Source organism: Hymenobacter qilianensis (assembly GCF_014489555.1).
GTDB classification, from domain to species: domain Bacteria; phylum Bacteroidota; class Bacteroidia; order Cytophagales; family Hymenobacteraceae; genus Hymenobacter; species Hymenobacter qilianensis.
Map to the genome: position 1 here is coordinate 2,123,178 of NZ_CP060784.1, position 57,671 is coordinate 2,180,848.

The 57,671-nt window shown below is 53.9% G+C and carries 53 protein-coding genes, 1 tRNA gene and 2 pseudogenes (2 of these 56 cut by a window edge); 38 read left to right on the top strand and 18 right to left on the bottom strand.

Annotated elements, in window-relative coordinates; genetic code table 11:
* The 3 genes from H9L05_RS09835 to H9L05_RS09840 form a co-directional block, all read right to left on the bottom strand.
* Positions 1-1,100: the 5' portion of a TonB-dependent receptor plug domain-containing protein gene (locus H9L05_RS09835; protein WP_191334712.1), read on the bottom strand. It extends 493 nt beyond the left edge of the window; 1,100 of the gene's 1,593 nt are visible here — the first part of the coding sequence; its start codon is at positions 1,098-1,100; its stop codon lies off the left edge, out of view.
* On the bottom strand, positions 1,043-1,813 hold the full coding sequence (locus tag H9L05_RS26065) for a TonB-dependent receptor (RefSeq protein WP_191334713.1): 771 nt from the start codon (positions 1,811-1,813) through the stop codon (positions 1,043-1,045). The genes H9L05_RS09835 and H9L05_RS26065 overlap by 58 nt, the downstream gene beginning before the upstream one ends.
* A gap of 110 nt (positions 1,814-1,923) precedes the next feature.
* Positions 1,924-3,276, bottom strand: a complete 1,353-nt coding sequence (locus H9L05_RS09840; RefSeq protein WP_187734235.1) for an Nramp family divalent metal transporter — start codon at positions 3,274-3,276, stop codon at positions 1,924-1,926.
* 186 nt (positions 3,277-3,462) lie between these two features.
* Between H9L05_RS09840 and H9L05_RS09845 the strand changes: the two genes are divergently transcribed.
* Positions 3,463-4,464: a cation diffusion facilitator family transporter gene (locus tag H9L05_RS09845; protein WP_187734007.1), complete on the top strand. Its 1,002-nt coding sequence runs from the start codon at positions 3,463-3,465 to the stop codon at positions 4,462-4,464.
* 2 nt (positions 4,465-4,466) lie between these two features.
* On the opposite strand, the gene H9L05_RS09850 is transcribed toward H9L05_RS09845, so the two are convergent.
* A complete protein-coding gene (locus H9L05_RS09850; protein WP_187734008.1) occupies positions 4,467-5,849 on the bottom strand; it encodes a PQQ-dependent sugar dehydrogenase in 1,383 nt (460 codons plus the stop codon).
* A gap of 149 nt (positions 5,850-5,998) precedes the next feature.
* Here H9L05_RS09850 and H9L05_RS09855 point away from each other — a divergent pair, with 149 nt between their 5' ends.
* The 5 genes from H9L05_RS09855 (at position 5,999) to H9L05_RS23495 (ending at position 10,821) form a co-directional block, all read left to right on the top strand.
* Complete coding sequence (locus H9L05_RS09855) at positions 5,999-7,684, top strand: amidase (protein WP_308421979.1); 1,686 nt, start codon at positions 5,999-6,001, stop codon at positions 7,682-7,684.
* A gap of 56 nt (positions 7,685-7,740) precedes the next feature.
* Positions 7,741-8,205: a GNAT family N-acetyltransferase gene (locus tag H9L05_RS09860; RefSeq protein ID WP_187734009.1), complete on the top strand. Its 465-nt coding sequence runs from the start codon at positions 7,741-7,743 to the stop codon at positions 8,203-8,205.
* A gap of 128 nt (positions 8,206-8,333) precedes the next feature.
* The gene (locus H9L05_RS23485) at positions 8,334-8,921 is read left to right on the top strand and encodes a hypothetical protein (protein ID WP_223284852.1); all 588 of its coding nucleotides are present in this window, start codon (positions 8,334-8,336) and stop codon (positions 8,919-8,921) included.
* The gene (locus tag H9L05_RS23490; protein WP_223284853.1) at positions 8,846-9,409 is read left to right on the top strand and encodes a hypothetical protein; all 564 of its coding nucleotides are present in this window, start codon (positions 8,846-8,848) and stop codon (positions 9,407-9,409) included. Before H9L05_RS23485 ends, H9L05_RS23490 begins: the two co-directional genes overlap by 76 nt.
* Positions 9,410-9,459: 50 nt before the next feature.
* Positions 9,460-10,821, top strand: coding sequence for a S9 family peptidase (locus H9L05_RS23495; RefSeq protein WP_262892660.1), 1,362 nt, complete (start codon positions 9,460-9,462; stop codon positions 10,819-10,821).
* A 52-nt stretch (positions 10,822-10,873) separates the two neighbouring features.
* Here H9L05_RS23495 and H9L05_RS09870 read toward each other — a convergent pair whose 3' ends face one another.
* From H9L05_RS09870 to H9L05_RS09880, 3 genes are all read right to left on the bottom strand, one after another.
* Positions 10,874-11,413 (bottom strand): hypothetical protein, encoded by a 540-nt coding sequence (locus H9L05_RS09870; RefSeq protein ID WP_187734010.1) that lies wholly within the window; start codon positions 11,411-11,413, stop codon positions 10,874-10,876.
* The gene (locus H9L05_RS09875; RefSeq protein ID WP_187734011.1) at positions 11,407-12,237 is read right to left on the bottom strand and encodes a hypothetical protein; all 831 of its coding nucleotides are present in this window, start codon (positions 12,235-12,237) and stop codon (positions 11,407-11,409) included. Before H9L05_RS09875 ends, H9L05_RS09870 begins: the two co-directional genes overlap by 7 nt.
* Positions 12,238-12,428: 191 nt before the next feature.
* Entirely contained in the window at positions 12,429-13,259 is an 831-nt protein-coding gene (locus H9L05_RS09880) for a phosphatase PAP2 family protein (protein WP_187734012.1), read from the bottom strand.
* 202 nt (positions 13,260-13,461) lie between these two features.
* On the opposite strand from H9L05_RS09880, the pseudogene metK reads away from it, so the two are divergent.
* Positions 13,462-14,720, top strand: a pseudogene (metK, locus tag H9L05_RS09885) (methionine adenosyltransferase).
* A gap of 80 nt (positions 14,721-14,800) precedes the next feature.
* Here metK and hpf read toward each other — a convergent pair.
* The 5 genes from hpf to H9L05_RS09905 form a co-directional block, all read right to left on the bottom strand.
* A complete protein-coding gene (gene hpf, locus H9L05_RS09890) occupies positions 14,801-15,100 on the bottom strand; it encodes a ribosome hibernation-promoting factor, HPF/YfiA family (RefSeq protein WP_187309808.1) in 300 nt (99 codons plus the stop codon).
* 48 nt (positions 15,101-15,148) lie between these two features.
* Positions 15,149-15,379, bottom strand: a complete 231-nt coding sequence (locus H9L05_RS26070; RefSeq protein ID WP_317175166.1) for a tyrosine-type recombinase/integrase — start codon at positions 15,377-15,379, stop codon at positions 15,149-15,151.
* A 20-nt stretch (positions 15,380-15,399) separates the two neighbouring features.
* Positions 15,400-16,053, bottom strand: coding sequence for a site-specific integrase (locus H9L05_RS09895; RefSeq protein ID WP_317175167.1), 654 nt, complete (start codon positions 16,051-16,053; stop codon positions 15,400-15,402).
* Between the two features lie 119 nt (positions 16,054-16,172).
* Positions 16,173-16,367, bottom strand: a complete 195-nt coding sequence (gene rpsU / locus H9L05_RS09900) for a 30S ribosomal protein S21 (protein WP_084445790.1) — start codon at positions 16,365-16,367, stop codon at positions 16,173-16,175.
* Between the two features lie 133 nt (positions 16,368-16,500).
* Complete coding sequence (locus H9L05_RS09905; protein ID WP_187734013.1) at positions 16,501-17,640, bottom strand: acyl-CoA dehydrogenase; 1,140 nt, start codon at positions 17,638-17,640, stop codon at positions 16,501-16,503.
* A 183-nt stretch (positions 17,641-17,823) separates the two neighbouring features.
* Here H9L05_RS09905 and H9L05_RS09910 point away from each other — a divergent pair, with 183 nt between their 5' ends.
* The 12 genes and pseudogenes from H9L05_RS09910 (at position 17,824) to H9L05_RS09965 (ending at position 29,963) form a co-directional block, all read left to right on the top strand.
* Positions 17,824-18,795: a polysaccharide biosynthesis/export family protein gene (locus tag H9L05_RS09910; RefSeq protein WP_223284854.1), complete on the top strand. Its 972-nt coding sequence runs from the start codon at positions 17,824-17,826 to the stop codon at positions 18,793-18,795.
* 55 nt (positions 18,796-18,850) lie between these two features.
* Positions 18,851-19,339, top strand: coding sequence for a hypothetical protein (locus tag H9L05_RS09915; protein ID WP_187734014.1), 489 nt, complete (start codon positions 18,851-18,853; stop codon positions 19,337-19,339).
* A gap of 41 nt (positions 19,340-19,380) precedes the next feature.
* On the top strand, positions 19,381-20,742 hold the full coding sequence (locus tag H9L05_RS09920) for a GumC family protein (RefSeq protein WP_187734015.1): 1,362 nt from the start codon (positions 19,381-19,383) through the stop codon (positions 20,740-20,742).
* A gap of 5 nt (positions 20,743-20,747) precedes the next feature.
* Positions 20,748-21,305, top strand: a complete 558-nt coding sequence (locus H9L05_RS09925) for a tyrosine-protein kinase family protein (RefSeq protein ID WP_223284855.1) — start codon at positions 20,748-20,750, stop codon at positions 21,303-21,305.
* Positions 21,306-21,418: 113 nt separating this feature from the next.
* On the top strand, positions 21,419-22,111 hold the full coding sequence (locus H9L05_RS09930; RefSeq protein WP_223284933.1) for a tyrosine-protein phosphatase: 693 nt from the start codon (positions 21,419-21,421) through the stop codon (positions 22,109-22,111).
* A 67-nt stretch (positions 22,112-22,178) separates the two neighbouring features.
* Positions 22,179-23,204 (top strand): NAD-dependent epimerase/dehydratase family protein, encoded by a 1,026-nt coding sequence (locus tag H9L05_RS09935; protein WP_187734018.1) that lies wholly within the window; start codon positions 22,179-22,181, stop codon positions 23,202-23,204.
* Positions 23,205-23,293: 89 nt separating this feature from the next.
* Entirely contained in the window at positions 23,294-24,691 is a 1,398-nt protein-coding gene (locus H9L05_RS09940; RefSeq protein WP_187734019.1) for a tetratricopeptide repeat protein, read from the top strand.
* 103 nt (positions 24,692-24,794) lie between these two features.
* Positions 24,795-25,625, top strand: coding sequence for a phosphosulfolactate synthase (locus tag H9L05_RS09945; RefSeq protein ID WP_133274587.1), 831 nt, complete (start codon positions 24,795-24,797; stop codon positions 25,623-25,625).
* Between the two features lie 181 nt (positions 25,626-25,806).
* Positions 25,807-27,141, top strand: a complete 1,335-nt coding sequence (locus tag H9L05_RS09950; protein WP_187734020.1) for a PQQ-dependent sugar dehydrogenase — start codon at positions 25,807-25,809, stop codon at positions 27,139-27,141.
* Positions 27,142-27,349: 208 nt separating this feature from the next.
* Positions 27,350-28,365: pseudogene (locus H9L05_RS09955) on the top strand (bile acid:sodium symporter family protein).
* 88 nt (positions 28,366-28,453) lie between these two features.
* Positions 28,454-29,110, top strand: a complete 657-nt coding sequence (locus H9L05_RS09960; protein WP_187734021.1) for a DedA family protein — start codon at positions 28,454-28,456, stop codon at positions 29,108-29,110.
* A gap of 112 nt (positions 29,111-29,222) precedes the next feature.
* Entirely contained in the window at positions 29,223-29,963 is a 741-nt protein-coding gene (locus H9L05_RS09965; RefSeq protein WP_187734022.1) for a shikimate dehydrogenase family protein, read from the top strand.
* A gap of 106 nt (positions 29,964-30,069) precedes the next feature.
* Here H9L05_RS09965 and wrbA read toward each other — a convergent pair whose 3' ends face one another.
* On the bottom strand, positions 30,070-30,684 hold the full coding sequence (wrbA, locus tag H9L05_RS09970) for an NAD(P)H:quinone oxidoreductase (RefSeq protein WP_187734023.1): 615 nt from the start codon (positions 30,682-30,684) through the stop codon (positions 30,070-30,072).
* Between the two features lie 454 nt (positions 30,685-31,138).
* On the opposite strand from wrbA, the gene H9L05_RS23500 reads away from it, so the two are divergent.
* From H9L05_RS23500 to H9L05_RS10030, 15 genes are all read left to right on the top strand, one after another.
* A complete protein-coding gene (locus tag H9L05_RS23500) occupies positions 31,139-31,543 on the top strand; it encodes an RNA polymerase sigma factor (protein WP_223284856.1) in 405 nt (134 codons plus the stop codon).
* Positions 31,544-31,548: 5 nt separating this feature from the next.
* Positions 31,549-31,746, top strand: coding sequence for an RNA polymerase sigma factor (locus H9L05_RS23505; protein WP_262892697.1), 198 nt, complete (start codon positions 31,549-31,551; stop codon positions 31,744-31,746).
* On the top strand, positions 31,727-32,437 hold the full coding sequence (locus H9L05_RS09980; protein WP_187734024.1) for a hypothetical protein: 711 nt from the start codon (positions 31,727-31,729) through the stop codon (positions 32,435-32,437). The genes H9L05_RS23505 and H9L05_RS09980 overlap by 20 nt, the downstream gene beginning before the upstream one ends.
* A gap of 11 nt (positions 32,438-32,448) precedes the next feature.
* Entirely contained in the window at positions 32,449-33,399 is a 951-nt protein-coding gene (locus H9L05_RS09985) for a hypothetical protein (protein ID WP_187734025.1), read from the top strand.
* Between the two features lie 25 nt (positions 33,400-33,424).
* On the top strand, positions 33,425-34,096 hold the full coding sequence (locus H9L05_RS09990) for a hypothetical protein (RefSeq protein ID WP_187734026.1): 672 nt from the start codon (positions 33,425-33,427) through the stop codon (positions 34,094-34,096).
* A gap of 57 nt (positions 34,097-34,153) precedes the next feature.
* Positions 34,154-34,498 carry a DUF6970 domain-containing protein gene (locus H9L05_RS09995; RefSeq protein WP_187734027.1) on the top strand — a complete coding sequence of 115 codons (345 nt, stop codon included), beginning with the start codon at positions 34,154-34,156 and terminating at the stop codon, positions 34,496-34,498.
* Between the two features lie 166 nt (positions 34,499-34,664).
* Positions 34,665-36,698, top strand: a complete 2,034-nt coding sequence (gene uvrB, locus H9L05_RS10000) for an excinuclease ABC subunit UvrB (protein WP_187734028.1) — start codon at positions 34,665-34,667, stop codon at positions 36,696-36,698.
* Between the two features lie 184 nt (positions 36,699-36,882).
* Positions 36,883-37,314 carry a hypothetical protein gene (locus H9L05_RS10005; protein WP_187734029.1) on the top strand — a complete coding sequence of 144 codons (432 nt, stop codon included), beginning with the start codon at positions 36,883-36,885 and terminating at the stop codon, positions 37,312-37,314.
* Between the two features lie 346 nt (positions 37,315-37,660).
* Positions 37,661-38,224: a hypothetical protein gene (locus H9L05_RS23510; RefSeq protein ID WP_223284858.1), complete on the top strand. Its 564-nt coding sequence runs from the start codon at positions 37,661-37,663 to the stop codon at positions 38,222-38,224.
* Positions 38,200-40,848: a T9SS-dependent M36 family metallopeptidase gene (locus tag H9L05_RS10010; protein ID WP_262892661.1), complete on the top strand. Its 2,649-nt coding sequence runs from the start codon at positions 38,200-38,202 to the stop codon at positions 40,846-40,848. The genes H9L05_RS23510 and H9L05_RS10010 overlap by 25 nt, the downstream gene beginning before the upstream one ends.
* 355 nt (positions 40,849-41,203) lie before the next feature.
* The gene (locus tag H9L05_RS23515) at positions 41,204-41,824 is read left to right on the top strand and encodes a hypothetical protein (RefSeq protein WP_223284859.1); all 621 of its coding nucleotides are present in this window, start codon (positions 41,204-41,206) and stop codon (positions 41,822-41,824) included.
* Positions 41,743-44,358: a T9SS-dependent M36 family metallopeptidase gene (locus H9L05_RS10015; protein WP_262892662.1), complete on the top strand. Its 2,616-nt coding sequence runs from the start codon at positions 41,743-41,745 to the stop codon at positions 44,356-44,358. The genes H9L05_RS23515 and H9L05_RS10015 overlap by 82 nt, the downstream gene beginning before the upstream one ends.
* Before the next feature lie 338 nt (positions 44,359-44,696).
* On the top strand, positions 44,697-44,942 hold the full coding sequence (locus H9L05_RS10020) for a hypothetical protein (protein ID WP_187734030.1): 246 nt from the start codon (positions 44,697-44,699) through the stop codon (positions 44,940-44,942).
* Entirely contained in the window at positions 44,935-45,213 is a 279-nt protein-coding gene (locus H9L05_RS10025; protein ID WP_187734031.1) for a hypothetical protein, read from the top strand. The genes H9L05_RS10020 and H9L05_RS10025 overlap by 8 nt, the downstream gene beginning before the upstream one ends.
* Before the next feature lie 402 nt (positions 45,214-45,615).
* Positions 45,616-47,040 (top strand): L,D-transpeptidase scaffold domain-containing protein, encoded by a 1,425-nt coding sequence (locus tag H9L05_RS10030; protein ID WP_187734032.1) that lies wholly within the window; start codon positions 45,616-45,618, stop codon positions 47,038-47,040.
* A gap of 136 nt (positions 47,041-47,176) precedes the next feature.
* Here H9L05_RS10030 and H9L05_RS10035 read toward each other — a convergent pair whose 3' ends face one another.
* A complete protein-coding gene (locus tag H9L05_RS10035) occupies positions 47,177-47,911 on the bottom strand; it encodes a GAF domain-containing protein (RefSeq protein WP_187734033.1) in 735 nt (244 codons plus the stop codon).
* 632 nt (positions 47,912-48,543) lie between these two features.
* Between H9L05_RS10035 and H9L05_RS10040 the strand changes: the two genes are divergently transcribed.
* Positions 48,544-51,336, top strand: coding sequence for a PAS domain-containing sensor histidine kinase (locus tag H9L05_RS10040; protein WP_187734034.1), 2,793 nt, complete (start codon positions 48,544-48,546; stop codon positions 51,334-51,336).
* A gap of 153 nt (positions 51,337-51,489) precedes the next feature.
* Here H9L05_RS10040 and H9L05_RS10045 read toward each other — a convergent pair.
* Positions 51,490-51,562 (bottom strand) — tRNA-Gly (locus H9L05_RS10045).
* A 152-nt stretch (positions 51,563-51,714) separates the two neighbouring features.
* On the opposite strand from H9L05_RS10045, the gene H9L05_RS10050 reads away from it, so the two are divergent.
* The 3 genes from H9L05_RS10050 (at position 51,715) to H9L05_RS10060 (ending at position 54,103) form a co-directional block, all read left to right on the top strand.
* The gene (locus H9L05_RS10050; protein ID WP_187309837.1) at positions 51,715-51,963 is read left to right on the top strand and encodes a hypothetical protein; all 249 of its coding nucleotides are present in this window, start codon (positions 51,715-51,717) and stop codon (positions 51,961-51,963) included.
* Positions 51,964-52,022: 59 nt separating this feature from the next.
* Positions 52,023-52,559, top strand: coding sequence for a GNAT family N-acetyltransferase (locus H9L05_RS10055; RefSeq protein WP_187734035.1), 537 nt, complete (start codon positions 52,023-52,025; stop codon positions 52,557-52,559).
* 86 nt (positions 52,560-52,645) lie between these two features.
* Positions 52,646-54,103 carry an alpha/beta hydrolase family protein gene (locus tag H9L05_RS10060; protein WP_187734036.1) on the top strand — a complete coding sequence of 486 codons (1,458 nt, stop codon included), beginning with the start codon at positions 52,646-52,648 and terminating at the stop codon, positions 54,101-54,103.
* 36 nt (positions 54,104-54,139) lie between these two features.
* Here the strand turns inward: H9L05_RS10060 and H9L05_RS10065 are convergent, their stop codons facing one another.
* The 3 genes from H9L05_RS10065 to H9L05_RS10075 form a co-directional block, all read right to left on the bottom strand.
* Positions 54,140-56,488 (bottom strand): B12-binding domain-containing radical SAM protein, encoded by a 2,349-nt coding sequence (locus tag H9L05_RS10065; RefSeq protein WP_187734037.1) that lies wholly within the window; start codon positions 56,486-56,488, stop codon positions 54,140-54,142.
* Between the two features lie 106 nt (positions 56,489-56,594).
* The gene (locus H9L05_RS10070; protein WP_187734038.1) at positions 56,595-57,164 is read right to left on the bottom strand and encodes a helix-turn-helix domain-containing protein; all 570 of its coding nucleotides are present in this window, start codon (positions 57,162-57,164) and stop codon (positions 56,595-56,597) included.
* Between the two features lie 395 nt (positions 57,165-57,559).
* Positions 57,560-57,671: the end of a thioredoxin family protein gene (locus H9L05_RS10075; protein WP_187734039.1), read on the bottom strand. 335 nt of this gene lie beyond the right edge of the window; only the last 112 of its 447 coding nucleotides appear in the window; its start codon lies off the right edge, out of view; its stop codon occupies positions 57,560-57,562.

The following is a 57,671-nucleotide window of genomic DNA, read 5'->3' on the forward strand; positions in this document are numbered from 1 at the left end:
GTAACCCCCAGAATGGCAGTTAGCGGAAAGCCAAACGTGAGGTCGGCATTCAGCGTGAGGCCCCGCGACACGGCGTGCCCGCGCAGGTTGTCATAAATCAGCAGCGTAGGGTCAGAGGTGTAGTCGGGTGTAATCTTATTCGTGAAATAAGTGTAGAAAGCGCTGGCATCGAAGCTCAGCAGGCTTTGCCCAATCGGCAGCAGCCGCTGGTAGTTCAGGTTAGCGTTGTAGCTGCGCTCGGGCCGAAGGGAGTTGCGAATAACAACGGTGCGGGCCCCGGTAAGTGCCGCGTGATCTTCCGTAAACACGTTCACCACCCGGTAGCCATTGCCCATGCTCAGCCGGAACGTCTGGCGGTCGTTGGGCGAAAACTTATAGTTGAGGCGCGGGGTAAAAATGCTGCCGTGGTACGAGTTATGATCGTAGCGCAAACCCAGTAGCAGCGTGTGCCTGGAGTTGAAGCGCAGCTCATCCTGCATGAATATACCCGGCAGCCAGATGCGCTGGGGGGCATTTTTGGATGCCAGCGTGTCGCCGGTGGCCGTGGCGGGCGTGTTGTCGTCGAAGTACGTGAAGCGTAGCGCTGAGCCCAGCAGCAGATGATGGTGGCCAGCCGTGTGAGCCGCCGTAAGCTGTCCGAAGGCAATGTTCTGCTGCGCCTTATACACCGTGGTGCCATACACGGAGTTCTGATTATGGGTATTCAACGAAGTACTCAGCATTACCTGCGGCCCCCGGATAGGCAACTGATACGCGCTGATTACCTCGGCCCGACTCGTATAAATAGACTCGGCATAGAGGCTGTCGCCGCCCCGAAACTCCGGCGACCACTGCATCTGTCCGCCCCAGCGGTCTTCGTATAAGTAGCGCGCTGCCAGCGAAGCCACCCGGTTTTCGGGCCGGGCCAGCGTTAGCTTGTCAAACACCGAAATGCGCTTGGCCAGGGCAATATCGGTAAAGCCGTCGCCATTGGCATCGCGGGGCGAGTCGTAAACGAATCCGTTGGCCCCGAGCAAAGAAGTAACCTTGCCCACCCGCGTCTTCAGCGCCAGATCGACGTTGTGCTCGCCCCAACCCGTGCTAAAGGCATCGGCCGACACCTGGGGGCTTTTTCCGGATCGCGGGTAATAATGTTGATAACGCCGCCCACCGCTTCGGAACCGTAGAGCGTAGACGCCGGACCTTTCACTACCTCAATGCGCTCCACGAGGCTATTCGGAATACCCGTCAGGCCATATACCGTGCTCAGGCCGCTCACGATGGGCATGCCATCCAGGAGCACCATGGTATAAGGGCCTTCCAGGCCATTGATGTGGATATCGCCGGTGTTGCAGATGTTGCAGTTGAGCTGAGGCCGCACCCCGTTTACCGTCTGCAAGGCTTCAAATACGGAAGGAGTGGGGTTCTTCTTAAAATAAGTGGGGTTGTACACCTCCACCGGCACCGCCGACTCCAGCCGCGATACGGGATGCAATGTGCCCGATACGACCACCTCGCCCAGCTCTTGCCCGGTACTGGCTTGCAGCGTTACGTTTAGGTTACTCGTTTGTCCACTTGTTACGCTCACGGCCCGCTCAGTAGCAGTGTACCCGATAGCACTGATAGCTAAGCGGTGGTTGCCGGGGGGCAAATTGTCGAGAATAAATATGCCGTCTTCCATGGCCGTGGCGCCCAACGTGGTGCCTTTCACCCCGACGCTCGCAAAAGGCACCGGCTTGCCTTCCGCTTGTATCCGGCCGCGCACCTTGCCCGACTGTGCCATTGCTGCGAGAGTAAGCAGGCAACTGAAAATCAGCAGGAAAAAGTGTTTCATAGCTAAAGCGAAAAAGAAGTTTAGATCGGGTAATAATTTTTATTTAGGTTAGTCTAAATCTGTGAAGCGAAAAAAGCGCAGTTGCTTTTTAGAACAGCTGCGCTTTCGGGTTAGCCCAGAAACATCTCGAGCAGCAGATAAGCGTTCAGGGTAATGATAATAGCCGAAACGGTCCAGGCAAGTACTTTGACCAGCAGCGAATTGGTGAATACGCCCATTTTGAGCTTACTGCCCGTAAAAAGTACCAGCGGCACCACCGCGAAGCTTAGCTGTAGCGACAGGATAACCTGGCTAAGCACAAGCAGCTCACCCGTTCCTTTCTCTCCATACAGAATGGTGACAATGAGTGCAGGAATTACAGCAATAGCGCGGGTTATCAGGCGGCGCATCCAAGGCTTCAGACGAATGTGCAGAAAGCCCTCCATCACGATTTGCCCCGCCAGCGTACCAGTCAGGGTTGAGTTTTGGCCGGAGGCCAGCAAGGCTACGGCAAACAGCACACTGGCCGCGCCCGCGCCCAGCACCGGCGCCAGCAGCTTATGCGCATCATTAATGTCGGCTACATTGAAGTAGCCATTGCGGTGAAACGCCGCCGCAGCGGTTACCAGAATGGCCGCATTCACGAAAAATGCCAGGAACAGCGCTACCGTCGAGTCGATGGTAGCGAACTTGATGGCCATGCGCTTGCCTTCCTCCGTCTGCTCGATGGCGCGGGTCTGCACGATGCTGGAGTGCAGATACAGGTTGTGCGGCATCACGGTAGCACCCAGAATACCGATGGCGATATAAAGCATGCCGGGGTCCGTTACTACTCTGGTCTGAGGCACCAGACCGGCCGCAATACCCAGCCAATCGGGATTGGAGGCGATGATTTCATACAGAAAGCAGCCAAAAATGACCACAATCAGGCCTGCCACAATGCTCTCAATGATGCGGAAGCCCTTATTCTGGAAATACAGCACTACCAGCACATCCAGAATGGTGAGCACCACGCCCCACGGCAGCGGCAGCCCAAACAGCAGATTCAAAGCAATAGCCGATCCGATAACCTCTGCCAAGTCGCAGGCGGCAATGGCAATTTCGCAGAGCACCCACAGCACCATCGCTACAGGCTTAGAGTAATGGTCGCGGCAGGCCTGGGCCAAGTCGCGGCCCGTCACGATGCCCAGTTTGGCCGCCAAGTGCTGGAGCAGCATGGCAAACAAGTTGGAAATCAGGATAACCGACAGCAGTGTATAGCCATAGCGGGCACCACCGGCAATATCGGTGGCCCAGTTGCCGGGGTCCATGTAGCCCACGGCCACCATAAGCCCCGGCCCCCAGAAAGCAAAAAGCTTGCGCCAGAAGGAGGCATCGTGAGCCGGCACCTTTATGCTCGCATATACTTCCTGCAAAGAAGGCGCATGACGCGCCTGCCGCCAGCCCGGATGCTCGGAAACAGGCGGCTTGGGGGGCGTTTCTATAAAATCCTTAACAGGTTGAGACACTGTATTAGTAGAAGAGTTATTCACAAAGTACGCTATTTTTAGACTAACCTAAATATATTTTTCAATTTACCTTAACTACTGATTTATAGTTAAAATGTTTCGTTCACCGGCGAAGTAGATTTTTTAATGGACTTTTGCCCCCGCTTTCGTGTTCACCCCCCTATGACGCTTTCCGAATCTAAGCTACGCCTTGGCATCCTGTCGCTTGTAGTGAGTGCCGTGCTGGTAGCCGTGAAGTTCTACGCCTATATGCTCACGGCCTCCCAAGCCGTACTCACCGACGCGTTGGAATCTATTATCAACGTGTTTACCAGTGGCTTTGCGCTGTATAGTCTGTACTTATCGGGCTTGCCCAAAGATGAAAACCACCCCTACGGCCACGGCAAAGTGGAGTATCTGTCGGTGGGCTTTGAGGGCGCCCTAATCCTGATTGCCGGCGTTTATATTTTCTATAGCGCCACGCTGGCCTTTCTGGAGTCGCACGCCGTTGCTCGCCCCGACTTAGGCATGGCCCTGCTTGGCATTACGGCATTGGCCAACTTAGCCGTTGGCTTTCTGCTAATTAAATCCGGCCGTAAGCTTAAGTCAGTGGCTTTGGTGGGCGATGGGCAGCACCTCTATCTTGATGCGGTAAGTACCATTGTGTCCTGCGTGGCCTTGCTGCTGGTGGCCGCTACCGGCAACGTACTCTTCGACGCGGGAGCGGCATTGCTGCTGGGGGGCTTTATTGTGGTAAATGGGCTGCGTATGGTGCGCCGCTCGGTGGGCGGCCTCATGGATGAGTCGGATGTAGTAATAGTCCGGGAGGTAATAGGGGAGCTGCAGCAGTTTCGCCGCCCGGCCTGGATTGATGTGCACAACCTGCGCGTGCTACGCTATGGCGCTAATCTGCACATCGACTGCCACATGACCATGCCGTATTACTTCAGCCTCGATGAAATTCACAATGAGCTAAACGACATCGAAGCCCTCATTCGCCAGCGCTTCGATGTGGATGTGGAGATGTTTGTGCACGCCGACCCTTGCAACGCTACTGCCTGCGCCCACTGCCACATGTCGGAGTGCCCGGTGCGCCAGCATCCATTTAGCCAGGAAATCGGCTGGACATTGACCAATGCCGTGAAGAACGAGCGGCACCAGCTCGTAGTAGAGCAAGCCCAATAGCGTTACTCAATCACCAGCCGCCGCGCGTATTGCTCCGTCGCGTTGCGCACCTGCACTACATATACGCCAGCCCGTAATCCAGCCAAGCTTAGATTCAGTTCTGCTTGCTGGGGGGCAAATCTGGCCGTGCGCACCACGCGTCCCAGCGCATCATGAATCGTGGCGGAGGTAGCCGATGTAGGCGCGGCCGGTAAGCGTAACGCTACCGTTTGGCGCGCCGGATTCGGCCAAAGCCCCAATGCCACATTCCGCGCCTCCGACTTCGTGCTCAGCACAAACCCCCGGTTTTCCAGCGTCACAATCTGGTCGTTGCCGCCGTTGCTGGTAGCCACATACACGCGCCCGGCCGGCGAAACGCACAAAGCCCGCAAGCGGCCATATCTGTTTATCAAAAACTCCGGCGGAGTAACCGTTGAAATGGCGTCGCCGGCAGCATTGAGCGGAAGCTGCACCAGCCTGGAAGCTTTCAGCGTCGCCATCAGCAGGCTGCCGCGCCACTCCGGAATAGCGGGCGAATCATAATAAGTCAGCCCAGCCACGGCCAAAGTAGGGGTCCAGATGAAAAGAGGCTCACGAACATTATTGGCGGCGCAAAAGGCAGTTTCGCTGCCGTCGCATTTGCCGGGAACGTTGGGCCAGCCATAATTGCGGCCCGGCTCTATCAGGTTTAGTTCATCATCGGAGTTTTCCCCGTGTTCCGAGCTGTAAATGCGGCCCGACGGTAACCGCACTAAGCCCTGCGCATTGCGGTGGCCCAACGTATACACCCGACTGCCCGGCGTAGGATTGTCGGCGGGAATGCTGCCATCCAGGTTCATCCGCAAAATCTTGCCGTTGAGTGAAGCCGGATTCTGCGAGTCAGAGCGAAGCTGAGCATCGCCGGTGGTCATGAGCAGGGTGCGGTCGGGGAGGATGAGCAGGCGGGAGCCGCTGTGCGTGGTGGTGGAGGTAATATTGCCCAGCAGCACCAACGGGGCGCTAAGTGAGGTAGTAGCCGCATTGTACGTGTAGCGTACCACCTTTTCTTTCAGCCCGTTATCGTTGTAATTGTACACGATGTAAAGGTAGGGCGAGGTAGTGGCAAAATCCGGGTGGAGCACCATGCCTAGTAAGCCGCTTTCGCCGGTGGGTGCGACGTCGGGCACATTCAGCAAGGGCAGCACTTGCCCCGTGGTTGGGTTCACGCGACTAATACGCCCACCGCGCTCCGTCATCCAGATGAAGTCATCCGGCCCCCAGATCAGCTCCCACGGGATATTAAGGCCGGTAGCCAGCGGTGTGGCCGACACCGTAGTACTGCCGACCGGAAACGTAATGGTTTGGGCGGAGGCAGCGGTAGTTAGCAAACTGCTGACCAGCAAAAGCGAAGCGGCGAGGGTTTTCATGGCTTGAATAAATAGCTGAAGCTGAACAGTGTACAGAAACTAACGAATGAATAACACCTTCGGATTAGCTTAGTATTGCCCTGCAAGGGATTATTTTTATTCTCCCGTACTTTCCCATCTCCTTCTTCGCCTACCCACTCTTCTTTCAGATGATGAAAAAAATACTGCCCCTGCTGGCAATCGGTGCCGTCAGCTTCGGCGCGGGTGCCATGCTGCCCCGCCCCGCCGCCGATTTGCCTCCCATCACAGTTCCCATGCTTCAGGCGGCGCAGGGCCTGTTGGGCCTGAATTTCACCGACGCCCAACTCGACTCCACCCGCCGCGACCTCGAAGACAACCGCAAAGACTACGAGCAGCTGCGCCAGGCGAAGCTGCCCAACAGCGTAGCGCCTACGCTCGTCTTTGACCCCGTGCCGCTGCGCCTGCGCCAATCTATGTTGCCCAAAGCCAAGGATGACGCCGGAAAATTGCCCCCCACGGCCAAAATAAAGCTGCCCGCCAACCGCGACGATCTGGCTTTTTACACCGTGCGCCAACTAAGCGAGCTGGTGCGCACCAAGCAGATTTCCTCGGAGGAGCTAACCCAGTTTTTCCTGGCTCGCCTCAAAAAATACGACCCCAAGCTGCTCTGCGTCACTACCCTTACCGAAGAGCTGGCCATGCAGCAGGCCCGGCAGGCCGATAAAGAGATTAAGGCCGGTAAATACCGCGGTCCGCTGCACGGCATACCTTTCGGCGTCAAGGATTTATTCAGCACCAAAACCTACAAAACCACTTGGGGTTCGGTGCCTTACAAAGACCAGATGCTGGACGAAGACGCAGCCGTGGTGACGCGTTTGCGTGAAGCGGGGGGCGTTTTGGTAGCCAAATTCACCTTGGGCGAGCTGGCCATGGGCGATGTATGGTATGGGGGCAAAACCCGCTCGCCCTGGAATATTACGCAAGGCAGCAGCGGCTCTTCAGCCGGTTCCGCATCGGCAGTGGGGGCGGGGCTGGTGCCGTACGCCATTGGCACCGAGACCTTGGGTTCCATCGTGAGTCCTAGCACCGCCTGCGGCGTAACGGGTTTGCGGCCGTCGTATGGGCGCATAAGTAGGGCCGGAGCAATGGCGCTTAGCTGGAGCATGGATAAAGTAGGCCCCTTGGCGCGCTCAGCCGAAGATTGTGCTTTGGTTTTTGCTGCCCTCGTAGGCGCCGATGCCCGCGACCCTGCCACTACTATTGTACCTGCCGGCTTCAAGTATGCTTTCGATACCGATATCAAAAAGTTGCGTGTTGGCTATCTGAAAGCAGATTTTGACCGCGACTATCCCACCAAAGCCAACGATCAGGCCTCGCTGGAAGTGCTGCGTAAGCTAGGCGTCCAGCTCGTTCCGCTCGACTTGCAGGGGCTACCTGCTGGGGAGCTAACATTCCTGCTTAGTACCGAGGGCGCTGCTGCCTTCGACGAACTCACCCGTTCGGGCCGCGTTACCCAAATGGTGAACCAAGGCCGCAATGCTTGGCCAAATTCATTTCGGACGGCTCGTTTTGTTCCAGCCGTGGAATATATCCAGGCCCAAAGGGTTCGGCGTCAGTTGATTGAAGAGGTAGACAAGCGCATGCAGGGCTTTGATGTGTATGTAGCGCCTTCATTTGGTGGTCCTAACCTGGTGATTACCAACCTCACAGGTCACCCAGCGGTGGTAGTGCCCAATGGCTTCCGCACCAACGGTCTGCCCAGCACTATCACTTTTGGCGGGCAGCTTTTCGAAGAAGGCAAACTGCTGGCGCTGGTCAAAGCCTATCAGGACGCAACGGATTTTGATGAAAAACACCCCCCGCTTAACTTTTAGTGATGCTTCGCTACCGCTCTGCATGACCGCCTAACACTTAATTACCCTTTCAAGCAATGCCTTCCAGCCTTCACCAACGCACCGACGGCTACTTCATCTCCACAGATCCCGCCCGCCTAGACCTGGCCGTCATTCACAGTTTCCTGGCAAATGACTCGTATTGGGCTCGCAATATGCCCCGCGAGCTACTAGATCGGGCCATTCACCACTCGCTCAACTTTGGCCTGTTCGCTCCCGATGGCCGCCAGGCGGGCTTTGCCCGCGTCGTTACCGACCGCGCAACATTTACCTGGCTCTGCGACGTGTTTGTGCTGCCTGAGTTTCGCGGCCAAGGCTTATCGAAGTGGCTGATGGAGTGCGTGTGGTCTCACCCCGATTTGCAGGGGCAGCGGCGGCATCTGCTCGCAACGCTGGATGCGCACACGCTCTATACGCAGTTCGGATTTAGCCCCCTGGCTGAGCCCGAGCGGTTTTTGGAGATACGCTTCTCGAATCCGTACGGCGTGCCGACCAGCCACTAGGCTCTAGCGCGAACTTTTAGTTTGCACTAGCGGCACACGACTGCAACGCCCGCTGCTTTAGCCTGTCCTTGCCGCAAGCTTGTGTATTTTGCGGTAAGCTTTCATGTTTCATCTTTCTTAAATACCTGATGCGCGTTTCGTTCGTCGTGCGGGCGCTGGCTTTGTTGGGGCCGGTTTCTGCTGCTTTTGCTCAAACTCCCACCGCCGCGCCGGCTGCTTCGCTCGCGCCGCTTACGGTCGATAAAATCATGCGCGACCCGGCGCAGTGGATTGGTACGGCTCCTTCAAATATTTATTGGGGTGAAGATGGCAAACGCATCTATTTCAGCTGGAACCCCGACAAAAATCGTCGCGATTCGCTTTATGCAGTTGCGCCCAGCGGTGGCACGCCCCGCAAAATCAGCTTCCGCGACCAGCTAAATTTGCCCCCCAGCACGGGTGTGTACGACCAGAAATTCGCCCGCAAAGTGTACGAGAAGGAGGGCGACATCTACCTGCTCGATTTGAAAACCAACAAGGCCCGGCGCGTGACCAACACGGCGGAGCGTGAGTCGGATGCGGCATTTGCCCTGCAAGGTCAGTTGGTGAGCTACACGCGGGGGGCAATTTATTTACCTGGAATCCGGCCAATGGCGAAACCGTGCAGCGCACCGATTTTCGTAAGGGCAACAACCCCACGAAAGGCTCGCCCACTGATCAGTCGGAGAAGTATCTGAAGGCTCAGCAGCTGGCTTTGTTTGAGGTAATTAAGCAGCGCGACAAAGACCAGCAGGATCGGCAGCGCGTGCAAAAAGCCCTGAACAAGCTGCGTCCGAAAGCCATTTATCTGGGCCTCAAAACGGTACGAAACCTCCAGCTTAGCCCCGATGGTCGCTTTGTAACGTACTCTTTGGTGCAGGAGCCAGGCAGCGAGAAAGTAGCCATCGTACCTAATTTCGTAACAGCTTCGGGCTTCACAGAGGACTTGTCTACGCGTACCAAGGTAGGTGCCCCCCAAACCGCTATGGAGCTGGGCATCTACGACATTGGCCGCGATACCACATTCGTACTCGGCTACCGCGATTTGAAGGGCCTAGACGAGCAGCCCGCTTACCGGAAAGAATATCAACTGAAAGCCAAAGCCCCAACGGCTGCTGACTCGACTAAAACGGCCAAAAATGCCCCCAGAAAGCCGAAAAGCCAGCTACGGAGCTGCGCCGCGTAGCTCCTTTTGGTCCATTTTGGTCAGACAACGGCGAGCGGGCCTTCTTGGTCATGCGCTCCGCTGATAACAAGGACCGCTGGATTGTGGCCCTCGACCCCAATACGCAGAAAATCACGCTGCTCGACCGTCAGCGCGACGAAGCCTGGATCAACGGACCTGGTATCGGCTACGGCGCTGGCAATGTGGGCTGGCTACCGGATAACAAGCGTGTGTGGTTTCAAAGTGAGGAAAGCGGCTACTCTCACCTCTATACCGTGGACGTGACCAATCAGCAGCGTAAAGCTCTGACCAGTGGTAAGTTCGAGATTCAGAAGGCTGAGCTTTCCAAGGATAAAAAGACGTGGTACCTCTCGGCCAACAAAACGCATCCGGGAGAGCAGCATTTCTACCGCATGCCGGTATCTGGGGGGCAAATGACGCAGATTACGACGCTGCCCGGCGCGCATGAGGTCACTGTTTCGCCCGATGAGAAGACGCTGGCCGTGCGTTATAGTTACTCCAATAAGCCTTGGGAGCTATTTGTGATGGATAATAAGCCGGGGGCCAAAATGCGCCAGCTGACCAACTCACTCACCTCTGAGTTCAAAAGCTACGCCTGGCGCGACCCGGAGGTTATTACCATCAAAGCCCGCGACGGCGCCGATGTGTACGCCCGCCTCTACCGGCCAGCTAATGCTGTAGCCCAAGGTCCAGCCGTCATTTTTGTGCACGGCGCCGGCTATTTGCAGAATGCACACAAGTGGTGGAGCCAATACTCACGCGAGTATATGTTTCACAATCTGCTGGCCGACCAGGGTTATACCGTGCTTGACATTGACTACCGTGGCTCCAGCGGCTACGGCCGCGATGTGCGCACGGGCATTTACCGCTTTATGGGCGGCAAAGACCTCACCGACCATGTGGATGGCGCAAAGCTGCTTACGGAAAAATATGGCGTTAGCCCGCAGCGGATTGGCATTTATGGCGGCTCGTATGGGGGCTTTATTACGCTCATGGCCATGTTCACGGAGCCAGACGTATTCAAAGCCGGCGCTGCCCTGCGCTCCGTCACCGACTGGGCCCACTACAACCACGGTTACACCGACAACATCCTCAACGAACCGTACAACGATTCCATCGCCTACGCCCGCTCGTCGCCCATCTACCACGCCGAAGGCCTGAAAGGCGCGCTGCTCATGTGCCACGGTATGGTCGATACGAACGTGCACTTTCAGGACATCGTGCGCCTCACGCAGCGCCTTATCGAGTTAAAGAAAGAGAACTGGGAATTGGCCGTGTACCCGGTGGAAGACCACGGCTTCGTGGAGCCCAGTTCCTGGACTGATGAGTACAAGCGCATCCTGAAGCTATTTAACACCAACCTCAAGTCAACTCCATCGGGTGCCACGGGTACCAGTACTGGCGGAAATTAAATTGTTTAACAAAAAGCCCCCAGAGGATTTCTGGGGGCTTTTTTCTGCTGTATTACTTTAGTTGAGTATCTGGTTTGCCTATTAGGCGGTAGCCCAATAAAAGCCCTACGCTCCAGGTGCGCCCGGTATACTCGTAGCCTTGGAAGTTGGCCAAGTCATTCGGATCCCGAAGGATAAGATGGTCCCAGTAAGGATTCTTGCGATAAACTCGGCCGTTGAGGCTAAATGAGAAACGTTTTGTTTGGACACCAGCTTCCAAGTAAGGAGCAAAGGAGCGTGCAAACCCATCCACAAATTTATACGTGAAGGAAGGTGGCATTGGCCCTCCACTGCTTTGGCCGGTATAATGCAGCGTATTTTTTTCCTGCCAAAACCAATTTAGCTCCATACCAGTGCCGGCGAAGGCCCGGTAATGTTCTCCCAATGATCGGAAACCCCGCATACCGACGTGAGTAGCCAGTAGCGTACCGCGCCAAGAAAATGTACCCGATGCTACCCGTCCGGTAGGCAACATGGATAATGTGCCTCTGCGTCCGTATTGACTCAGGAGGATGTCGAGGTGTAAACCCGAGCGGCGGGCAGGAGTTACCACGTCCAAAAAGGCTCCTCCTTGCAGATGCATTTGCCCATCTGCATCAACGCCTTGCAGCGCAGGGCGCTCAACCCCAGGGCCTGTGTGGTTTTCAGGCGGTGAGAGTTAAAGCGTCCACCAACCAATACGCCCGCCGAAATCGTCGTCCGCAGGCGTCCAGCCTTCTCTGGCTCGTAGTAGACGCGATTCTGAAGCTCATTTGGCATGTAAGCTCCGGTATAAGTTTGCACCAAAGCAATCATGCCAGCTTCCGTGAAAGGCGTATGAGCAAGCTGCGCCAATACCTCCGGACAGTCGATAAAATACAGTTGCAGTTGGTTCAGGTAGTTATTGCCATCCATTACCTGTGACTTACCGTTGCGTATGTAGAGCCGCTCAGTCATCTCAAGCCAGGGCTTCTCAGGCCGGCGTATGAAATAATGGTGAACTCCATCCAGAGTTACCCCTAGTAAAAAGGTGGGGCCATCGATGAGTACATCTGCCAATACTGAATCAGGGCGCTGTTGGTAAAATAATCCCTTCGGCAGGCGATGAATATCGGTTTGGGCGCCACGGTCTAGTGGAAGCAATTCATAGCGCAGTAGCCTGCCCGAAGCTAAAGCAATGGCCCGTAACTGATTAGCTGAATAAGTCTTAATGGGGTGATGCGCTGTAGTGCGATAGCGCACAATCTTGGCTGGATTACTCCAAAACGCATTTTCTACCTCACCTGATAGTGTATCTCCTGTGGAAGTAACTAAGTAGCCGGGTTCGAATACCTGAGCTTGAACGACAGCGCTCGTAGCCGCGAACAGAACAATACTGAATAATAAACGAGTAAACATTTAAGCAAATAGGAATCGAAAAGTGGGGGTAACCGTCAACTCCTCCCGCGGGTCTAAAACTGCGCCAAATAGTTTTGATCGTGAATCAATTCAGGCACTGACATCACAATTTGTTGCTACTGAATTGGTATCCAACCAAAAAGCCCCCCAGAGTATTCTGGGGGGCTTTTTTGCTGCATAATGCAAGACTCCTACAATTGCCGCGTCAGTGAGAATCCGCTGTAAGAATAGCCATTTGGGGTGAAGCCTTGCACTGGCAATAGCGAAAAGCCTTTGCCGCTTCGGTTCACTTTGTGCAAGTGCGGCACCAGTATGCCAGCCCCGGCACCTACCGCGTAGCCAATAAGGTTGTCGGAAAGGAAGTGCTTGCCGGCGCGCAGGCGCAAGTAGCCTACGGTAGCAGGCACGGCCGCGGCGGCAGCCCACACATACGGCCGGGCTTGAGAGTTGGGGTGAAAGTCGTTGAATACTTTGGCCATAAAGAAGGTAGCCGTGGCCGTAGCGGCCGTATGACCCGCAAAAAATGAATTAGTAGAGTTGCGGTTGCTGCGCTGATCTATGTCTAAGCTGGCATTGTAGGCCAAGGGCCGGCTGCGCTCTGTCAGCGCTACAGTAGAAGTGAATAAGGTGCCCGTAACAGCCAGAGTTTGAATATAGAGTGCGCCTAACTGCCCGAACTTCTTGCTCATATCCCGGTCAAGCAGGAACAGCGCTACCGGAGCAGCCAGCGAGCCATAGAATGGATAGTCGCTGATGCGCTTGGCACTTTCGCTCGAATAGCCCGCCGCAAAGCGGTCAAACCGGTTCACGTCCTCGCGGCGCAGGGCAAAAGCTTCAGCGTCGCTTATGCCATCTTTTTTCTGCATTCCATTTAGCCCAACGGCCGTTCCTATTATCAAAGCGCCCGTAATAGGCGCGTCGATGCCGAAGTCGGTACGGTACGGTGAGCGTTGCTGACCGAAGCCCGGCACTGCTGCTGAAAGCGTTAGAAAGACAAAAAATGAACGAACAATAGTATTCATGGAAAGTCAGGTAAAATGTATGATTGGCTACCCAAACGCAGGTTTAAAGTAAAAGTTGGTAACCGGCTTATGTGTAATTGAGGCTGGGGGCTTTTTGAGTTAATTATTTCCTTCGTCATTTTCCCTTAGCTTTGCGGCCCTCTGCGCCTCTTGGCGCACGGGCAAATTTCTTTTCTACCGACGACGTTCTATCCCGACCCTGATGTCCTACTTATTCACTTCCGAGTCTGTTTCGGAAGGCCATCCCGATAAAGTTGCCGATCAAATCTCTGACGCCATTCTCGACGAGTTTCTTCGTCAGGATCCTGATTCTAAAGTTGCTTGCGAGACGCTGGTAACCACTGGCTTAGTAGTGGTAGCCGGCGAAGTGAAATCCAAGGCTTACGTAGATGTGCAGTCAGTTGCCCGCAACGTGATTCGGCGTATCGGCTATACCAAGGCTGAATATAAGTTTGAAGCTGAGAGCTGCGGCATTTTGTCGGCCCTGCACGAGCAGTCTCCCGACATCAACCAGGGAGTAGAGCGCCAAAGCCCCGAGGAGCAGGGTGCCGGCGACCAGGGAATGATGTTCGGCTACGCAACACGCGAAACCGACAACTATATGCCGCTGGCGCTGGATTTGTCGCACCGTTTGTTGCGTGAGCTAGCCGCTATCCGCAAGGGAGGCAAGGAAATGACCTATCTGCGCCCCGATGCCAAGTCGCAGGTAACCATTCGCTACGCCGACGACAATACGCCCGAGGCAATCGACACGATCGTGGTCAGCACCCAGCACGACGACTTCGACGAGTCGGAGGCAGGCATGCTGAAGTGCATTTCGGAAGATATCCGCAACATACTGATTCCCCGTGTGAAAGCTGGCCTGAGCGCCGATGTCCAGAAGCTCTTCACCGACCAGATTACCTATCACATCAACCCCACCGGCAAATTCGTTATTGGCGGTCCCCACGGCGACTCCGGCTTAACCGGCCGTAAGATCATTGTGGATACCTACGGCGGTAAAGGTGCTCACGGTGGGGGGCTTTTTCGGGTAAAGACTCCTCGAAGGTTGACCGTTCAGCAGCTTATGCTGCTCGTCATATCGCTAAAAACCTGGTAGCTGCTGGCGTAGCTGATCAAGTACTTGTTCAGGTAGCGTATGCTATCGGAGTAGCCCAGCCAGTTGGCCTTTATGTGACTACGTACGGGACCACCAAAGCCAACGGCAGCAATAGCTTGCTTACCGATGGGGAAATTGCCGATAAGGTGAATAAGCTATTCGATATGCGTCCATTCGCTATCGTACAGCGCTTCGGTCTGCAGAACCCAATTTTTGGTGAAACCGCCGCTTATGGCCACATGGGCCGCGAAGCTGGCACTACCCAAGTGACGCTCGCCAACGGTGAAACCCGCACATATGAAACCTTTACCTGGGAAAAACTAGATTACGTAGATAAGATTAAAGCCGAGTTTGGTCTGTAAACCAATTAGGCATTTGCGTTAAATAATAAGGGCGCCCTTCCTCGGTGGAAGGGCGCCCTTATGTTGTATCCTAATTAGCCTTAGTGGCTGGTCAATTTCTCTTTGTGTCTTTTTATCTGACGACGTAGCCCTTCTGCCGCTTCATCGGTGGCCGCTTCGAAGGTAGCCGCATCCGCTTGGCTGAACAGCGTACTGCCAGGCACTAGCACTTTGAGCTCAACGGTCTTGTTATCAATACCGTCCTTATTGTTCAGCTTCATAATAACCTCGCCTTCGGTTACACGGTCGTAGAAGGTTTCGAGCTTGTCGAGACGCTTCTGGATGAAATCAAGTAGGCTCTGGTCGGCGGTGAAATGCACCGAATGCATCTGTACTTTCATCGGAAATAGGGGTTTGGTAAATAGAAAGGAAAACACTCAACTAGTTACTTAAGCCTTTGGATGGGCTTTGTCAAACACAGATTTGAGCTTGTCGATGGACAAATGGGTGTACACCTGAGTAGCCGCCAGGTTTGCATGCCCAAGCAACTCTTTAATAGCATTCAGGTCGGCACCCTTACTGAGGAGGTGCGTAGCAAACGAGTGGCGCAGCACATGCGGGTGCTGCTGCGACGAAGCGGTGGTTATCTGGCTTAAATACTGCTTCACGGTGCGATACACAAGCTTTTCGTACAGGGGCTCTAGCTTATCTGTAACGAGGAGAAAACCGCGGGCGTTGTCAGGGGGGCAAATTCAGCCTGCTTGCGCGCTATATAGTTTTCCAACGCTATAAGAAGCGTCGGATTGAGAGGTACTACCCGTTGTTTATTGCCTTTGCCCGTTACGCGCACCGTACGACCTGCCAAGCTGATATCGTCGTGACGAATACCAATCAGCTCCGAAAGACGAATGCCAGTACCGTAAAGCAATTCCAGAATAAGCTGATCGCGGGAGCCAACAAACGAATCGGCGAACTCAAAGCTGTTGAGTAAGCCATTGAGCGTATCCTCTGGCACAAAGTCGGGAAGCTTCTTGGCCGTTTTGGGCGAAGTAATGCGCAGCATCGGATTGCGCTGAATAGCGCCCGTGCGCAATAAGTACTTGTAGTAGGAGCGAAGGCAAGCAATTTTACGATTCACCGTGCGTGGGTCACGCTGCTGCTGCATCAACTCCACTATCCAGGACCGAATAAGAGTATGATCGGCCTGCGCCGGCTCTGGCAGCTCATAAGTAGCGAGCAGGTACTCAGAGAACTGCCGAAGATCGGTCTGGTAAGAGATTACGGTGTGCGGGCTGAAGCGCCGCTCAAACCGCAGATAGTCGAAAAACAAATTCATACGCAGGAGTTCAGCCACTGGGGGGCAATTATCCAATGTAAGAATTTAAATCGGAATTTTTGGACGCGAAAAAACCGGCTGATTCGCTTACGTAAGCAAATCAGCCGGTTGTCACGAAAAGCTTTATAAGCTAAACGCTAGTAATTCTCAGTAGCGTACATGGTCTGCTTGTACACAGCTTTCTCTCTCTGCTTCCGCTTCGTGATAGAAGGCTTTTGGAAGAACGTACGACGACGCAATTCCTTCAGCACACCCGTGCGCTCGAATTTTTTCTTGAAACGCTTCAGAGCCCGGTCAACCGACTCGTTGTCTTTGATTTGAACGATGATCATATATGCAGTGGAGTTGAAAACTTTCTATTAAGGGGGGCAAAGATAATCACATCTTTTGAAGATTTAAAAATGCTTACGCAGATTCCTAATCAATAGCTATTTGAGCCCCCGAAAGAATAAGACCAAATAAAGCCTACTTCAGTAGAGTGCGGGCAATAACCAGCTTCTGGATTTCGGAAGTGCCTTCACCGATGGTGCAAAGCTTGGAGTCGCGGTAGTACTTCTCCGCTGGATAATCTTTGGTATAGCCATAGCCGCCAAAAATCTGCACCCCTTCATTCGCAGCCCGTACGCATACCTCCGAGGCATAAAGCTTAGCCATAGCCGACTCTTGGGTCACATTCAGACCACGGTCCTTCATATCCGCAGCCCGATAGGTAAGCAATGCTGCGGCTTCAATCTCGGTAGCCATATCAGCTAGCTTGAACGCGATGCCTTGGAAGTTGGAGATAGGCTGGTTGAACTGGTGGCGCTCCTTAGAATATTGGGTAGCCGCCTCAAAAGCCCCCTGAGCAATACCCAGGCTGAGGGCTGCGATAGAAATTCGCCCCCCATCAAGCACCTTCATCGACTGAATAAACCCTTCGCCTACTTCGCCCAGAATATTCTCTTTCGGTACGCGGCAGTCGGTGAAAATTAGCTCAGTAGTCTCGGAAGCGCGCATTCCCAGCTTGTCTTCCTTACGGCCGTGTGTGAAGCCTTCGGTAGGCTTCTCAATCACAAATGCCGTCATACCATGCGAGTCACCTACCTCGCCAGTGCGGGCAATAACTACAGCGATGTTGCTGCTCTTACCGTGGGTGATGAAGTTTTTCGCTCCGTTGAGCACGTAAAAGTCACCGTCTTCAACAGCCACTGTACGCATGTTGCCAGCATCAGAACCTGTATTGGGTTCCGTCAGGCCCCACGCGCCGATCCACTCAGCCGAAGCTAATTTGGGCAACCACTTGCGCTTTTGCTCCTCGGATCCAAATTGCAGAATGTGACCTGTGCACAAAGAGTTGTGAGCGGCCATCGACAAGCCGATGCTACCATCAATCTTAGCCAACTCAGCTATGGCAGTCACATACTCAACGTAGCCAAAGCCAGAGCCGCCATATTCTTGTGGCACCAGCACGCCCATCAGGCCCAAATCACCAAGCTGCTTGAATACGTCGATGGGAAACTCTTGGCTTTCATCCCACTGCATCATGCGCGGTTTAATGTGGGTCGCGCCAAAGTCGCGCACCATCTGGGCAATCATTGTTTGGTTCTCGGTAGCTACTAATTCCATGGGTGGGGAAGTGATATGGTGGGTGGTAATGGCATAACCAGCAAGAGCCAGTTTTGGGTTCGCAAAAGTAGTACTTTGCTTTAAGAGAAGCTGTTTTCCACAGGCAGGTATCCAGCCCCGATTTTGAAAGGGTGTGCTAATTCGGTTACTTTGAAGGTTTATCGGGAGAAATTAAGCTGTTTCTTGGCTGTTCCCCCGGCACTATTTCATCTGTCTCTGGCTTTTTTGGCCCGCATGCTACATCCCATCTTTCGCCGCTTCCTATCCGTTGGGTTGCTAAGCTTATCGTTTCTGTTGTCGTTTTCCTGCACGACATCAAAGATATACCGCCAAAATGTACTATTTCGTTTAGAAGGTACAACAGTCGACACCGCTAGGCTGCGTACGACCATAAATAGGACGGAACGTAACTACATCATCCAGTCCAATGATTACCTCGATGTTCGGGTATACACTAATAAAGGCGAGCGAATATTAGATCCTAATGGTGAGTTGCCATTTGGCAACCCCGGCGGACTAAGAGGCGCCACAACTCGGCCAGGAGCTGGTACACGTACCACGACAGGTCAACAAAGCTCAGGTGGTACTACAAGTGGCGGCTCTGAGTTTCTTGTGCAAGACGATGGCATAGTAAAGCTGCCGATGGTAGAGAATATAAAGCTAAGTGGTTACACGCTTTTAGAAGCTGACAGTGTGTTACAGGTGGCTTATAGCCAATATTATGAGCAGCCTTTCGTCGTGACGCGGGTTACTAATAACCGTATTATCGTGCTTGGGGCTGTTGGGGGCACTGGGGGTCAGGTCATCCCGATGACCAATGATAATATGAACTTGATTGAGGTTTTAGCCATTGCCGGGGGCATTGATGGCGGGGCAATAGGAACAGGTGGTAATCGAGTAGGACGTACGACCAACATCCGCCTCATTCGGGGAGATTTGAAGAACCCGCAGATACAAGTCATTGATCTGTCTACGTTTGAAGGAATGCGTCGCGCGAATTTACAGGTGGAACCCAACGACATAGTTTATGTTGAGCCTGTACGACGGCCGTTTTATGAGGCATTGACAGATGCTGGTCCAGTATTTGGGCTAGTGACTAGCCTTATAAGTGTTCTTAGTACCCTGTATATTATAACAAGGGTATACAATAATTAAGCTTGTCTTTCTTGTTGACGATAAGCTTATTCCCTTCAACCAATAGAATGCCCTGATGGCGGCGAAAGAAGAAACTGAGCTGGAAGAGATGATCCGCAACGCGGGCGGTATGGAAGCGGAAGAAAAAGAGGATGCTGGCGATGGGTTAGACATTACCACCTTGCTTCAGGTAGCCCGCAAAAGCTTGCCTTGGATTGCGTTGCTTATTGCTTTGGGTCTGACAGGGTCTTGGCTGTTTTTACGCTATACAAAGCCTGTGTATCAGTCCTCATCGGTCATCAAGATTGATGAGAGAACAGAGGCTGGAGTATTGGGCATGGGTAGTATTGGCGGCGCGGTAGAGAAGCGTCAGGAGTTGGCTAATCTCTCAGGTGAGGTAGAGTTAATTAAGTCGAATCTAATTTATCGCCGTCTCAAAGATTCTTTAGCGCTTGACGTCAATTATTATGTAGAGGGAACTGTATTAGAATCAGAGCTTTATAAAAGGTCCCTTTCAAAGTTGAATATGCGATTAAAGACCCAGCGTTTTATAATCGGAAGCTGAATGTTAATTTTCTTAGCCCTACTCAGTTTCGACTAAGTTATTTGGAGGCTAAAGAAGAAATAAGTGGAGATTATATAGTAGGCCAACCTATTAATATTCCTGGTATTAGTTTAAAGCTGACTACTGATTCCTCTTTCTTTGACGCAAGTGCGCTAGAAGCACAGTTCTACTTTGTCATTCTAGATGATGGCTCGGTGAATGGTTACCTGAATAGGAACATTTCGGTTGAGATTGTTAATCCTGAAGCTCATACTGTTCAGATAGCGTTTGCCGATTTTAATCCTTTAAAAGCGCAGGATATTGTCAATAAGATAGACACTGTTTACTTACAGGAAAAACTAGCGCAAAAGAAAGAAGCATCCGACAAAAGTCTACGCTTTTTAGGCGAGCAGACAGATGTTACAAACGATAAATTGCAGCAGGCAGAAGATAATTTACAGTCTTTTGCACGTGAAAATAAAACATATGATGTGCGGGGCGATGCAGCTACTGTAATCAATAAGATAGCCGACCAAGAAGAAAAAAGACAAGAGCTACTGCAAAGGCAGAGTCTACTGGAAGATTTGTCGCGCTTGGTAGAGCAGGATCAGATAACCAGTAATGAGGATTCCACAGTTGCCCAGAGTATACCTGGACTGGCTGAGTTGGAGGATAATCGCTTGATGCAGGAAATCGAAGCCCTAAATAATCAGCAATGGGACCTACGTCGAGTATTGCGCTCTTATAAAGAAACGACAGAAGCTGTAAAGCAAAGACGTGTTCAACTAGATTTTACAAAGAATACGATTCGCCGACTCCTAGATCAAAATAAAGAGCTTTTGCAGGAGCAGGTAAATAAAATGAACCGTCAACGTGATGAGCTTAGTGCTAAGCTGGCAGGACTGCCGGAGAAAGCAACGCAGCAAGCACGTTTGCAACGTCCATTTGAACTTTATGAAAAGACATATGTAAGTTTAATAAATAGGGAGCTAGAGTTCAGGATTGGCCAGGCTGGTACGACGGCCGATTTTCAGATTCTTTCCCCGGCTAGCTTGCCAAGCGCGCCCATTTCGCCGGTTCGTGCCATGGTTTATGCTATTGGTTTGGCGGGAGGCATTGTGTTAGGACTTGGATTAATTGCAGTCCGCTACTTCTTGCATGATACCGTGACGAATACGCGGGAACTGGAGCGTATGACCTCAGCGGCGTTGCTCGGGGTAATTCCAACCTACGACAAGGAAAAGATGACCGTGTCAAAGCTGGTAGTAGATAAAAACCCTAAGTCTGCTATTTCAGAGTCAATCCGATCCATTCGTACTAATCTGGACTTTATAGGGTCAGCGCGAAAGAAGCGCATTATATCGGTTACATCAACTGTATCAGGGGAGGGTAAAACCTTTGTTACGGTGAATCTGGGGGCATAATTGCGTTGTCCGAGCAGCGGGTTATTATCCTAGACCTTGATATGCGGAAGCCGAAGGTGAATCTAGCTTTCGGTACTGAGAATGTGCGGGGCATTAGCACTATTCTGATTGAAAAACACACCGTGGAGGAATGCATTCAGCATACCGATATTCCAACGCTGGATTTTATATCAGCTGGTCCCACACCACCAAATCCGTCGGAGCTTATCCTAAACCCTAAGTTTGACGAATTACTGGCAGAATTACATCAGCAGTATGATGTAATTCTGATTGATACGCCGCCTGTTGGTCTCGTTACGGATGGTATTCTTATTATGCGTAAAGCTGATATCCCGCTTTATATTGTGCGGGCAGGGTATTCCAAGAAAGCCTTCCTGAAGAACATCAATAAGCTCATGCGGACGAATAACTTTACCCGCCTCAGCACTATTCTGAACGACGCCAGCGCTACTGGCTTGGCTGGCTACGGGTATGGCTATGGCTATGGCTATGGTCAGGGCTACTACGACGAGCCGACACCTCCCAAGGGAATAATTAGCCGCCTGAGGCAGCGTATTTCCTAAAATCAGCTCTCACTCTCATTTAGCACATGGCTTCATTCCTACGCAAGCTTTTCGGCCAAGCGGCTTCTACGTCGCTGGTTTACGAAAACTTGCTGGCGGAGCTTGGAGTTGATATGCACTCGCACTTGCTGCCCGGCTTGGATGATGGGGCTGAAACCATTGAGCAATCATTGGGTTTGCTGGAAGCAATGCAGGCATTAGGCTACCGTAAGCTGATTATGACTCCCCATATTATGGGAGATTTTTATAAGAATACTCCAACTACCGTTCACGCTGCATTGGCGCAGATGCAGGAAGCCGCCACGACTGCCGGCTTCGCGGACATACAGCTAGAATGTGCCGCCGAATACTACTTAGATGAATGGCTGGGGGGCAAATTAGATAGCGGAGAAGAGCTCCTAAGCTTTGGTGGCCTTAAAAAATATCTGTTGTTGGAAACGTCTTACATGAACGAACCCTTCAACATGCAGGATATTATCTTCCGGCTAAAAGCGCAGGGGTATCAGCCAGTGTTGGCGCATCCTGAGCGCTACACTTATTTATATGGCCGCTTTTCTGAGTTGGAAAAGATTCATGATAACGGGGTATTATTTCAGATTAACCTCAACTCATTAGCTGGTTATTATTCCTCCGGGGCCCAGCGTGTAGCCGAGAAGCTCATTGATGCTCGCTTGGTAGATTTTGTCGGTACGGATGCGCACAATCTCAAGCACACCGAAACTTTGCGTAGTAAAGTGCTGCCTTTGGCTTATTTGAAAAAGGTCTTGGCTTTACCTCTCCTAAATAATACGCTATTGACTAATTAGTTGATCAGATGCTTGCTGTCTGATCAATTAATTAGTCACCACTCAACTACCTAACTCCCTGATATGTATGGTTTTTGTCACTGGTGGTAGCGGATTGATGGGCAGTTTCCTGATTCCAGCCTTGGTAGCACAGGGCTATGTAGTGCGGGCGCTTTACAGGCAGCAAGTGCCAGCCATACAGCATGCCGATAAAGTGGAATGGATAGAAGGTGACTTGCGTGACACCACCCTACTACGCACCGCATTGGCCGGGGTTACCCACGTTTTTCACTGCGCTGGCTTGGTTTCGTATGCTCCGCAGGATGCAGCGAAACTGCAGCAGACAAATGCAGAGGGCACTGCTGCCGTGGTAGATGCCTGCCTGGAGCAAAGCTCGGATATTCGCCTGTGCCATGTATCATCGGTGGCCGCGTTGGGTGGTCCTGCAGCAGCAAAGCTGGATATAAGGGGGGCAAATATTGTGGTAGATGAGACGGCTAAATGGGATTTAGGCGCTGGACATAATGCGTATGCCACTTCCAAGTACTTCGGAGAACTGGAAGTGTGGCGTGGGATTTCGGAAGGTCTGTCTGCTGTCATTGTGAATCCTTCGGTAGTGCTCGGGCCCGCCGATTGGCAGCGCAGTAGTACCCGCCTTTTCCGATATGCGCACCAGGAACATGCCTTTTATACGCCAGGCTGCCTGAACTATGTAGATGTGCGCGACGTCGTGGAGGCCATGCTTCGCCTGACCTTTCAAAGTGAAGTAGCTGGGGAGCGCTTTATTCTGAGTGGCGGTGCAGTGCCATTGCGCGATTTCTTGATTCAGGCGGCAGAGTGCTTCGGCAAAAAGCCCCCCACAGTGGCCGTACCTACCTGGGCAGCCGAAACGATCTGGCGCTTGGAGCACGTGCGCTCCGTGCTGACGGGTGCACGGCCACTCATCACCAAAGATACTGCCCGTGCGGGCAGGCGCTCAGTGATTTACAGTGCAGCCAAAGTAGAGGCAGCTACGGGCTTACAATTCCGTCCGCTGGCCGAAACAGTGCAGTGGTGTTGCGCAGGCCTGACATCAGCGAACCAGCCTTCGCCCGGTGTGGTTATTGCATCATAAGCCAGCAGCGTTATCTTCAGTGATTCCGCCGCCCGACGCCGGCAAAGTCTGCCGTTTTGGCGACCTTTGAGTCTTGCATACGAATGAGAATGAACGAAAACTTTGAGGAAAGGCAGCAAGTGCTGGATACAGTGCGTCGGTTTGAACGCATGGTAGCCCAGAACGAATCTGTCTTTTTTGATCTGGCCGATTTTGAGAATATCATCGACCATTATACGACCAACACGCAGTACGATAAGGCGTTACATGCCTGTGAGACTGCTATAGCCCAGTATCCCTTTTCTACCGAACTGCTCATCGACCGCTCGCAGGTACTAGCCATGAAGGGCGAATACTCCGCTGCGGCCCAGCAGATTGAAGACGTAGCCCAACTCGATCCGACCAACCCCGACGTAGCCGTTACCCGCGGCATTATTGCCACGCAGAAAGGCGAGTTTGCTGAGGCAGTAGCTTTTTTTCATGATGCCGCTGAGCACTCACCGGAGCGCGAGGATATTTACTTCAACCTCGGTCTGGCTTACCAGAGCTGGCAGAAGTTTAAGAGTGCGGCCAAGTATTACAAGATGAGCCTGCGCCTGAACTCCGACAATGACATAGCAGTGCAGGAACTGCTCTATTGTTTGGAGGTGAGCGAGCGTCTGGAGAAGAATTTGGAGTTTTTCCGTCGCTTTACCGATGAAGATCCTTATTCGGCTCCGGCGTGGTATAATCTGGGTCAGGCTTACTATCGCCTGGGGCAGTATGATCAGGCAGTGGCGGCTTTCGAGTACGCCATTTTGGTTGATGCTACCTATTATGAGGCGCACGCTTTTCTGGCCAGCACCTATGTAAGCCAGGAAAAGTATCGGGAAGCTATTGATGAGTTCAACCTGAGCTACTCGGCTGGTGAGCCTACGGCAGAAGCGCTGTGTAACATTGGCGAGTGCTACGAGAAAATGGCCGAATGGGACCAGGCACGGCGCAACTACCAGCGGGCCATCGACCTCGATCCAGAAATGGATGAGGCTTGGTTTGGGATGGGCGTCGTGCTGAATGCCCAGGAGCGCTGGTTTGAAGCCGCTCATTTCTTCCGTAAAGCCACTACCCTCTACGACGAAAGCGTGGAATATTGGCTGGCCTTGGCCGCTGCTGAATATCAGGTTGGCAATGTGGTGAGTGCCGTGGAGTGCTACGACCGCGCTACGCAGGTAGGCCCCGACAACAAAGATGCGTGGCTAAACTGGAGCATTATCCTCTATGAGCAGGGCAACTACGACGGCGCCATCGATCTGATGCGTAATGCTGTGGAGATACAACCTGCTGAAGCTGAGCTACAATATCGCCTGTGCGCTTATCTGCTGGCGGCTGGCCGCTACCGCGAAGCTTACGAGAATCTGGAAAATGCGCTAGTTTTGGACTTCGACAAGCACCGTTTGCTTTTCGAGTACTTCCCGGAGCTGGAATCGCAGCGGGCCTTGGCTCGACTGATTGATCAGTACCGGAAGTAGATAACTCAAATTTAAACTCTTTGAAACCAACTATCATCCTGAACTCTACCTCGTTCAGGATGATAGTTGGTTTTATGGCTTACCTCCATCTGAACCAAAGCGCATGAATTATCACCTCGATCAACTCCCCGAGCGTACCGCCAAACCCCGCGAACAAGGCTACACCATGGTTATGGATAAAGGCCTGAGTATCCGTGAAGTAGAAGACTTTCTGGAGGTAGGCGGCGAATACACCGACATTGTGAAGCTGGGCTGGGCTACCTCATACGTAGTACCTAACCTGAAGCGCAAGCTGGAAGTGTATAAAGAAGCCGGTGTGCCGGTGTACTTCGGCGGAACCCTGTTTGAGGCCTTTATTATTCGTAATCAGTTTGATGACTACCGCCGGCTACTGTCTGAGTTTGGAATGGAGTACGCAGAGGTTTCGGATGGCTCTTTGGAGTTGCCCCACGACAAAAAGTGCGAGTACATCCGCACGCTGGCCAAAGACCTGAATGTATTGTCGGAGGTGGGTTCGAAGGATGCGGAGAAAATAATTCCTCCCTACAAGTGGATTGCTCAGATGCAAACGGAGCTGGATGCTGGCTCCATCAAGGTAATTGGCGAGGCGCGTGAGGCCGGCAATGTGGGCTTGTTTCGGAGCACCGGCGAGGTACGTTCGGGTTTGGTAGAGGAAATTCTGACCAAAATTCCTTTTGAGAAAATTCTGTGGGAAGCTCCTCAGAAGGCCCAGCAGGTATGGTTTATTAAGTTGCTGGGCAGCAATGTTAATCTGGGAAATATCGCGCCTAATGAGGTGGTAAGCCTGGAAACCATCCGGCTGGGCTTGCGCGGTGACACGTTCACGCACTTCCTTGATATGGACGGCGTAGACCCCATGTTCAAGCCGGAAGTAAAGACCGGCCGACCCGGCACTTCCATGCCGCGCGGATAGGCTGCGTAAGATATACGGTTGCTCAAAAAAGCCCCCAGACTGCCATGTGCAGTGGCTGGGGGCTTTTTTAGCTACAGCTTATCAGGTAATGCCCGGAAGTTAGTGAGGGAGGTATTAACTCAGCAGGCATGCGTGCGTAAGCTGTTGTTGCACCTAAGCAACCACTGCTCACTTGGTTATTATGAAAAATTACCTGCTTTACTTACCGTTGGCGGCCTTATTCGCCTGCAATCAATCGTCGCCCAAAACAGAAGAAACGGCTGCCGCTACCGCCGCATCTACTGATTCGGTGGCTGCGCCTGCGCTGCCCGAACCATACGCTACGCCGTCGGCAAAGAACTTCAGTAAGGTAATTGGCTGGCCTAAAGGCAAAATGCCAACGGTGCCGGCCGGATTTACAGTGACGGAATTTGCTGCTGACTTACAGAATCCGCGCTGGATTTATGTGGCCCCAAACGGCGACATTTTTATTGCCGAATCTAACTCTATAGAAAAAACCTCCACGGCGAAGGGCGAAAAGGCAAAAGGTCTGAAGCAGTCAGGGTCGATGAAGGAGTCCAGCGCCAACCGCATCACGCTCTTGCGCGACGCCAACAAAGACGGCAAGCCCGAGGTGCGCGAAACCTTTCTGACGGGCCTGAATCAGCCTTTTGGCATGCTGGTAGTAGGCGATAATTTTTACGTAGGCAATACCGACGCCGTGCTGCGGTTTCCTTACAAAGCCGGTCAAACCAAAATCACGGCCGGGGGGCAAAAAATCCTGGATTTACCTGTTGGCGGCTACAACAACCACTGGACTCGCAACTTATTGGCCAACGCCGACGGCTCCAAGATTTACGTGTCGGTAGGGTCGGGTAGTAATGTGATGGAGAAGGGCGAGAAAAACGATGAAGGTCGGGCCCTGATTCTGGAAATTAATCCTGATGGATCCGGTAAGCGCGTGTACGCCAGCGGCCTGCGCAACCCCGTGGGCATGGATTGGCAGCCCGGCACCCAAGTACTCTGGACCGCCGTGAATGAGCGCGATGAGCTAGGCGACGAGCTCGTGCCCGATTATATGACCAGTGTGAAAGAAGGCGGCTTTTATGGCTGGCCTTACTCGTACTTCGGCCAAAACGAAGATCCACGCCGCAAGGGCGAGCGGCCCGACCTAGTGGCCAAAGCAATAGTGCCGGATGTAGCCTTGGGTCCGCATACGGCATCGTTGGGTCTGGCCTTTTATGACGCCAGCGGCTTCCCGGCCAAATACCGGAATGGCGCTTTCATAGGGCAGCATGGATCCTGGAACAGCTCGAAGTTTACGGGGTATAAAGTGGTGTTTGTGCCCTTTCAGAACGGCAAGCCAGCTGGTCAGCCCGAGGATTTTATGACGGGTTTCGTGGCAAACGAAGGCACCAAGGAAGTATACGGCCGGCCGGTAGGAGTAACCGTGCTGCCCGATGGCTCGATGCTGGTTGCGGATGACGCGGGGGGCAAAATATGGCGCGTATCTTCAACTCAAGGCACAAAGTCTTAAGTCTTGCAGTCGTTGTAAAATTAAAAAGGTGGTCATGCAGAGCGGAGCGAAGCATCTCGCGTGTTTAGTAAGGTTACTAATCAGCCATCAGCACGCGAGATGCTTCGCGTTGCTCTGCATGACATTCTTACAAAAAAGGTACTTATATAAATTGATTGCAGCTAATGTCCCCATCCGCTCCGACCGCTAAAATGCCCCCAGCAGTCCCATGCAACGCTTGCGGGAGCTGGCGCTGCGGGCGGGGCTCGATGGGTTCCTGCTGGGCTTGATCGGCGTTATTGGCCTGGCTTACCTGTGGCCGGAGTTTGGGGCTGAAGAGGGGCCACTGCCGCTGGGGCGCATTGCGCACTATGGCGTATCGGTCATTTTCTTCTTCTACGGCTTGCGCCTGAGTCGCGAAAAACTGAAGGCTGGCCTGAGCAACTGGCGCTTACACCTAGTTGTGCAGGGTACTACTTTTCTGTTGTTTCCGCTGCTCTTATTAGTAGTAAAGCCGCTTTTTGATTCGGAAAAAAGCCAGTTACTGTGGCTGGGGGCTTTTATTTGGCTGCCTTACCTTCCACGGTTTCCTCTTCCGTCGTGATGGTTTCAATTGCCAAGGGTAATCTGCCGGCGGCAATTTTCAATGCCAGTATTTCCAGCTTGCTGGGCGTGTTTATTACGCCCGTTTGGATGGCGCTCTTTCTAACGTCTGGTACTTCCGGCGGCCTAGGCTCCACTATCTTAGATTTGGCGTTGCAGGTGCTACTGCCCGTGGCGGTGGGTATACTGTTGCATTCGCGCTTGCATCAGTTTGCGCAGCGCTTTGCCGGGCCCTTGCGCATGCTCGACCAGGCTATTATTCTGCTGATTGTATATACCTCGTTTTGTGAGTCGTTTGACCAAGGCATTTTCCGGGGCTACTCCGCCGGCGACCTTTTTGGGCTGGGCGCGGCTATGTTGGTGCTGTTCTTTTTAGTGTACGGGTGCGTACTGCTGCTGAGCCGGTTAGTAGGTTTTAACCGCGAAGACACCATCACAGCGCTGTTTTGTGGCTCCAAAAAGTCCTTGGTTCAGGGTACCGTAATGTCGAAGGTGCTTTTCCCGGATGCGCGCACGGCCGGCCTGATTCTTTTGCCCCTGATGATTTATCACGCCCTCCAAATTCTGGTGGCCAGCATTGTAGCCCAGGCCCTGAGCCGACGCGCCGATAGTAAGGCAACAGTTGCCCCAGCTATACACTAAAGCCAGCCGAAAAAGCCCCCCAGCCAGAAACTTTGCCGGCTGCCTGCTTTCTTTGCAGTAAAATAACTTCGTCTTCTATTCCTGGTTCATGGAAATCCTCAAGGACATCATTGATTTCATTCTTCATCTCGACAAGCATCTCGGGGCCATTATCCAGGATTACGGAACGTGGACATACGCCATTCTCTTCCTGATTATCTTCGTGGAAACCGGCGTAGTAGTGCTGCCCTTTTTGCCCGGCGACTCGCTGCTGTTCGCGGCTGGCTCGCTGGCCGCCCTGCCCGGCTCTCCCCTGAATGTGTGGGTAATGATGGGTCTGCTTATCGTAGCGGCAGTGCTTGGCGACACGCTCAACTATCATATCGGTGACTATCTGGGGCCGCGGGTATTTCGCGAGAATTCCCGCTTCCTGAAGCGTGAGCATCTCATTCGTACCCAGGAGTTTTATGAGAAGCACGGCGCCAAAACCATCATTCTGGCCCGCTTCATCCCGATCATTCGCACGTTTGCGCCCTTTGTGGCGGGCGTGGGTACCATGAGCTACACCAAGTTCCTGTCGTACAATGTGGTGGGGGGCGTTTTGTGGGTCGTTTCGCTGACGGGCGCGGGCTATTTCTTCGGTACCATCCCGATTGTACAGAAAAACTTCTCGCTGGTCGTATTGGCCATCATCGGCTTATCAATACTGCCCGTGATATTTGAGTTTGTAAAGTCGCGCCAAAACAGCCGGCGGCCCGTAGCTTAATTCCTGATTTTATTCGTGAAATAAACCGCCCCAATGGTAATCCGTTGGGGCGGTTTTCTATTATTGCATGCGGTAAGCGTCAGAGTTCAGTCTAGCTAGTGTGAATTATTGTATGAAGGAATTTGGCCTCATTGGCAAGTCGCTTGTCCACTCGTTCTCGCAAACCTATTTCACCCAGAAATTTGAGAATCTGGGCCTCGACGACCACCACTACGAGCTCTTTGAGCTGCCCACTATCTCGGCCTTGCCGGAGCTGTTGGCTGAGCACCCCAGCCTGCGGGGGCTCAACGTAACCATTCCATATAAAGAGCAGATATGGCCGTACCTGAGTGAGATATCATCGGCGGCGGCCCGTATTGGCGCCATCAACGTCATCGATTGCACGCCCGACGGCCGCTATATTGGGCATAACACCGATTACATTGGCTTCCGGGAGTCGTTGCGCGCTTTTTATCCATTGCGTGGCGCTGCAGCACGAGCACTAGTGCTTGGCACCGGTGGCTCATCGAAGGCAGTAGAGGCAGCCTTGCGGGAACTAGAGATTCCGTATTGGCTGGTGTCACGTAACCCACTCGGGACTGGCCTTACCTATAATGACCTCACGCCCGACGTACTTGTAGGGCATTCGCTGATTATCAACGCCACGCCGTTGGGTACTTTTCCGCAGGTAGATGCGTGCGCTCCTATCCCGTACGAGGCTCTCACGCCAGCCCACTACCTCTACGACCTGATTTATAATCCGAGCGAAACTTTGTTCCTCCAAAAAGGTCGCGAAGCCGGTGCTCAAACCAAAAACGGCTTCGAGATGCTCTGCCTACAGGCCGAGGCTGCCTGGGAAATTTGGAGCCAGTAAAGAGCAAATGCTACAGGAATGCCCTAAAACACAACAAGCCACCTCAAATGGGTGGCTTGCTGGTTGTTGCAATATGTGCGTTCAGGGTATAGGTCGCAAGTAACGCTTATTTTCTGGAAAGCTTGCTAGCAATTTCGGCGGTGTACTTGCCTTGATGACGGGCACCTTCCAATTCGTTTGCGCTGGGCTGGCGCTCACCTTGTCCACCAGCTACTGTGCTGGCGCCGTAAGGGGTACCGCCGGTTACTTCTTCGTGGCCCATCTGACCCTGCCAAGCGTAAGGCAAGCCCACGATGACCATGCCATGGTGAAGCAATGCCGTGTGCAGCGCGCGTAGCGTTGTTTCCTGGCCGCCGTGCTGGGTAGCGGTGCTCACGAATGCGCCACCTGCTTTGCCCACAAGGGCGCCGCGAGCCCACAAGCCGCCGGTTGAGTCGAGGTAGGCCTGAATCTGGCCGCAAGCATTGCCGTAGCGGGTAGGCGTACCAATAATGATGGCATCGTACTGCTCCAATTCCTCGGGGGTAGCTACAGGCACATGGTTGAAAGCTTGCTGGGCCTGCGTGGCTCCAACCTTGTCGAGAATTTCTTTCGACAGCGTCTCGGGTACGCGCTTTACTACTACTTCATTGCCTTCTACCTGGCGGGCGCCTTCGGCTACGGCCTCGGCCAATTTCCACACGTGGCCATACGTGGAATAGAACAGAACAATAGTTTTCATGAGGAACGGATGAAAGATGAAAAATGAGTTGGTACGGATGTAAGCAGCTTTCCTGAAGCAGGGTGCTGATTTACGCAAGGCAGCGGAAAGAGGTGGCTTGCAAATATATGTATGTACATTAAATGTACTAACATTGTTTCGAAAATTATTTTCCTCACGGCTAAAAAAGCCCCCAGCGCTTTAAAGCAACTTTAAAAAATATTCGGGCACAGGCATGCAACCCTTGGGGCGGGTAGCAGCCTCTACTCACCGAAGCCCGCTAGTATATGGCGGATTATTCTACCGATACGTTATTACGAAACGCAGCGTATGCAGCCACTTTATCCTGGCCCAATCGACTTTATGTTCAGCCACAGCGGCCCAGGCGGCCACCTCACTCGATGAGCGCCTTATCGTTTGCGATGGGTGGCGGAGGGCTGCGCAACCTGCTTGCGGGGGCAATTCGTCGGCTTCGGTGGCTGCTTCGCCTCCGCCTGCTCCTGTCCGCTCGCTTGTGCCGCCTTCCCAGCTCACCGAGGCCGAAATCATTGATGGTTGCCTGGCCGGAAGCCGTCTGATGCAGAAGCATTTGTACGACAGGTTTGCAGCCCGCATGATGGCCGTGTGTCTGCGCTACGCCCAAACCACCTTTGAGGCGGAGGATGTATTGCAGGAAGGCTTCGTAACGGTGTTTACCAACCTCAGCAAGTTTCGCCGCGAATGCCCCCTGGAGTTCTGGATTCGGCGCATCATGATTAATGCTGCTCTGCGTCAGCACCGTCGCAATAGCGGGCTGGTAGCCATGAGTGAGGGCGAGTACCCCGAGGATCTGGCGGGGAGGAGTTTACGCTTTCCAACTACGCATTTGAAGAGCTTTTGACCCTCGTGCAGGAGTTGGCGCCGCGCTACCGCATGGTATTCAACCTGTTTGCCATCGAAGGCTATGGGCACAAGGAAATTGGTGAGTTGCTGGGCATTTCCGAAGGCACCAGCAAATCGCAGTACTCCCGGGCCCGGGTCATCTTGAAAACTAAATTAGAGCGCCTCGACGCGCATCGCAGCAATGGCATCTTCCGCAAATAATCATACGCCCAACGAGCCCCGGTCCACCGGCGACCTGGAGCACTTGTTCCGACAGAAGCTCGGCGAGGCAGAAGTAGCGCCTCGTCAGCACGTCTGGGAGCAGCTCGACCATGAGATGCTGGTACGGCAGAACGACTCGTATCGGCGGCGTCTGCTGCTGCACCGCTGGGTGGCGGCGGCCTGCGCCCTGCTGGTGCTGGGCTGCGGCACCTGGCTGCTGCTCCATAATGCCACACATTTGCCCCCCGGCACAGAAATAGCTGCCACTACTCGCCCCGTGGAGGCAACTACTACTGAGGCAGCTGCTGATACTCCGCTGCGCACACCGCGCAGTAGCGCCACCACTAGTCAGTCACGAAATAGCGCTACCACGTCCACTGATTTGGCAGCAGTGACCCAGCAACGGAATTCAGCTGCCACCGCTTCGGCAACCCGGGCAGCCACGGCGCAATCAGCAACGAATGATGTAGCCACTACCTTATTGCGGGCCGCTAAATCGGCTGTAGGAATCAGGCAGTCTGAGTCAGGCAGCAGCGTGGCTACCAACAGCACCCGCTCAGGCTCAGGCGCTACGGGTACTTCGCTGACTGCTGCTGAGCGTCAGGCTGGAAATGGGGCCTATGGTTCTGCCTTTGCCTCATCGGTGCCAGGCATTGGAAGCTCACAGAATGAGCGGGGGCAAATTGGCTAACCGTACGGCCAGTGTCTGCGGCCGCGGCGCAAAACACGGTAGCAGCCGCATTTCGTCGCCCCGAAACCTTGCAGGCCGAAGCGCTTCCGGTGTCAGCTGGCATGTTGGCCCAAGCGGCAATAAGTGCTCCCCAGGATGCCGCCGAAGAAGAAAAACCGGAACGTAAGCGCAGCAAATGGCGCCTGAGCGGAGCTTATGCGGCCAGCTCTTACAACCCGAATATTGACTTTAGCTCCAGCGCGACAGCGAATGCAGCCCTCGACTTTGGCGCGGTTCCCTCCAACAACTCAGCGCTTCCTGTCTACAATGCCCGGTCGGCGTATCAGTATGGCGCCAGCGAATACCGCGACAATCTGGAAGCTGGTCCTGCTCAGCGTATTGCAATAGCCGCGGCGTATGCATTGAACAATAAATTGACGCTACTGACTGGCATAGAAACTTCTCAACAGCGGGCTTCATCCAAAACCTCGTTAAATCTGAACAATTCGAGAACGGCCTTCGCCGGGCAGGCAGCATCCGACTCCAGCAGTAACCAGTTTTATGCCGGCCAGCGCGGCACGGAGTTTAGATACAGCACAATAGGCGTACCGGTAGCCATGCGCTACGGCTCGGCCAAAACGGGCTGGTCGCTCTACGCCAAAGTAGGCGCCGCCGTGAACCTGCTTATCAAGAGCAGCACGGAAGTAGATGGCAACGCCGCTGCCGCCCGCGACTACACGCTGGCTTCTTCTGAGTCGCCTTATCGCAAGGTGCTGGCATCGGTGCGTGGGGGTGGGGGCGTGCGCTATGCACCAGCCGCCGCGGCATGGAGCTTGTCCTTAGGTCCAGTAGCCGAAGCCGGTTTGAATACGCTTAATCAGGACCCTGGCGGCTCTTTCTTCCAACGCTCCCGGCCATATTCGGTTGGTCTGGAGGCCAGTGTGGAGTTTGGGGGCCAAAAAGCGGCTACCGTGGTCCGTTAACAGCAAATAATTTAACAGTACAACTATGAAGATTCAGTACTATTTATTTGCTGCCCTACTAAGCTTGTGTGCGTGTACGAAGAATGACCTCGATGAAGTGGTCTTGGATGGTAAAGGCTGTATCAAGCGGGTTACCAACGCTCCAGGGCCCGGTGACCACGAAATACGCAAGTCGGAGCAGGCAACCGCCGTTCGCCTTTTTCAGCAGAATGCCCTCAGCTTAAGCGACCTTCGCTTTACCCAATTCATCGAAGAAGACTTGGTCGTGGAGGGCATAACCAATCATCATGTACACGTAAAGGCTGCCCGTTTCGCTAATGGGTTGCCTTTTCTACTCAACAGAGCTATTTATAATTTCAGGAATGGTAAATATGTTCATCGTTCCGATAATGATTTTATAGCGGCGGCTGACACGAAGCCAGCGTTGACGCTAGCTCAGGTCAGGGCATTGTTTTTTCAGGAGTTTGTGGATTATAACAAACAGTCTACCAGTTACAAAGCAGAAGATTTTAAGGATAAATGCTTGACTGCGGAGTTAGGGTACTATACGCTTCGAGGGAATGAAACGCCTATCAGGACTATATTGGCCTGGCATGTGAAGCCTAAAGGTGAAGAATATCCGGAGGCGGTGATCAATGATAGTGATGGCACAACCATCTACTTTTTTGATGGAAGTTGGACTTCAATGCCCAGATAGTTGATTCTGTTTTGGGAAACTTGGAATTCCTAAAGTCACTGTAAATCGAACTGCTCTATGAAACGCTTACTTACGCTTCTGCTTCTCACGAGCCTCCTCAGCGCCTCCCAGTGCGAAGATGAGAATGCTGCCTGTCCCAGCTTTTTTGTCACCAAAGTAGCGGAGCTACAAGCCAAGCCCAAGCAGAACCCCGCGGCCGAAATCACGGAATATCAGTTTCAAGGCCAGACCGTCTACCTCGTTTCCAGCGACTGCTGCGACCAGTTTGATTATCTCTACAATAGCTGCGGAGATGTTATTTGTGCTCCGAGCGGCGGTATAACCGGCAAGGGCGACGGGCAATGCCCTGATTTTGCTACGCAGGCCACCAATGCCCGCGTAGTATGGCGCGACCCGCGCTAAGCTTATTTACGGGCAGGCGAGAGTTGGATGCCTGCTTATTTCAAAATTTGCCCCCCAGACCTTAAAAAAAGCCCAGCTGATTTAGTTGGGCTTTTTTTGTTTCGCGGAAACCTACCTTGGCGCTCCGGAGTTATCATAGGCTATCATTTCTGGCTACTTTCCCTGCATGGAATATCAACTTACTTCCGAGTTCAAGCCCACCGGCGACCAGCCCAAAGCCATTGCCCAGCTGGTGGCTGGCGTAGAAAGCGGGGAGCCGGCGCTGGTGCTGCTCGGAGCCACGGGCACCGGCAAAACCTTTACTGTGGCCAACGTCGTGGCCCAAACCGGCAAGCCCACGCTGGTGCTCTGTCACAATAAAACCCTGGCAGCCCAGCTTTACGGCGAGTTTAAGGCGTTTTTCCCCAATAATGCCGTCGAGTACTACATCAGCTACTACGATTACTACCAGCCCGAGGCTTACATTGCCAGCACCGACGTTTTTATTGAAAAGGACCTCGCCATCAACGAGGAAATTGAGAAGCTGCGGCTGCACTGCACCTCCACGCTGCTCAGTGGGCGCCGCGACGTTATTGTGGTGGCTTCCGTGTCGTGCATTTATGGTATCGGCAACCCCGAGGAGTTCAGCAAAAACGTCATTTATATGGCGCCTGGCCTGCGCTACTCGCGCAATAATCTGCTGTACCAGTTTGTGCAGATTCTGTACTCGCGGACGGAAGTGGAATTCACGCGCGGCACATTCCGGGTGAAGGGCGACACCGTGGACATCTTCCCGGCTTACGCCGACTTTGCCTATCGGCTTTTCTTTTTCGGCGACGAAATTGAGGCCATCCACCGTATCGACCCGGAAAGCGGCAAGAAGCTGGCCGACGAGCAAAGCGTAACGCTGTACCCGGCCAACCTTTTCGTGACCGGCAAAGACACCCTGCACCAAGCCATCAAGGAGATTCAGTTTGATATGATGGCTCAGCAGAGCTACTTCGTGAAGGAGGGCCGCGACCAGGAAGCCAAGCGCATCACCGAGCGCACGGAGTTTGATCTGGAAATGATTCGGGAGCTGGGCTACTGCTCCGGCATTGAGAACTACTCGCGTTACTTCGATGGCCGCACTCCCGGCTCACGCCCGTTCTGCCTGCTCGATTATTTCCCTCAAGACTATCTGATGGTCATCGACGAAAGCCACGCCACCATTCCTCAGATTCGGGCGATGTGGGGCGGCGACCGGAGCCGCAAAACGGCCCTGGTGGAGTATGGATTCCGTCTGCCCTCGGCCATGGACAACCGCCCCCTGACCTTCAACGAGTTCGAGAGCATGTACCGGCAGGTCGTCTTCGTGTCGGCTACGCCGTCCGATTATGAGTTGGAAACCAGCGGCGGCGTTATCATCGAGCAGATTATTCGCCCCACGGGCCTGCTCGACCCCGAAATCGATATCCGGCCCAGTGCCAACCAGATTGACGACTTGCTGGATGAGGTAGACAACCGCGTGAAAATGGGTGACCGCATCCTCGTTACAACGCTTACCAAGCGCATGGCTGAGGAATTGCAGAAGTACATGGAGCGCCTGGGTATCAAGTCAAGCTACGTGCACTCGGATGTGAAAACCCTGGACCGCGTCGAGATTCTGCGGCAGCTGCGCCTGGGCGTAATCGATGTGCTGATTGGGGTGAACCTGCTGCGCGAAGGTCTTGATTTGCCCGAAGTTAGCTTGGTCGCTATTCTGGACGCCGACAAGGAAGGCTTCCTGCGCGACCAGCGCAGCCTGATTCAGACCATGGGCCGCGCCGCCCGAAATGATAAAGGCAAGGTGATTATGTACGCCGACCGCATCACGGGCTCCATGCAGCGCGCCATCGACGAGACCAATCGGCGCCGCGCCGTGCAGCTGGCTTATAATGAGGAGCACGGCATCACGCCACGCACCGTGCGTAAGTCGCACGATGAGATTATGGGTCAAACCTCGCTCTCAGATATGCGCCGCATCGAGCCCGCCGCGTATGCCGGCCCCGATACCGATACGTTGACCTTAGCCGCCGAGCCTATTATCGCTCTGATGAAGCGTGATGAACTGGAAAAAGTCATCAAGAAAACGGAGAAGCAAATGGAAGGCGCAGCCAAGGACCTCGACTTCCTGCAAGCCGCCAAGTACCGCGATGAATTAGCCCAACTTCGTCAAATGCTAAAGACGAAGCGAGATTAGCCACAGACTATATAGCGTTTTGAATCATTTTTATTTTCCTGAAAAAGCTCCCCGGAAAGCCGTCTGGGGGGCTTTTTTTAGTTTTTTGCAACCTCGACCATAGATTCAGGCCAGAAAATTGATGTTTTTCGGGCAAGTGATCATCCCGCCCGATCACCATCCTGTTCAAACGTGAGTTGTTGCCATGCTAACCGCTACTCCAGTATTACGCGTCTATTTTGAAAACCCGGTTGGTCGGGTTATGGAGCACCCCAATGGCTATGCGTACGTCATTTATAATGAAGGCCCACGCAAGCTCGACCATTTGAAGGCCTTTCTGACGCACACAGGCCAGCTGCTGCGCCGACAGGGCTGGAACAAGCTGTTGGGCGATCAGCGCCTGATGTCGCCTTACACCGAAGACGAGCGTAATTGGATTCTGGATTTTTGGATAGCGCGCACCAGCGAGGGAAGCCAGATTTATGGGGCCGTGCTCTTGCCGCATGATGTATTCGCGCGGCTTTCCGTCAGTCAGATGATGAACGAAGCGCGGGAGGCGGCCTTAACCTACCGGCTTTTTGATGACGAAAACGCGGCGGCGGCCTGGCTGCGCCAACTACCAGTGGAAGCTATCTAGGACGGTTGAAATAGTTAAATCTGCATTACCAGGAGACTGGTAGTGACCTTACCCTCTAAAAAAGCCCCCCAGCTATTGTGCTGGGGGCTTTTTTGTATGTCTTCGTCTTGGTTTGGTTCAAGCTGATGGCGTCAGAATTTACATACAGTAAAATAGCAGGGTAACTGGCAATAGTATGACTTTTTGGGAGTTTAACTGCGATACGAGTTATTATACATGATTAAAATTGTATTAATTAACTTTAATAATGTACATAATATTGGCAAATGAAATAATTTATTCAAAATGGTATATAAATAATCTTACTTTCAGAACACAATACACAAACCATCCAAAACCATAACAAATGAGGAAACTCTTACCATTCTTAGCGAAGCCGGTGCTACTGGCTATTATGCTAACAGGAGGTTACACTTCTTTCAGTCAGGGAAAAGGAAACGCGGGCAAAAAAGCTGTTCCGCAAGCGGCTCTTGAGCACCTGAAAAAGAACAAGCAGAAGCTTCAGCTTTCTGACGAGGACATTGCCAATATCACGTTGAGCAGCGAGACTTTCTCAAAGAAGAGCGGGGTTAAGCACATTTATCTGAAGCAGCAATACAAGGGCATTGAGATTCACAATGCTATTACCAACATCAGCATGACCTCCAATAATGAGGTAGTGAATGTAGGTGATCAGTTTGTGAAGGATGCCGGCAAAAAGGTAAAGGAAAGCGGCTCCAGCATGACGGCTGAGGCTGCCGTAGCCGCCGCTGCCAAGCACCTGAATACGTCGATAAAGGAGCCTCTCTCCGTCCAATCGAGAGAGGATGGCCCTGACCAGGAGGTAGTATTCTCCACGGGGGCATTTCGCTTGAGTCGATTCCGGCTAAGCTGGTGTATCAGCCCATGGAGGATGGTAGCCTACGCCTAGCCTGGGAGGTAACGATAGATGAGCTGGATGGCCTGAACTGGTGGGTTGTCCGCGTAGATGCCGCTACCGGCGAATTTCTGGAAAAGGATAACCTGGTAACGCACTGCGAATTCGACAACGACGGCCCCAACGGCGTACACATCAGTGATAGCTATGTTCAAAAGCAGGCTGTAGCAGCTAAGCCGTTCAACTTTGCTACGACACTGGCAGAGGCTCCCGCAGCTAACTTCTACAATGTTTATCCGCTCACAACGGAGAGCCCAAGCCACGGCCCACGGGTATTCGTGAGCACCGACGCTGCCGATAAAACGGCTTCACCAAAAGGCTGGCATTATACGCCGGTGGGCAACATGACCACTACCCGGGGCAACAACGTGTATGCCTACGAGGATCCTAATGGTGTGAATCCGTTCCCTACTATTGCCAACAACTTCACTGTTAATAACTACAGCCCTGACGGTGGTCCGAGCCTGAAATTCGACTTTCCGATTGATTTCACCAAGCAGCCCGCAACCTATGTTGACGCGGCTACTACCAACCTGTTCTACTGGAACAACCTGATTCACGATGTGTGGTATCAGTATGGTTTTGATGAAGTTAGCGGCAACTTCCAGTTTGATAACTTCGGCAAAGGTGGCTTAGGCAACGACTTCGTGCGCGCTGAAGCGCAGGATGCCCGTATTACGTCGGCCCAGGGCCCGCAGCGTAACAACGCTAACTTTGGTACGCCAGTGGATGGCTCGCTGCCACGTATGCAGATGTACTTGTGGAACGGTATTCCTGACAGAGAGTTGTTCCGTGTAAATACGCCATCATCCATCGCTGGTGCTTACCAGGCTGTGGAGGCTGCGTTCAGCAAACCTTTGACGAGCACGCGCATTACGGGTAAACTAGTGTTGGCTGTAGCTCCCGTTATTCCCCCGACTGGTACGCCTGAGGAAGGATGTGGGGCTTTTGCGAATGCGGCCGCAATCAGTGGCAACATTGCAGTAGTGTATCGTGGAAGCTGCGGCTTCGCTGATAAAGTGCAGAATGCACAGAAAGCCGGTGCTATTGCTGTAGTCGTAATCAACAATGCTGTTGGTGCTCCTATCGTAATGGGTGGTGCTCCCACGGTAGCGCAGCCAGCTATTGTTATCCCAGCTGTTATGATTGGGCAGGCTGACGGAGCAGGTATTCGTAGCGCGCTGAATGCGGGCACCGAGGTAACCGTTACGCTGAAGAATGATGGCTCGGGTCCTGAAATTGACGGTGACTTCGACAACGGTATTATTGCTCACGAATACGGCCACGGTATCTCCAACCGTCTGACCGGTGGTCCATCGGTGGCCAACTGCCTTCAGAATGCGGAGCAGATGGGTGAAGGCTGGAGCGACTGGTTCGGTCTGATGATGACCATCAAGCCCGGCGACACGCGTGTTAAGGTGAGAGGTATTGGCACCTATGCTTCGGGCCAGCCAACTACAGGCCGCGGCATTCGTCCGGCTCCTTACAGCACTGACTTTAGCGTAAACAACTTCACCTACGCGGCTACCAACAACACGGCAGCCATCAGCCAGCCTCACGGCATCGGTTTTGTGTGGTCTACCATGCTGTGGGACATGACCTGGGATCTGATTGCCAAGTATGGCTACAACGAAGATCTGTACAACGGCACGGGCGGCAACAATATGGCCATGCAGCTGGTAATCGACGGCTTGAAGCTGCAGAAATGCAACCCAGGCTTCGTGGATGGTCGCGATGCTATTCTGTTGGCTGACCGCATCAACTACGGCGGTGCCAACCAGGAGCTTATCTGGAGAGCCTTCGCTAAGCGTGGCCTGGGTTTCAGCGCCAAGCAAGGCTTGAGCACCAGCCGCACCGATCAGGTACAGGCATTCGATTTGCCAGCAACATACCTGTGCACCACTCCGCTTACGGTTGCGGCAATACCTACTTCGGATGTATTCACCGGTGGCGATTCAAAAGTGATTTACTTGGGCTATGGTCCGCAGACTGTAATGCTGCAAGCTAGCGGCGATGCAACCAACAAGTACACTTGGACTCCAGCTGAGGGCTTAAGCGATGCTACCATTGCTAACCCAATCTTCACGCCTACCGCTGCCGGTACCTACACCTTCACCGTGAAGGCCGTCAACGCGGATCAGTGCACCAAGTATGCTTCAATTACGATTACAGTAGTTGATGTGCGCTGCGGCAACAAGAACGATAAGGTGCTGGTTTGCCAGAAGCAAGGCAAGGAGATCTGCATCAGTGCTGATGCGGTTGAGACTCAGCTCCGTATTGGCGGCTCGCTGGGTGCTTGCGCACCAAAAGCGAAGGCAACTGTTGCCAGCGCTAAAGCCAGCGATGCACTTGCTACAAACGACGGCCTGACGGCTTCGCCTAACCCAACTAGTGCGAATACCACGCTGGCCTTTACGCTGGCCGAAAGCGGTGCTTACCGCCTGGAGGTGATGAACATGCAGGGTGCAGTAGTATCGGTGGTAGCCCAAGGAAAGGGTGAAGCCGGTCAACGCATCTCGCACGAGTTCAGCAAAGGCCGCTTGGCAACGGGTGTGTACATGGTTCGTTTGACCTCGGGCAAGCAAAGCAAGTTCACTCGCGTAATTCTGCAGGACTAACTCATTGATAATCAAGTAGCATACAAAGAAGGTCATGAAAATTCATGACCTTCTTTTTTAGAACAGAAATAAAAAGCCCCTCAGCACATTGCTGGGGGCTTTTTATGGTGCAAGTTAACCATGGTAAAATTACATGTTTCACATTCCGCAAAGTGAAATTTAATCAAATAGGTGCTGAGGTGGATTTGTAAAATATCTTATCAAAAGGGCTAATGGAGGCTATAAAATACATTTAGAATGTAATTATTAGGTTTCCTGAATGTATATAATTATGGTAAGTAAAATTCTGTATAAAAATGCCTATATAAAAAACTATACTTTGATAAGTGTTTCATACTCACCTCACACTATAGATATGAATAGACTTTTACACTTTGTAGCGCGGCCTTTATTGATAGGAGCCTTACTGCTCGGAGGCCCTGCTGCCTTCAGTCAGAACCAAGTAAGTTCTGAGCAAAAACTGGTACCTGAGGCAGCGCTTCAATACCTGAAAAAAAACAAGCAGGCGCTTAAGCTAACGGATGAAGACATTGCAGACGTGAAGCTCAGCAGCGAATCCGTCTCGCCAAAGACGGGCATCCGGCACGTCTATTTGCAACAGCTGTATGAGGGCATTGAGATTCATAACGCTATTGCCAGCATGAGCCTGGGTAAGGACGAAAAGATCGTCAATCTGGCCAGTAGTTTCGCGAAAGGTGTTGGCGGAAGACTCAAGGCTGCGAAGTCTAAGATGACGGCTACAGCTGCCGTAAACGCAGCAGCTCGGCACCTGAATCTGAAGGTTAGCCAATCCCTGTCCGTATTGCAGAAGGGCAGCGGCAAAAACGAAGCGGTGCTGTTCTCATCGGGGGCATTTCGCTGGAGTCGATTCCGGCTAAGCTGGTGTATCAGCCCATGGAGGATGGTAGCCTGCGGTTGGCTTGGGAAGTGTCCATCTACGAGCTGGATGCGCAGAACTGGTGGAACGTGCGGGTAGACGCGGCCACGGGTGAGTTCCTAGACAAAGACAACATGGTGCACCAGTGCGAGTTCGACAACGACGGACCCGGTGGCATGCCGTTGAGCAGAACGTCTACTTACGGTCAGGTGGCTCAACCAAAGTCGACTAATTCCACCACGTCTCTGACGGCCGCGAATTCTTACAACGTTTTCCCTATTCCCGTCGAGAGCCCTAACCATGGCCCACGGGTATTGGTGAGCACTTCCGCCGCCGATCCAATCGCTTCGCCCCAAGGCTGGCATTATACGCCCAACGGTAAGCTCACTACCACCCGTGGCAACAACGCCTATGCCTACGAAGACCCGAATAACAATAACAGCCTGAATAATTACAGCCCTGATGGCGGTCCTGAACTGAACTTTGATTATCCGCTTGATCTCACTAAGGAGCCAGTAGAGTACCGCGATGCGGCCATCACGAACCTGTTTTATTGGAACAACGTCACCCACGACGTATGGTACCAGTATGGCTTCGATGAGGCCAGCGGCAACTTCCAGGCTGACAACTTTGGCCGGGGCGGTGCCCAGGGCGACTTTGTGCGAGCCGAGGCCCAGGATAGCCGTAACATTCCTAATCCTCCGGCTGGCGTAACCACTCGTAACAATGCCAACTTCTCGACTCCGGTAGACAATGGCACCAGTGCGCCCCGCATGCAGATGTATTTGTGGGCGGGTCGTGCCGATGCGGATATGTTCAGGATAACTGCGCCTTCCAGCATTGCCAATAGCTATCCCGCTGTACAGGCCGCCTTTGGCCCACGGCTCAATGCAACGCCGGTTACTGGCAAGCTGGTGCTGGCTACCGGTGTCGGGGGGACATCTACAAACCCTAATGAAGCTTGCGGACCCTTGACGAACGCCGCCGAGATTGCGGGCAACATTGCTGTCCTGTACCGTGGCAACTGCGACTTTATTCTGAAAGTATACAATGCTCAGGTAGCTGGTGCAATCGCTGTAGTAGTAATCAACAATGCCGCTGGCAACCCGATTTCAATGGGTGCCGGAGCAGGAGCACCCGCTCCTATCACGATTCCCTCACTCATGACAACAGATGTGGCGGGCGGTCTTATCCGGGAGCGGCTAGCAGCGGGCGAGGAAGTAAGAGTGAGCTTGAAAAATCAGCCAGGCGTTGAGGTTGACGGTGATTTCGACAATGGTATCATCGTGCACGAGTACGGCCATGGCATCTCTACCCGCCTAACGGGCGGCCGCTTGGTAAACTGCCTAGGTGGCCAGGCTGAGCAAGCCGGGGAGGGCTGGAGCGATTGGTTTGCGTTGATGATGACGATGAAGGAAGGCGACACTCGTACCACAACAAGAGGAATCGGTACGTATGCGTCGCTCCAGCCTATTACTGGCAACGGCATTCGTCCTGCTCCCTACACTACAGACTTCGCCGTAAACAACTACACGTACGCCCGGACCAACAATACAGCGCTTTCTCAGCCCCACGGAATTGGGTTTGTGTGGGCCACTACGCTGTGGGATATGACCTGGGACATGATCGATCGGTACGGCTACGACCCCGACTTGTATAAGGGCACTGGTGGCAACAACAGGGCCATGCAATTGGTAATTGACGGCTTGAAAATGCAACCCTGTGCCCCTGGTTTCGTGGATGGTCGGAATGCTATTCTGGCCGCCGACTTAGCAAACTACGGTGGTGCCAACCAAGAGCTTATCTGGAGAGCATTTGCCAAAAGAGGAGTAGGCTTTAGCGCCAGCCAAGGTGCGGCCAACAGCCGCCTCGACCAGGTGGAAGCCTTCGATTTGCCCCCCATATATGCTTGCGCGGCTCCCGTTATCACGGCAACTGCTATTGGCGGTACCTTCGTTGAGGAAGGTCAGAGCACGATTTACCTAGGCTATGGTCCGCAGAGCATTCAGCTGCAAGCTAGCGGTGATCCTACGTTTGTGTATACCTGGGGATTTGTACCCGGCCTGAGCGACATATCAGTTGCCAATCCTGTATTCACTCCCAGAGCTCCTGGTACGTACGAGCTTACTGTAACTGCCGTGAATAAAGAGGGTTGCAGTCGCACGGTTACCAAAAAGATTGTGGTTGTTGACGTACGCTGCGGCTTTGTATTCCTCCGCAACAATAAGGTGTTGGTATGCCATAACGGACGGCCCGTGTGTGTTAGTGCGTCTGCCGTATCAGACCATTTGAAGCACGGCGACTCGCTTGGCGAATGCCAGCAGACCTCTAACGCGGGTTTGGTAGCCGAGGAGAAAGTAGCGGCCGAAGAAGCTTTGACGCTAACGGCTACTCCTAACCCAACCAGCTCGCAAACCTACCTAGACTTCACCCTGACGCAGACTGGTAACTACCGTCTGGAGGTAATGAACATGCAGGGAATCGTGGTGAGTGTAGTAGCTGAAGGAACCGGCCGCGCTGGTGAAAACTTCTCCTTCAAGTTTACGAAGGGCCGCTTGGCTGCGGGCATCTATATGGTTCGCCTGACTTCTGGTAAGCAGAATAAGTTTACCCGGATAGTTCTACAGAACTAGCACGGTAAGCAACCAGAAGCGTAAAAACGCAGGCTGAGAACATTCACAGCCTGCGTTTTGAAACTGATAAACAAAAAAGCCCCCCAGACGCGTATCTGGGGGCTTTTTTGTTCAATCAAACTACGATGCACGCTCCAATAGCTACTTACCTTTGGCGCGTCTATATTCTGGTAGGTTTTTCGTAGCCTACTTTCCCAGCGCCTGGCCGCTGTTCTTATCACCTCTGCATGAACAAACGGTACGTCGTGTGGCTCTGCGCCCTATTCGTTCTATTCGATTTGGGGTACTCCTACATTCAGAATTAACAGATACCGCTGGAGGGCGATCTGGCCCCCATTGTGCTGCCTAGCTTCTGGTATAGCCAAGTGCTGCAAGACCCGTTTGGATGGGCCGTAATTGCCAAAAACGAAGTGTATGCGGGTCCTAACCGGTATTTTGCTCATGCGGCTATGGTTGGCTACCTCAAATCGGTTCCGCTGTGGCTTCAGCGCTCCATCGACCCTATTAGCAGCGTTTATTTGGCTTGCGCGCTGTTCAAAACGGCTGTGCAAGGGCTATTGCTCTATCTGCTGGCTTGTGTATAGCACCGGCGCACAGCGCCTCACCGACCGCCGCCTGTGGCTGCCCGCGGCGCTGCTGGTGCCGCTGTTTCAAACGGCGGGCTACAATGGGCAGATGGGCGTAATTAAGCTCCGGATGACCAACAACAACCAGTGTGAGCGAGCCGCATTTCAGCAGCTGGCCCAGTCGCGGGAGCCAATCGTTCATCTCAACAGCGATTGTACTGTGATGGCCTGGGAAAAGATAACCGATCCGCTCCAATCGGATAACAACGCCCAACTGCTGGAGTTTTAGGGCGTGACTAAAGGAAGGAAGCTCTATTACCAGTGTATGTCATCAGAAAAGTACCAAAGTGCAGTATAAGCAGCATATTAATGCTTCAGCCTTTTCACGGAATTATTCCTGTGTGCTTCTTTCAATCATGGTCACGGTTTGGTATATTGAATACATGTAAAAGCTTGATAAACGCAGGTTTAAGCTGAGCCGTAGCGGGCCCGATTATGGAGCGCCAATGCTGGTTGGTAACGCAAATTTCCGTGTTCATGTAGCTAAAAGCGACGTTGACAGAAAATGCCAGCGTAGAGGCTGCTATAGTGGTACCTTTAGTCAGAATCATATTTAATATCTAAATATTGATAATACTATTTACCGCTCTTGATCATGTTTCCTTGCCTACGCTTCAGGTATGCTGTTGCTTTGCTACTGCTGTGTAAAAGCATTGCTGTAGAGGCCTATACTGTAAGTGCTGCTGCTGAGCTGTCAACAGGAGGAGGCCACACCACAACGGAGGTCGCCGTTCAGCTCCGGCAGCTCTACGCTACCAAAGCGTCATCTGCGAAAGCCAGTACCCAGGAGCAGGTGCAGCTGTTTTATACGCTCGTCGATTTTGTGCCTGTATGGACCACCGATGCTGGCCCGACTGAGAACGCGCAGACGGCTCTTAACCTGTTGTCAAAAGCTCAGCAGTACGGGCTCAAGGCCGCCGACTATGAGACTGCTTCCCTTCAGCTTCTGCTCGATTCCTTACAGACAGCTCCAGCCCAACTTCAGCAGCGCCTGAAGGTCGAAACTCGCCTCACGGCGGCGCTTCTCCGGTTTTCCCAGCATCTGAGCCACGGTCGGATACAGGACAGCACGATCCGGCCTTCGCGGGTGACGGAAAGCGATATCATCAACGTCGCCGTTCACCTTAATCAGGCGCTGCAAAGCAATAATTTTGAGCAACATATGCTGCTGGCGCAGCCCAACAGCCGGAGCTACGTGCGACTGCTGTGGACGTGGCAGCGCCTGTTGGAGTCGGATACGGTGGCGGCCCGTAAAATGAGCCTTTCGGTGGCTCTCAACCTGGAGCGGCTACGTTGGGAGCCGCGCGCCGATTCTATCTATTTGGTTGTCAATATCCCTGCCTACAGCTTGCAGGTAGTGCGCGGCCCGCAAGTAGTGCGTAGCCACCGGGTGGTGGTGGGCAAAGCCGCTACTCCCACGCCGGAACTGTATAGCGCGGTCAATTTTTTTCAGACGGCGCCCGAATGGCGTATGCCACATAGCATTGCCACCAAAGAGGTTCTGCCACGGTTGAAGCGTGACCCTCGCTACCTCAGCTCCCGCAACCTGAGGTTGTATGATCGGGCCGGGGAACGGGTGAATGCTTCGCGGGTGAACTGGAAAGTAGTGACGTCCAGCGAGTTTCCGTATCAGATCAGGCAGGCGCCTTCTTCACGCAATGCCCTGGGAAATGTGGTGTTCCGCTTCCCGAACCCCTACGAAGTATTCCTGCACGATACTCCTGATCGGGAGTTGTTTGACGCCAATACCCGCGCGCTGAGCCACGGCTGCATTCGGGTGCAGCATGCGTGGGCGCTGGCCCGCTTTCTGGTGGAGCGCGACGCGGGCAAGGCAGGCAGCAGTCGGGTGGAGAAAATGAGCGACAGCCTCAACGAGGGCGAAACCAGGTACTTCGGTCTCTATGCCTCCGTGCCCCTAACAATACGCTATCAAACCTGCGAGGCTGAAGGCAACAAGCTCCGTCAGCTGCCCGACATTTACGGCCTGGATAAAGTATTGGCAGAAGCCTGGAATAACGTGCCCGGCCATCAGTCAGGGGTAGTCGTTAGCCGCTAAAAGTCTTAGCTCATTTTACACAAACCCATCAAAAAAAGCCCCCAGACATATTCTGGGGGCTTTTTTTGATGGGTTTGTAGCTTGTGCTGCCCATAGAGAGGCTAGTCTTAGTCAAGCCGAACGATTATGAGCTGCGCTATGCGTCAGTGCCTTTTAGTGTCGCTAATGCGTCCGAAACCTGCATGTCCAATACCTGAATCACGTGCGCGGCTTCTTCTTCAATGGAACGCTGATAGTCGAGGGCGGCGGGTGTTGTAGGCGATTCTTCCCACTGCGCCAGCTCACCGAGGGTGCTCAGGCGTCCTAATGATTCGTCTAAGTGATGATAAAGCTGCAGCCACGTAGCGCTTGAATTTTCTGGCTGCTGCTTCAAGGCCAGCCGCAAATCCAGCATTTTCATTACCACCGCTGCCAAGGCTTGCAGACGCGTTTGCTCAGCGAAAGAAAGTGCCCGCGGCTGACGGTCAATCACGCATAGAGCACCAATTGCCTGACCATCAGCGGTGAACAATGGGTGGCCGGCATAAAAACGCAGCTGCAATGCCTCCGCTACTCCCGGATCGGTCAGGTGGCAGGGCTCGAGCAGCAAGTCTTCATACATGGTGGTTTCACCCTGCAGAATAGCTACCGAACACACACTCTCATTGCGAGCAACCCGCTCAGCGCCGTCCAGACCGAAATTAGCCTTAAACCACACGCTACCTTCTTCCACCAAGGAAACCAATGCAATAGGAGTATTGAACAGCTTGGCTGTGAGGCGCACCACTTCATCAAACACGGCATCCGGCGTTGTGCCCAAAATTAGGTAGGGAGCCAGCGCCATCAGTCGCTGCTGATCATTGTTTGGAATAAGTGAATCAGGTTTTGACATAGAACACAAATATACCCCTGACAAGCCGGGTCTGCCGACAAAAGTTTCCCCTATGGAATTAGTTTAAGCTATACTTCACCACCGAGCGCTGGCTTAAAGGGGCTGCCGTTGCAGATCAGCAGTCATTATGCCCGGTCATGTTCCTGACATGTACAGGCGTCCTGTTTCGTTGCTCCACCATCAGGTGGCCGTCTGGGGTTGCTTACCTGCAAGCCGTCGGTACGGGAAAGCCGCCTTTGCTTATAACCCAGTGGAAAGTAAACCTAAAAATGCCCCCAGCGCGCTGGGGGCATTTTTAGGTTTGAGCGAGAAATGTGAAGTGAGCGGACAGCCAGGAGGAGTGCCATGCCGCAGGCTTCGTATTGGGGCTGGCAGGAGGGTGCAACGGAGGAGCCTTAGACTATAGGCCTGAGGAATTACGACGCGGTCCGGTAGTCGGGAATTTCTACCGCATGGTGCGCCAGGAAGAAAGGCCATTCAGTGACCGGAATCCCGGTTGCCATCGCGCCCGTTGAAGCTCGACGATGGTGCTGCCCCGCGGACATTTTACAGTCTCGTTGGGCACGGTGACTACCGAAACTCTCGTAGCTTTAAGCTCTCTTCCTACCCGTCCGCTTTCCCGCGCAGAAGTTATGCCCACGACCCCAACCTCTGCTAACTCTCTTCCCCCCGCGGCTTTCAATTCCCTGGCTCCCCCAGACGATCTGCTCCGCGACCTGCTGGCTGTCTCGCTCACGGGTGTCATATTCTATACTCCCCTCTTCAATGCGGCGGGGGAAATTACTGATTTCACCTTCACCTACCTCAATCCGGCGGCCCAGCGCATGATGCGGATGCCCGAACGGCCCACCGTGACCCACAAGCAGCAGTGGCCCCAGAGTGAAGCCCATGGCACGTTTGCTTTTCACGTTGATGCCTTCGTCACCGGCGAGCCGCGCGAATACAACATCAACTACCAGGCTGACGGCTACGACAACTACTACCGCCTCGCGGCGCGGCGCTCCGGGCAAGGCCTATTGGTGAGCTTCACGGACACGGCCGATCAGCCCCGCACGCCCGTCGAAATTGCCCTACGGGAAAGCCAGGCCCGCGAGCAAGAGGCCCGCGTCCAAGCCGAACATCAGCGCAACGAGTTTCGGGACTTTATGGCCCAGGCACCCATGGCGGTGGCGGTCTACCGCGGGCCGCAGCACCGCGTGGAGATGGCCAATGCCACAACGCTGGCCATCTGGGACCGCCCGCTCGCCGACGTGCTGCACCGACCCGTGTTCGAGATCTTGCCCGAAGCGGCAGACCCCAACGTGGTGGCCATCTTTGACCGGGTGTTCAGCACCGGCACGCCCTATACTGCCCACGAGTTGCCCACGCCCATCAACCGCCACGGGCAAGTGGAGGTGGTGTACTGGAATTTCGTGTTTGAGCCCGAACGCGAGCCCGATGGTCGTATCATCGGCATTCTGTCCATCGGAACCGACGTGACCGAGCAAGTACGAGCCCGCTTGCAGGCCGAGCAGCTCAACCGGGAGCTGGAAGCTCGCGTGCAGGAACGCACCCAGCAGGTACGCGAGCAAGGCCAGCGCCTAGAACGCCTATTTATGCAGGCTCCAGCGGCCATCTGCATCCTAGGCGGAGCGGAGCTGGTCTTCGAACTGGTTAACCCCATCTATCAGCAATTCTTCCCAGAGCGCGAACTGCTGGGCAAGCCCTTGCGGGAAGCCTTGCCGGAACTGGTCGATCATGCCACGTACATCACCATGCAGCAGGTGTTCGAAACAGGCGAAACCAGCTGGCAGCAGGCTCTGCATACCCCCTTAGCGCGCATCAAAGACGGGGTGCTGGAGGATCGCTACTTTAACTACGTTCTGCAGCCCCGCTACGACGAGCAGGGTCATATTGACGGCGTACTGGTTTTTGGCTTCGACGTGACGGAGCAGGTACAGGCCCGCCGGAGCATCGAGGAAAGCCGCGAGGAGCTCAAACGGTTTAAGTTTATGGCCGACCAGGCCCGGGACCCGTTCATCCTTATTCGTGCAGACGCCACCTTTGCCTATCTCAACCGACGGGCTCTGGAAGCGTGGGGTTACACGGCCGAGGAAATGAGGGACCTGCGCGTGCCCGACATCGACCCGATTTACCAGGAGGAAGCCTTCAACCAGCTATTTGCCCGGGCGCAGCAACAGGAACATATCCCGCTATTTGAAACCCAGCACCGGCGCAAAGACGGCCACATCTATCCCGTGGAAATCAGCGCGGTCAGCTTACAGCTGGAAAACCAACCCCATCTGTTGATGGTTGCCCGCGATGTCACGGAGCAAAAGCACATCCTGTCGGCGTTGCAGGAAAGCGAGGCCCGCTTCCGCATCATGGCCGACGCCGCCCCAAATATGGTCTGGGCCGTGCACCCGGATTCATCCATTCGCTACGTCAACCGCGCCTTTCTCGACTTTGTCGGCTTGGAAAATGAGCAGCAGTACATCCGTACAGGTTGGGGGCCATACCTGCACCCCGACGAACTGGAGTTGACCCAGCACACGTTGTCGGAAGCCATCGGGCAGGGGCAGGCATACATCCTGGAGCATCGCATGCGGCACCACGACGGACAGTACCGCTGGCTGCTGGCCCAGGGCGCCCCGAGTTTCCTGGCAAATGGGGAACTCTACGGCTACGTGGGCTCAGCCATCGACATCACCGACCTCAAGCAGGCCAACGAGCAGCTGCGGCGCACGAACGTGGACTTAGATAACTTCATTTATGCGGCCTCCCATGATCTAAAAGCGCCCATTTCCAACATCGAGGGCTTGCTACAGCTGCTGCGCGCCGACCTGCCGCCCGACGTGGCTCAGGGGGCATATGTCGAACCGACGCTGGCGCTGATGGGCGAGTCGGTGGAACGCTTCAAGCGTACTATCGAGCACCTGACCGAGGTCAGCAAGCTGCAAAAAGAACACGCACCCGCCACGACGGCGGTTGACTTAGCGGTGATCGTGGAGGATGTGCGCCAAGACTTGGCTCCCCTTATCCAAGCAAGTGGGGCCCGCTTACGGGTGGAAGTAACCGATTTTCCGCCGGTGCTCTTCCCCGAGAAGAATCTACGTTCGGTCGTTTACAACCTCCTGAGCAACGCCATCAAATACAGATCTCCGGATCGTACGCCCCACATCGACGTACGGGCCCACGTCCGTACGGGCTTCACGGTGCTGGAGGTGCACGACAACGGTTTGGGCATTGCGGCCACCCACCTACCCAAGCTCTTTACGATGTTCCAGCGCTTCCACGACCACGTGGAGGGCTCGGGCATCGGGCTGTACATGGTCAAAAAGATGGTGGAGAATGCCGACGGCCGCGTCGAGGTGCACAGCCAGGCCGGCGCGGGCACAACCTTTTTCATTCATCTGCCCCATGCTGCCATGCCCGTCGGCACGTGACCCATTCTCAGCCTCCCTAACCGACGCTTTCAACCAGTTATTCACCGTGATAGAAACCAGGTGTTCACTGTCAGGAGAAAAGAGTGAGTGTGCTTCCCTAATCACCAAATAAAAAAGCCCCCCAGCAGCGCTACTGGGGCTTTTTTGTGAATGAGCGAGAAACGAGGTTCGAACTCGCGACCCTCAGCTTGGGAAGCTGATGCTCTACCAACTGAGCTACTCTCGCGGGGGATTGGTAGAACAAAAATACGTTGCATAAATCAATTTGCAACTACCGCGCGTATCGGGTAGGGAAGGTGATGCGTTAGGGCAGTGCCTGTGTTCCTGAATTGCTCTTAGGGGGCTTTTTTTGGTCGTTTATCTTTGAATGCATCCGCTATGGCTGATTTGCCGGCTAACCGTTCGCGTAGCTATTTGTATTTGATAGCAGGAGTCACGCTGTTTGTGCTTCAGCTTATCCGTCTGCCGGGCCATTATGCTGCTTGGCAGAGTGGAACCGTGGATGCATTTCGCCTCACGATGAGCGTGATAGCCTTGGTAGTGGCGGTGCTCATGATCCGTTTTGGCTGGCGAATGCGGCGTGATGGCAAGGCTTCCGACGAGCCTGGCGACCATTCCATTTCCTGATTTAGTAGCTGCTGCCTGCTTACGGTGTAGCTTTGCACCGTCTTTACTCCTGGCTTACTATGTCTTCTCCGCTCCGCATTACAGTGGCCAAACGTACCGCTCCGGTGGCTGCTCAACTAGCTGAATTAGGGCGCCAAACCTTCCAGGCTACTTTCGCCGCCGACAATCGGCCGGAGGACATGGCCGCTTACATAGCCGAAAACTTTACTGCGGAAAAGCAACTGATGGAGCTGCAAAATCCGCAGACCACGTTTCTGCTGGCCCATATGCAGCAGGAGCTGGTGGGGTACACCAAGTTAGCGCTCAACTCCGTTTTGGGTCTTGAAGAAGGAAAGCCAGCAACAGGTCGTCTGGAAATTGAGCGTTTGTATGTGCGCGAAGATTGGCTTGGCACCGGACTAGGGGCTACGCTCATGCGTCGGGCGATAGAAGAAGCGCGAACGCACAACTGCCGCACCATCGTACTGGGTGTGTGGGAGCATAACCGCCGGGCAGTGGAGTTCTACAAGCGGTTTGGTTTCAAGGAGATAGGCCGCCACGCTTTCCAGTTGGGGGATGACGTGCAAAACGATTTGATTCTGCGCAAAGGGTTATAAAAGCCCCCCAGACTGCTTGGCTGTGCCCGTGATCTAAGTGGTCATTTACCATACTTGCTCAGCAGTTCAATAAGCCAGTAGACAAAGTGCAAGTGCGTCTTCCGCGCCAACTGCGTTACTTTGTCGTATTGCTCACCAACCCTTCTGCTGTGCGAAAAGACCGGCGCGCCACCTCTTTGTATTCTGTTTCATCGGCTAAGCTGAGCCATTGGTGGCTGCCATTTCTGCTGGTTTCTCTACTCAGTGGCTGCTCTACCGATGGGCGTGAAGCGGCGAGTCTGCCGCCACCTACCGGGCATTTTGAGGGCCCAATTACCTACCAAGGCACCGAGCTGCGCGCTATGCTTGATTTGCGGGAAGTAAAGCCGGGCCAGCTGCAAGGCGAGGTGCGCCTGGCTGATCGTCAGAACTTAAGCTTACCTGCCCAGCAGATAACTTATCAGCATCCGCGCCTCACGGTACGCTGGGCCACGGGCGCAACCTCTGATTTTACAATCAATCTGACGCGGGAAGGCGATTTTCTGAAAGGGAAATTTACGGCTGACAGCACGGCGGCTGAAATCCTGATGGTGCGCCGCGGAGATGCCGAGCCGTTGCCTTATCTCGAACAGCCGTTGCGCGTGCGCAGTGGCGGAAGGATGTTGCCGGCTATTGTTCTGCTGCCCGATGATACGCTACAGGTGCATCCGGCCGTGGTGCTCCTGCAAAATGCCCCCCAGCGCATGCCGCTGGCTATGCACATTCTTACTGATCTGTTGGCGCGGCGCGGCGTGGTCGTTATGCTGGTAGCTGGCCGCCCGGCTGCGGCTGCCACGGGTGTTAGTCCTGATTCATTGGCCGCAGATGTGTTGGCGGCTGCCCGGGCACTGAAGCGCGTTGCGGGCGTCGATACCACGCAGATTGGCTTGGTCGGCAGCGGCAGTGGCGCTACGGCGCTAGCCATGGCAACCAGCCGAGATGATAAGGAGAACAGCTTAATAAAATACGTGGTGGCGCTTGGCGCGCCCGGAACTTCCAACGCGGCCAAAGAGGCCGAAGAGATTGACCGTAAGCTTCGGCAGCAGGATGCCAGCGTGGCCGACCGCCGACTAGTCGCGCTGGCCCGCACCCAGCTGGAGCAGTATGTACGCCGCGAAGGACGAGGTGATACGACGAAGCTGCACCGCAATCTGCGCAAAATTGCCCCCCAGCCGTGGGCTGCCACTACCGGCCTGCCCACTTGGGTACCGGGCAAAGATGAATTGACACAGCCTAAGTGGCAGGAGTTGGTTTTCGACCCGAGAGCAGTTTGGGAGCAGGTGCGCGTACCGGTGTTGCTCCTGTATGGCGGGGCCGATACGACCCTCAACGTGCAAGCCAGTGCCAACCGACTACGAGGAAATGCGGGTCGCCGTCGGGGCTCGGTGGTGCGGGTATACGCTGGCGCCGATCAGCAGCTGTTGCTACCAGCCGGAACTCAGAATGGTAAATGGCAATGGCCGCGCCCGGTGCCCGGCTACGTGGACGACCTCACCGCTTGGCTGCGCGAGCGGCTGGAGCGCTAATAAAGGCGTGGGGGGCAATTTTAGACTTATACGCCCTTAAAACAGCAGCAAACCTTTTTCCCGGAGCTTCAGCCAAGTGCCTGAACTCAGGAAACGCTCGAAGGAAAGGCCCGACTCGGCTACTGGGAAACTGCTGGCCGCCTCTTTTAGCAGCACTTTTGTGTCGTAGTCGGTGGTGAGCTGGGTAAGCAGGGTTTGCAGCCATTGGCCAATGGCGGGCGTCGTCTTTATTTCGAAGTCCTCGGCTTGCTCGTAAAAAGTTAATACGGCCTGGGGGGCTTTTTTACCTGATTCCAGCCGAAGTTCCGGAGCGTTACCGAGCCAGAACAAGCGCAGATTCTGCTTGGCAAAATCTGGTTTGGGTGCTTCCTGCACGGCCTGCTGAATCAGGTGGCGCGGTAGCGTAGGGCGCGGTACTTTGAAGTCGAACCAGAAGGAGAGCGGTTCCGCCAGATTCACCCCGTGCAGATAATTGTAGAGCGCTTTCGCCAAGCCGGGCCCAAACTGCTCGTGGTCGGCGCCGGTGGGGTCGTCGTGCCAAAGGTCATTCCAGGCAAAGTCGCCGGGCTCCGGACCAATGGGCACCACTTTGTACTTCGCCGGATTCTTCCCCACGGGGCTATGCGCCGTCATGGAAAAGCGGTGCCAGTAGCCCGATTGAATGACACCCGCCGCAAATAGCTGGCGCACTACTTCCAGCGAATCAATTGTTTCCTGAGCGGTTTGGGTCGGGAAACCATACATCAGATAGGCGTGCACCATGATGCCCGCCTGCGTAAATCCATCGGTCACTCGGGCTACCTGGGCAATGGTTACGCCTTTTTCCATCAGCGCCAGCAGCCTATCAGACGCTACTTCCAGGCCACCCGATACGGCAATGCAGCCCGAGGCCGCCAGCAAGCGGCACAGGTCCGGAGTGAAGGTTTTCTCGAATCGAATATTGCCCCACCAGGTAATGTTGGTCCGACGCTTCAGCAACTCCACCGCCAGATCGCGCAGGGCTAAGGGCGGTGCGGCTTCATCCACGAAGTGAAAACCAGTTTGGCCGGTTTGCCGCACAATCTGCTCTATGCGGTCGGCGAGTAGAGCGGCGGGGGCGGTTTCGTACCGGGAAATGTAGTCGAGCGTGACGTCGCAGAAAGAGCAGCGCTTCCAGTAGCAGCCATGTGCAACAGTGAGCTTATTCCAGCGGCCATCGCTCCACAGCCGATGCATGGGGTTCAGCACCTCTATCACCGACAGGTACTCACTCAGCGGCAAGTCGCTGTAGTCAGGCGTTCCTACTTCGTGGTGCGGGATATTCGGAGCTTCGGTGTTATTACAGTATTCTACCTCACCTGCTTCATTGCGCAGGAAGGTGCGTTGAAAAGAATTTTTGTTTGAAGGACGGACATGCTGAGCAACGCAAAGTATCTCGCGTGCTGATGTGAGAGTAGTAGTTCCACTTAACACGCGAGATGCTTCGCTCTGCTCAGCATGACGGTCAATATGCTCTTGCTCGATATACTCCAGCAGCCGTAGCCACGGACCTTCGCCATCGTCGAGCGTGAGATAGTCGATGTAATCGAAGAAACGCGGCTCCTTTATCTGACGTAGCTCGGTGTTGGGGTAGCCGCCGCCCATAAGCGTTTTGGCGTTCGGCCGTAGCTCTTTTAGGCGCCCAGCCAAGCGTAGCGCTCCATATAGATTGCCCGGAAACGGCACCGTGAAACCAACTACATCGGGCTCCGTGCGGGCTACAAGGTCATCAAACGATTCCAGCAGCAGCTGATCCAACAGGTTGGGCGGAGCTTGCAGCGCCTCATACAGCGGCTCGAAGCTGGTGGCCGACATAGCCAGTTTTTCGGCGTAGCGCGAAAAGCCAAACTGCGGCCCTACCGTCTCTTTTATTAAGTCAGCGAGGTCTTCCATATAAAGCGTGGCCAAGTGGCGCGCCTGATCGGTGAGGCCCATGGTGCCAAAGGCCGTATCAAGGTCGGCTACGTTGTCGAAGCGAGAGGCTTCGGGCAGAAACCGACCGTGACAGATGCGCGGGGCCAGCGTGTTGTCCTTGTTCTGCAAAAACCGAATAACCGGCTCAATGGTAGCCAGATAGCTGTGTTGCAGCCGCACCATCCGGCGGGCATTATCCGAAAGCTCAAAGCTGCCAGCTTCGATAGCCGAAAATACACGCCGTAGCCCGGCCTGCGAAAAAAGCTTCAGTACCAGCTCCAGGCCTAAATCGGCCTGCGTGCTGGCGTAACCGCGTGCGCTCAGAAAGCCTTTCAGGTAAGCAGTAGCCGGATATGGCGTGTTGAGCTGGGTAAGCGGCGGGGTTACGAGAAGAATACGAAGGCTGGTCACGACGGCAGAACAACGGAAAAGGGCATAAAGATACCGAACCATGACAGCGCGCGAATCCGTTCCGTCATGTTATCCTTGTTTTGCGCGAATTACTGGGCTTCGGACCGCTGAACGCGGACGCTGGGGGGCAAAAAAGCCCCCAGCCTTCCTATAATTCGTCCAGTGACATACGCTTCGGCATCAGGTCGCGGCGGAATTCGCTGACAGAGCGGCCCGTTACCTGCCGAAACTGATTGCTCAGATGCTGACCGCTGCTGTAGCGCATGTGGTCAGCTATTTCGCTGAGCGTCAGCTCGCCGTAACTCAACATCTCCTTGACGCGCTCAATTTTGAGGCGAATCAGGTACTTCTCAATGGTGAGGTTGGCGGTGCGCGAAAAAACTTTGCTTAAGTGCGAATACGTAGCCGAAAACCGGTCGGTGAGGAAAGCCGACGTGGTGAGCGGCATGCGCGCGGTGCGCAGGTGCTCCAGATATTCAGCTAAGGACGTTTTTATTTGCTCGGTAAGCTGCTCGGCACGACCCGTCAGCACGTCGAAGCCAGCTTCGCGCAGCAGAGGCGCTACCGCAGCAGGGTCGACGGGGGTGGTGTGCTTCAGCTGGGCATGGCCCAATTTGACTTCAGTAGGTTGATACCCAGCCTGTTCGAGGACGTGGTGCACGGCTTCAATGCAACGTGGGCAAACCATGTTTTTAATGTAGAGCAGCGTAGTTTTCACGGGCGAGGTTTTGGTTTTTGGTCTGAACGCGGGGCCGAACGAGCCGGCTTCCGCGAAGGTGAGTTAGGAACTGCAACAGAACGCGCACGCTGATCGGATTTAGGCTGATTTACTGCCCAACCCGGACCGAACCAGTTAGCTGCTGCCCAATTAATGAAGGGGACAACACCTAAAAAGGTAACGGCTAAGAGCCAGAAAAATAAAAAAAACGCGCCAAACACACGGACCAACAATTCATTTTGTACACCGAATACGTAGACAACCAGCAAAACGGCGAGTAATAGACTTATCCCGGCTATTATGCCCGTACGGCGCAATAAGGGGCGATAAGTGACTAGTACAGAGCGACTGGCGGGCATTGCAAAAGTGTAAGCAGAACGACAAAGATATTGTTTCTAGAACTTTTGAGCTTTCCACGCGGCTACCCAGCCCGGTAGCTCGTGTTGTAAGGGTTGTTCCTGGTCGTTATCAGACCAGGTATCTGTTTGCTTGACAAGCTGCGTGACA

Excerpts from the sequence above, each read along its gene's own strand:
- H9L05_RS23495 (WP_262892660.1), top strand. The coding sequence starts at position 9,460 with ATGCGCTCCGCTGATAACAAGGACCGCTGGATTGTGGCCCTCGACCCC.
- H9L05_RS09935 (WP_187734018.1), top strand. The coding sequence starts at position 22,179 with ATGGTTTTTGTCACTGGTGGTAGCGGATTGATGGGCAGTTTCCTGATT.
- H9L05_RS10035 (WP_187734033.1), bottom strand. The coding sequence starts at position 47,911 with ATGTCAAAACCTGATTCACTTATTCCAAACAATGATCAGCAGCGACTG.
- H9L05_RS09995 (WP_187734027.1), top strand. The coding sequence starts at position 34,154 with ATGAAACGCTTACTTACGCTTCTGCTTCTCACGAGCCTCCTCAGCGCC.
- H9L05_RS09875 (WP_187734011.1), bottom strand. The coding sequence starts at position 12,237 with ATGTTTACTCGTTTATTATTCAGTATTGTTCTGTTCGCGGCTACGAGC.
- H9L05_RS23485 (WP_223284852.1), top strand. The coding sequence starts at position 8,334 with ATGCGCGTTTCGTTCGTCGTGCGGGCGCTGGCTTTGTTGGGGCCGGTT.
- H9L05_RS10050 (WP_187309837.1), top strand. The coding sequence starts at position 51,715 with ATGGCTGATTTGCCGGCTAACCGTTCGCGTAGCTATTTGTATTTGATA.
- H9L05_RS09965 (WP_187734022.1), top strand. The coding sequence starts at position 29,223 with ATGAAGGAATTTGGCCTCATTGGCAAGTCGCTTGTCCACTCGTTCTCG.
- H9L05_RS09880 (WP_187734012.1), bottom strand. The coding sequence starts at position 13,259 with ATGAATACTATTGTTCGTTCATTTTTTGTCTTTCTAACGCTTTCAGCA.
- hpf (WP_187309808.1), bottom strand. The coding sequence starts at position 15,100 with ATGAAAGTACAGATGCATTCGGTGCATTTCACCGCCGACCAGAGCCTA.
- H9L05_RS09960 (WP_187734021.1), top strand. The coding sequence starts at position 28,454 with ATGGAAATCCTCAAGGACATCATTGATTTCATTCTTCATCTCGACAAG.
- H9L05_RS23510 (WP_223284858.1), top strand. The coding sequence starts at position 37,661 with ATGAGGAAACTCTTACCATTCTTAGCGAAGCCGGTGCTACTGGCTATT.
- H9L05_RS09950 (WP_187734020.1), top strand. The coding sequence starts at position 25,807 with ATGAAAAATTACCTGCTTTACTTACCGTTGGCGGCCTTATTCGCCTGC.
- H9L05_RS09990 (WP_187734026.1), top strand. The coding sequence starts at position 33,425 with ATGAAGATTCAGTACTATTTATTTGCTGCCCTACTAAGCTTGTGTGCG.
- H9L05_RS09855 (WP_308421979.1), top strand. The coding sequence starts at position 5,999 with ATGATGAAAAAAATACTGCCCCTGCTGGCAATCGGTGCCGTCAGCTTC.
- rpsU (WP_084445790.1), bottom strand. The coding sequence starts at position 16,367 with ATGATCATCGTTCAAATCAAAGACAACGAGTCGGTTGACCGGGCTCTG.
- H9L05_RS09860 (WP_187734009.1), top strand. The coding sequence starts at position 7,741 with ATGCCTTCCAGCCTTCACCAACGCACCGACGGCTACTTCATCTCCACA.
- H9L05_RS09945 (WP_133274587.1), top strand. The coding sequence starts at position 24,795 with ATGAATTATCACCTCGATCAACTCCCCGAGCGTACCGCCAAACCCCGC.
- H9L05_RS10005 (WP_187734029.1), top strand. The coding sequence starts at position 36,883 with ATGCTAACCGCTACTCCAGTATTACGCGTCTATTTTGAAAACCCGGTT.
- H9L05_RS10055 (WP_187734035.1), top strand. The coding sequence starts at position 52,023 with ATGTCTTCTCCGCTCCGCATTACAGTGGCCAAACGTACCGCTCCGGTG.
- H9L05_RS10040 (WP_187734034.1), top strand. The coding sequence starts at position 48,544 with ATGCCCACGACCCCAACCTCTGCTAACTCTCTTCCCCCCGCGGCTTTC.
- H9L05_RS10015 (WP_262892662.1), top strand. The coding sequence starts at position 41,743 with ATGGAGGATGGTAGCCTGCGGTTGGCTTGGGAAGTGTCCATCTACGAG.
- H9L05_RS26065 (WP_191334713.1), bottom strand. The coding sequence starts at position 1,813 with ATGAAACACTTTTTCCTGCTGATTTTCAGTTGCCTGCTTACTCTCGCA.
- H9L05_RS09915 (WP_187734014.1), top strand. The coding sequence starts at position 18,851 with ATGGCGGCGAAAGAAGAAACTGAGCTGGAAGAGATGATCCGCAACGCG.
- H9L05_RS09980 (WP_187734024.1), top strand. The coding sequence starts at position 31,727 with ATGGCATCTTCCGCAAATAATCATACGCCCAACGAGCCCCGGTCCACC.
- wrbA (WP_187734023.1), bottom strand. The coding sequence starts at position 30,684 with ATGAAAACTATTGTTCTGTTCTATTCCACGTATGGCCACGTGTGGAAA.
- H9L05_RS09850 (WP_187734008.1), bottom strand. The coding sequence starts at position 5,849 with ATGAAAACCCTCGCCGCTTCGCTTTTGCTGGTCAGCAGTTTGCTAACT.
- H9L05_RS09940 (WP_187734019.1), top strand. The coding sequence starts at position 23,294 with ATGAACGAAAACTTTGAGGAAAGGCAGCAAGTGCTGGATACAGTGCGT.
- H9L05_RS09905 (WP_187734013.1), bottom strand. The coding sequence starts at position 17,640 with ATGGAATTAGTAGCTACCGAGAACCAAACAATGATTGCCCAGATGGTG.
- uvrB (WP_187734028.1), top strand. The coding sequence starts at position 34,665 with ATGGAATATCAACTTACTTCCGAGTTCAAGCCCACCGGCGACCAGCCC.
- H9L05_RS09845 (WP_187734007.1), top strand. The coding sequence starts at position 3,463 with ATGACGCTTTCCGAATCTAAGCTACGCCTTGGCATCCTGTCGCTTGTA.
- H9L05_RS09930 (WP_223284933.1), top strand. The coding sequence starts at position 21,419 with ATGCACTCGCACTTGCTGCCCGGCTTGGATGATGGGGCTGAAACCATT.
- H9L05_RS10010 (WP_262892661.1), top strand. The coding sequence starts at position 38,200 with ATGGAGGATGGTAGCCTACGCCTAGCCTGGGAGGTAACGATAGATGAG.
- H9L05_RS23515 (WP_223284859.1), top strand. The coding sequence starts at position 41,204 with ATGAATAGACTTTTACACTTTGTAGCGCGGCCTTTATTGATAGGAGCC.
- H9L05_RS10065 (WP_187734037.1), bottom strand. The coding sequence starts at position 56,488 with ATGGTTCGGTATCTTTATGCCCTTTTCCGTTGTTCTGCCGTCGTGACC.